The following is a 57671-nucleotide window of genomic DNA, read 5'->3' as shown; positions in this document are numbered from 1 at the left end:
GATGTCGACGCGCTTAGCATGATGAAGGTCGACGTGCTGGCGCTGGGCATGCTGACCTGCATCCGCAAATGCTTTGACCTGATCGCCGACCATAAGGGAAAGCGATACGAATTGGCTGACATCAAGGCGATCGACAACGATGATGTTTTTAAAATGCTGCAGAGGGGAGAGTCCCTCGGTGTGTTCCAGGTCGAAAGCCGCGCACAGATGAACATGTTGCCGCGTTTGAAGCCGAAGACATTTTACGATCTCGTCATTGAAGTCGCGATCGTGCGGCCCGGCCCGATCCAGGGCGACATGGTGCATCCCTATTTGCGGCGGCGGAACGGCCAGGAAAAAGTGAGCTATCCCTCGCCATCGCCCGATCACGGACCGGCGGACGAATTGTACCGCGTGCTCCACAAGACGCTCGGCGTGCCGCTATTCCAGGAGCAGGCGATGCGGATCGCGATCGAGGCCGCCAAGTTTTCGCCCGAAGAGGCCAACGGCCTGCGCCGCTCGATGGCGACCTTCCGCAATCTCGGCACCATCGGCAAGTACGAAACCAAGCTGATCGGCAACATGATCGCGCGCGGCTATGATGCTGAATTCGCCAAGAGCTGCTTCGACCAGATCAAGGGTTTTGGCTCTTACGGCTTTCCGGAAAGCCATGCCGCGAGCTTCGCCCAGCTCGTCTATATCTCCTCATGGCTGAAGCATTATCACCCCGACGCCTTCTGCTGCGGCCTGCTCAACTCGCAGCCGATGGGTTTTTATGCGCCCGCCCAGATCGTCGGCGATGCCCGCAAGAACGGCGTAGAGGTTCGCGAGATCGATGTGTCCTACAGCTTTGCGCAGAACACGCTGGAGGAGGGGGACGGCAAATATTGCGCCGTCCGTCTCGGCTTCCGCCAGATCGACGGCTTCCACTGGCTCGATGAGGATGAGGAAAGGTTGAAAAGAAGCCAGGCATCATTCCGGGGCGTGTCAGTCAACCGCACGGGGACTGTGCTCCCTCTCCCGCTTGCGGGGGAGGGTCGGGGTGGGGGTGCCTCCACGAGTCATACTGCCCGTATGGAGGGAGCCCCCACCCGGATCGCATCATTCGATGCGATCCGACCTCCCCCGCAAGCGGGAGAGGTGAAGCGCGCCCGCGGAGCGGCAGTTGCAGAAACAACCGACTGGGCCGACCGCATCGTCGCCGCCCGCAAGCGCCGGCCTTTCACCTCGCTGGAGGAATTTGCCCGCGACACCGGCTTGCCGAAGCGCGCGCTGATCCTGCTTGCCGACGCCGATGCCTTCCGCTCGATCGGGCTCGATCGCCGCGCGGCGCTCTGGGCGGTACGGCGGCTGCCCGACGACGTGCCGCTGCCGCTGTTTCAGGCCGCAATCGCCCGCGAGCAGCCGGACGAGAACGCCAAGCCGTTGCCCGAGATGCCGCTGCCCGAGCAGGTGGTCGCCGACTACCAGACGGTCCGCCTGTCGCTGAAGGGCCACCCGATGGAGTTCTTGCGCGAGATGTTCACCAAAGAGCGCGTCGTCCCCTGCAAGGACGTCAACCACACAAGCGATAAGCGTCGCGTCCGCTGTGCCGGCGTGGTGCTGGTGCGGCAGCGCCCGGGCAGCGCCAAGGGCGTCGTGTTCATGACGCTGGAGGATGAGACCGGCATCGCCAATATCGTGGTGTGGCCCAAGGTGATGGAGCAGTACCGCAAGGAAGTGATGGGCGCGCGCCTGATCCTGGTCGAGGGCTATGTCCAGAGTAGCCCCGAGGAAGTGACGCATCTGGTGGCGCAGCGGATGTTCGACCGTTCCCACGACCTGATCGGCCTCGCCAACGACGCGCTGAGCCGCAAGCCTCCGGTGCCGGCAGGCTCCGTGCTGGTCGAACCGCTCAACGACGACCGCCGCGACCATGCCGATACGCCAGCGCAAAAAATCCGCCACCCCCGCGACGTCCGCATCCTGCCGCCGTCCCGGGATTTTCATTGAGCTACAGTAGCGCTGCGCGTCGCTATGCGCTCGCCCCCTAAGCTCTCGTTTCCGCAGCAGCCAAGATCGCTTCGACGTTCTCAGGCGCGAAAAATTCCGTCGGCGATATCGTCGCGGCGTTCATACGCGCAAAGCCGTCCATGGCGGCCTGGTTGCCATGAACCACGCCAAGGATCCGTTGTAGCTCGGGTGGCGGCGGTTCGAGCGTTGCGAGGTCGCAGGTGAAATCGTACATCGCGCCAACGTCGGCGTCGCGGATGCGCTGATACTCGCTCATGGCTTCCTCGAATGGCCGCGCGCCCGACAATGATTGGTCGATCGCCCCGGCGCAGAGTTCGGCGTCGCGGAAGGCGTCGAGGATTCCCTGCGCTGTTATGAAGTCCCTGTTATAGCCGGCGTCTCCTACGAGAGCCCAGCCGGGCCCGTAAGGCTTGCGAAAATAGTTCGGGACAGCTGTGCCGGCGAACGGTGCTTCGCGCGTTGCGCTACGCAGCCGCCTCGCAAAGTCCGGCGCCTGCTCGATTGCCTTCAGGTAATTGCCTTCGATGTCCTTCTTGTTTTCCGCAAACTCCGCGTAGGGCCATCCGGCAATGACGAGCGTCAAGTCGTCATGGGTCGGCATTGCTGCAAATGCGCGCCTGTCGCGGATGAAGGTTTCAAAGCGGCCGTCGGTCGGCAGTCCTCTCCAATAGCTGTAGTAACCCGCCAGCAAAGGCGGCTTGTCGCGGTAGTGCTCGGGATGCACCGCCTCGCTGAGCATGGAGTGCCGGCCATCGGCGCCCACGATCATTTCGGCATGTTCCGTAACAGCGCCGCCGTGCTTCGATCGACCCCTGATGCCGACGACGCGCGCTCCCTGGAAAATGATCTCCTCGACTACGAAACCCTGACGAATCTCCGCACCGGATTCGGCGGCGGCATCGACAAGCAGCTTGTCGAGGATTGTCCGCCGCGGGCAGTAGGCAACGGAGTCCTTGTCCATCCCCGGAGCGCCGGCAATCGTGAAGGCGCCGAAGTCAAAGGAGTAGGTGTGGATCGGCGGGCATCCGGTCGCCACCAGCCGGTCGAGCAGACCCCACCGTGCCAGCGCATTCACGGCGCGGGGATGCACGAGATGTGTTGAGACGGTGTCGCTCGGGAATGATGCGCGATCGACCGCCAGCACCCGGTATCCCCTACGCGCCAGCAGCATCGCTGTCGGCGAGCCGGCGCAGCGCGCGCCCATGACGATCACGTCGAACGCCTTGTCCATCAGAACCTCCTTGTTCGTACGCGCCAATTCATGGCAGCCGGACTGACCGGTTGCGGCGGTCGGGCCCATGCATTCGAGCCTAGCGAGAAGCCGAAGCCGCAACTTTGCCGAAACTCCGTGGTTCTTTGCAGCCGGTTCGGATCCACGCGGAAGCGGCGTTCAATCGGGCATTCAAGCGCGAGTTCGGAATTTCGCCGGGACAAATTTCGGGGTCAGTTCAGGGGCGGATCGCGCTCCCGAGCGAGATGGGTTGGGGATGACGGGCCGGAGCGTATCCCCTCGGACGCGGCGTGAGAGGAAAACAAACCGGTACCGCAGTGATGGCCTTGCCGACGATCCGCGAGATCTCCTGGCTCCGATCTACCAGTAGATTAATCCCGTTCGCGTGGCGCTGACGCCACTTTTCGCAAGCATGGCTGCGATCTTTTGCTTCTCGGCGCAATGTGCAGCGAGGCTCTGGTACAGCCGTGCCTCGATGAAGGGGGCATGTTCCCCGTTAGTGGATGCTGCATTGGCGGTCGCGGATATCAGCGCACTGATTTGACGTATCAGCAGATCGTCTGTCGATGGCTGCATGACCTTCTCCTTCGATCTCGGTCCGACAAGTTGATTCCTGATTTCGGTTCTCGCAAATCAGCAAATGCCGGCTGCGACAGATTGCTTGCGCTTCTTTAGCGAGCGAGGCTGATCCTGCGCATCTCCAACAACCGAGCTCGACAGTATTCCCGGTAGAGCATGTTGATGAGCGTCCCCATGATCGACTCCATGTCTGATCACCGGGCAGTTTACGACGCCTTCGTTTCCGGATTTCTTCCTCGGCCGAGAAAATGGCTTCGCGCAAGGCGCGGAATATTTCATGCCCCCGCGGGCGACGAAACAGCCTCACGGTGCGGTGATTGGTATGCATCGTAGGTGTCGGACTGCGCCTGCGGCTCGACCCCTCGCGATCAGGCCCAGTACATCAGAACCTTGGCTCACCCGCTACGCACTCAGTCCTTCTTCTCTTCGTCATTAACGTATTTGCCGTCCTGGCCGATCTGCAGGTCGCGCTCCTCCTTCACGAGCGTGAGCAGCCTCAGCGTCAGGAAGGTGAATGCCGCGATCGTTACCGCGACATCGTAGCTGCCGAGCCCGACCGAAACGCCGATCGCGCCGGTGGCCCACAGACTTGCCGCCGTCGCAGTGCCCTGCACCGTGGCGCCCTGCTTGAGGATCGCGCCGCCGCCGATGAAGCCGATGCCGGTGATCACGCCCTCGATTACCTTCGACATGCCATCGGGAGAATTCACCATCCACTGTTCGCTGGCCTGCACGAAGCCGCAGCTTGCCAGGGCGACCAGCGGAAAGGTGCGCAGGCCTGCGCTCCGCGCCCGCTTTTCACGATCCCAACCGATCGGTATGGCCAGCACGAAAGCCGCCGCCAGCGTCAGAATATGAATGCCTATCTGAAATCGGTCCAAAAAAACCGCCCTTCTGAAACAAGGCCAGCGACCGCGCTACGGGCGTGTAACGCGGCAGTGCGCCTTACCGCGGGTTGCCGGCGAGGGGCGCGCTCGACGCCCCGCTTACGATCACGGCTTCGATCCGGTACTGCGGCAGCCGATGCTCAAGCGAATAGAAGACGCACAGCGCAAGGCTCGACCAGACGGCGAGGCTGAAATAAAGCGCCATCCAGGCCATCTCTTCCTTCCACTCGGCGATATCATGCGTCACGACCCAGCGAGTCATCACATCGCGCAGCCCCTCCCGCGGCGTCAGGCGCTTATCGCCATCGGCGTCTCCGGTCCGCCAGCGTTTGATATACATCGGCACGTCGACCGTCATGAGAAATGCCAGGTAGCCCGCAATGCCGGCGATGCTGACGGCGAGAATCACGCGGACCGCGCCGTTGAACTCCGGCAGCAGGCGACACAGCGCGACGCCGATGGCGAAGAAGGCGACCGCCCACAGCGAATTCTCGATCGCATTGCCGAGATAGTTTCGGGTCAGAACCGCATACCAGGACAGGCATTCCGCGATCAGGATGAGCGGAACGATCAGCCACGCGATGTTAATGACCGTTTCTGCCCCGGTCATCGTGCCGAGGTGATGCAGGATGATCGCCCATTGCGCCACGAAACACACTTCGGCGACGGTCGCCACCGACCGGCCGACCATGACGCTCGACAGCCAGGTGTCGAACAAACAGATCCGCTGCACGTCAGCGCGTGGCAGAAACGACCTGAAGGCGCAACCGAACACATAGGCCGCGCAGAACAGCAGCATGATCCCGATGCCAGACGCGCTGCCGGCAAATCCCGTCGGCTGGATAGGAAGCTCGCGGTACAGCACGAACCAGGCGGCGATGTTGACGCCGCTTACCACCGTCAACAGTCCCCACCACCGGGCCACAGGATTTGACCAGGCCAGGGAACCTGACCGCGCCTGCCATTCCAAGCTCATTCGTCGCTCCGCTGTATTCGAACTGACATTTAACTGTAATAATACAGTCACATGTCAAAGCCAATCGCGACGAGAGTGGGGCGGGCAAATGTGACAACCGGGCCTGCATCCTTCGAGACGCCGCGAAGCCTGTCATCGGGCGCGCATTCGCGCGATAGGCGGCTCCTCAGGATGAGGTTCTAGGCTTGTATTGGGGGTAAGATTTCACACGGGACGCGGAATGCGCGTAAGCGCCGCCTCCGGACGATGCTTCGCATCGCCGTGAGAACCACGAGGCCGCCGTCTTGGCCACATCCCTGATGCCAACGGCGAAGACGCCGCTTCTTAGGACAGAAACTTCACGCCGTAGGTCTTGCCGCGCCGCCAGACCACTTCGCAGGACTGGCGCGTCGAATGCTCGGGCACCAGCGCCAACTCAAAACTATCCCTGACATCGAAGGCCGCGTCGGTCACGATCTTGGCGCCACCCGGCGAGACGTCGAGGACGACGCATTCGATCTTCGTGATCCCGTTGTCGATTGTCATCCATGTCGGCCGCTTGCGCAGCTGGCGTCGCGGTTCGCGCTGCACCTTTGTCCTTTGTTCGTCGACAATCATCCTGCCCATCCGTCGTTGGACCCAGCCGGCCGGGTCTTCGAAGCGGGAGCTACCGTGAATGTAACTTCGTAAAGTTCCCTTAGCTTATCGATTCAAATTGCCCCGGTTTGATTGGCGAGTTGTAGGCCGTGCGCGCACAACCCTGCCGTCGCCATCGGTATCGCCACACTGGATTCACCGCCGCTGACGGCATCGCCCGGCGGCTTCCCTCCCACATCTATGCCGATGGCCATATGCATGGTGGGTAGGCTGCGCTTTGCCTATCCTACTGCCGCCCCTCAGAAATTCACCCGGTTCGAAATCGCGCCGTCGACGACGAGATTCGAGCCCGTGGTGAACGAAGAGGCGGGGCTCGCAAGAAATACCGCCGCATTAGCAATCTCTTGCGGCGTTGCCATGCGGCCGGTCGGGTTGCGCGCCAGCGCATCCTGATAGCGCTTGGGCATGTCGCGCTCGACCATGTTCCAGATACCGCCCTTGAAATAGACCGTGCCCGGCGACACCACATTGACGCGGATCTTCTTGCCCGCGTGTTGCCGCGCCAGCCCCTTGGCCATGTGGATCAGCGCCGCCTTGATCGGGCCGTATGAGCTGGCGGTGTCGGCCTGCGCGGCGGAGACCGACGAGATGATGATGAAGGCGGCGTCGCCGCTCTTGGCGCCGCTGGCCTCAAGAAACGGCTGCGCCGCCTCAAATGCATTGACGGCGCCGAGCACGTCGAGCCGAAAGTTTTGCTCCCAGGCGGCGGGATCGCCGCCTTGCGCCATCGCGCCGGCGTTGGAGAACAGCATGTCGAGGCTGCCGAGCTCTTTGGCTGCGTCCGCTATCCATGCTTTCAGCGCGGCGGCGTCAGTGACGTCGAGCGGCGCACCGGTCGCGCGCACGCCCTTCGCCTTGAGTTCGGCAACGGTGCCCGCCACCTGATCGGCATTGCGCGCACAGACGGCGACGCCCGAGCCTTCCGCGGCAAGCGTTTCCGCAATCGCCCGCCCGATCCCGCGCGTGCCGCCGAGCACGACGGCATTTCTGCCCTTCAATCCCAAATCCATTTTTGTTTTTCCTTGCGTTGATGCCGCCGCATTGTAGCGGTGCAGGTAACGCGCAAGAAAGATCAAAGTACAATGAGCGATGTACGGCGGGAAATCCTGCAGCTTCAGCGCACGCCCTCTCGACGAGGATTCGGCGCGCGGCCTTTTCCGGATCGGCGTAGGGCGGGCGGTGGCGTATTTCTTCAGGTACCCATTCTTGCCGGCTTGAATTTTGGCCGGACTTCCGCGCCCCGCTGGCCGCACACTTGGCAGGTGAATCGCGGCTCGATATCCGAGACGCGCATATCATCAAGCCAGCGGCCGGCGTCGCGCGACCGCAGACGCAATGGACAAGGATCTTCGTGGCGCGGCTTTCGCATCTCCGAAGAAGTTAACCTCGGCTGATGGTGTTAGCGCCGCTCGGGCTCTTTTGAGGAGCCTTCTTTTGAGGAGCCTGTGGTGTCGCTCCTAACAGCACTGGAGGAACCAGCCCCGGCGGGTCCGCCAGTCGCACCACCGGCGGCGGCAGCCGAGGCGTCGCCCGAACCGGCGCCTTGCCCGCTTTCCCGCGTACCGCTGGGACCCGCCGCGTCGCCCTTGGTGGCGCTGGAGGATCCCGCTCCGGCCGGTCCACCCGTTGCGCCGCCGGCAGCAGCGGCGTCGCCCGAACCACCAGCTTGTGCAAGCGCGAGTGTGGAACCGAGCATCAGGACTGAGGACAAAGCAATTGTTGCGAGCTTCATGGGTTGTCCTTTCATAGAGGTAAGACAACCAGCGGCTTTATTCGAACGTTCCGAACAGACGCAAAATCTCCCGGCAATCCCGATTGTGGCCGTTCTTGATGTTCGGAAAAGTAAGCGGCTTCGTGGGCTGGGCGAGCACCGCGCTCGGTCGGAATGCCGTTCGCATCTCGGCCGGCCGGCGCGCTCCACGGCCCGCCTTCAAGACTTTGCGTTCTTTGTTTCCGACGTTTCCCGGCCCTTCTCGCGTCAAGGCGGCTCCCAAGTTGCAATTCCGATTTCCTTGATTGCTTGAGCGGAAATATCCGAGGGCTCGCGGATGCCAGTCTGTGCCACTTCGATAATTTTCTTTGCGAGCAACTCGGCCAGCGGATCGTCTCGATCAGCAATGCCGACGGTGCGCAATGCTTGCTCGTAAGCACTCGTCAAGCGGCTGATCTCTTCAGGTCCCATCGGCATATTTTGCAGCAGGCGATAAATGGGCATCGGTTATCCCCTTGGTTTGGCCCTAAGGGGAACTCGGGCCGCGAATCCGAGTGTTCTGTTCAGTATTGAACAGACATTACCAATTTATCCCGATCTTATCGAGGCGCCAGATGGATCCCACTACCCTGTCTGGCTGATTGGAATGGGAATACTACGACGGCCTCAGCGCGATTCCTGCGCTGGGGCCATTTTCTTCACATGGTCAGCTTATGCACGCGGTCAGGTTCATCGAACCGCAGATCCTAATTTAATATCTTCCGTGCATTGCGACTGAGCCTCTCTCCCATATCTCTGCGGCTTCGACAGAGCAACAAGCGTTACTTTCATGATCGCTGGGGCACGTCATGCTGAGTGAGTGGGAGAAAATGTCGGTTGAAGAACTGTTCGAACTGCACCAACTGATGCAGTCAGTTCTTCGTGAAAAATTGATCGCCAAGCAGAAGTTGCTGGAAGATCGATTGCGTCAGCTCAACCAGTCCCCCGATAGTGATGGTGGGAAGGACGGCCGGCCATAGTTGGTATTATAGTCGTTGGTCTTTCGTCAGACGCTCGCTTCGCGCGCAGGGCTCCCTCTTTGCATCGAACTAGCTCCCGCAGAGTTGCAAGCTCCGCAAATTTCTGGAGTAGCTCATGGTTATCTTTTTCCAATTGATACAAGTAGTAGCCTGCGGATTGGACTTTCACCGTCATCAGAGCCTCCCTCCCACGCGCACCTTGCACCCGTGGTCAAAGGATACCGTTTTCGTGCCGAGAAGTTCCTAAGTCATTGCCGATTTTTCCCGCTATGGACGGAAGTATGCCTCGCGGGAATCTGCGAGGGGCAGTCAGCTCTGAATGAAGGCAGCTTCCAGGCGTCACCATTGGCGCCACACTTCACAATCCGGAGGTAACCACAAACAGCGGGCCTGCGGCTCCCGCCGGTCGGACATCCGGAAGTACTGTCTTTGACAGATCCCCGGCCATATCTGCCAAGTATTCGACGGGCTCAATCTGGGCATCCGCAATGTCCAGCAGCTTCGATCCTTCTTTGTCGTCGAAGGAAAGCTTCACCATCGCGCCAAGGCAGGCGGCCCTCTGAGTATCAGGCGGTCTCCGTCCCCTTCTTCTCCCGGGTTTGCCATGCTGGGATTTCCCGAGACGTGAGCAAGATTAAATCCAATCGGTGGACGTGTATTTAATTAGATTAAATGCGATCTATCACAATATATGACAGGGTAGGTAACGTCCGTGTTTGACGCCAAAATCGTAGTGTCCTCAGCGGTGTGCAATTCGTGAACCGTTCGATCTCCACTGGGTTATCGATCCAGGTCATTTGGAGGAGGATTCGGCATGCGCTTTGGGCTCGCGTTGATTTTCATGTTACTCACCGGACCGGCCTTGGCCGATCCATGGAAAGACGAAAGCGGCAAGGGCCGATGGGGATATGGCTATGAGCGCGGCCAACGCGCCTACAACATGGATCGAGAGTACAAGCAGGAATTCTACCGGGGCGGCTGCAAGATCGAGCGCAAGTGGGAGCGCGACGGCAGCTACAAGGAAGAGACGAAATGCAAGGGCTACCGTTAGCCCCGCGGTAGTCGAACCCGCTACGTGTTTTCTGTGCGACGACACGAGTTGGGTTTGTGGCGATCATCCTGGCCGGCCATCTCGCGGTACACCGACCGTGCTTCAAAATGGGCAGTGCGTTTTGCCCATCTTACGGCTGCGGAGTGATTTGCCCTAGCGCAAGGACATTTTACGCAGTTGCCCGCGACAAACTGGCACGAGACCCAAATCACTTCTGATTTTCAGAAATCGCGTCAAGCCCCGGAAGCAAAAATATTCCGCTTCCGTTTTCACCCAAATCAGTCGCATAACTCCGCCCGTCTCACGGCAAGATGAGGGGCGGCGGCCACGTCACGAACGCGCGGTGAGATGCGATGGACGCAGATGGCGCGAGAGACGTTGCGCGCCGCAAGCGTACGGCGAAGTCGTGTGGTTCTGATGCCGCGGTGCTGGCGTTAAGTCGGCGAAGCAGGTTTTCGCTGGCGATGGTGGCAATAAAGCCGTTCACCAGGAAGAGCACGAAGTAAGCCGTAAAGCCATTGCGCAGGGAAGGCCGGAGTGTTTCCGCTGTACCTGTATGCTCGTGTGCGTTTCCTTTTGCGCAAGCAGCACACGAGACCGCGGGTGCAGCCAGCACCCGGTCTTCCCTGCGCCCTCCGACTTTGATGAGGGCAAAGAAGATGCAAAACCTCGGGCGTGATGCGTCGCGAGATCGCGAAGCTGTATCCACGTCATTGCGAGCGCAGCGAAGCAATCCATTTATCCCCGAGCCGACGTGGATTGCTTCGCTGCGCTCGCAATGACGATCTGGAGACAGCAGTGATCGAACCGAAAAGCTGCGGCGTACTGGATCGTTTGCTTTTGCGAAGGACGATGATCGACTGCTACTCCGGCGCAGCCCCAACGGGCGGGCCGCCCGGCGGACGATGCAGAAACGTAATGGTCACATACGCACCGACCCACGAACCTATGCCTGCAAAAGCAACATAGACCCAGTTGTCGGTGTAACTGATGACGGCGTATGACGAGAGCAGATACCAGATGCTGCTCCATGTTGCCGCCGGCACGCGTTTGCGCGCCACTACCGCCGAGGTGAACATGACGTACACTGCATCCGTTCCGGCGGTTGCAAGAAAAACGGCACCTGCCGTCAGGGGATCGATGGCAGCCATTGCAACTCCTTCGCTGGTTAGGGACGTAGCCTGGATGGAGCGCGAGAGAAATCCAGGACGATCTTACCAAGCGGATCGCCCTGACCTGGATTGCGCGGAGCCTGTCATCAGGCGCGCATTCGCGCGACCCGTTGATACCCTCCGGGCTACGCTTGCTCGAACACAATCTGAAGCACGCAAAGGCATCAGGCGCCAGTGAAAGGACGTTAATGCAAAGCCCCCGCGAAATCCTTTCCGATATCTGGACCTCCGTCGGCGGCGAAGCTTCCGCGCTCGACGCACTTACGCTGACCGGCGAGGGGCCACAACTGCCGTCCTCGTTTCGCGTCGCTGCCGCCGCACAAATCAGCGTCGCGACAAGCGCGCTCGCCGCGGCCGCGATCTGGAAAATGCGCAGCGGCGAGGCGCAGGAAGTCACCGTCGATATGCGCCACGCCGTGGTCGAATGCCGGAGCGAGCGTTATCTCCGCGTCGACGGCAAGCCGCCACCGCCGGCCTGGGATGCGATCGCCGGCACCTACAAAACCCGCGACGGTTTCGTGCGGCTGCACACCAATTTTCCGCATCATCGCGACGCCGTTTGTCGCGTGCTGAACTGCCAGGCGGAGCGTGACGCCGTTCAGGCCGCTCTGCTGCAATGGGACGGCGAAGCGTTCGAGACCGCAGCCTATGCGGGCGGCGCCGTCGTCGCCTTCATGCGCTCTCACGACGAATGGTCGGCGACGCCCCACGCCAGGGCGCTGGCCGGATTGCCGCTGATCTCGATCACGAAAATCGGCGAAGCTGCACCAAAGCGGTGGCCGAGGGGCAAACGGCCGCTTGCCGGCATTCGCGTGCTCGACCTGTCGCGCGTGATCGCGGGGCCGGTCGCGGGGCGAACGCTCGCCGCGCATGGCGCCGACGTGCTGCTGATCTCAGGGCCCGAACTGCCGGCGATTCCGTGGCTCACCATCGACACCGGCCGCGGCAAGTTGACGAGCTTTGTCGAACTCAAGAACGAGCAGGGGCGCACGGCTTTGCGTGAACTGCTGCGAGAGGCGGATATTTTTTCGCAGGGCTATCGGCCGCGCGCGCTCGCAAGCCTTGGCTTCCCGCCGGAAGACGCCGCGCGCATCAATCCCGGCATCATTTATGTCACGTTGTCGGCCTATGGTCATGCCGGGCCATGGGCGGAGCGGCGCGGCTTCGACTCGCTGGTGCAGACCGCGACCGGCTTCAACCATGCGGAGGGGCAGGCCGCCGGCATCGTTGGGCCGAAGGAATTGCCGGCGCAAATGCTCGATCACGCCACCGGCTACTTCATGGCGTTCGGCGCCATGATGGCGAAAGCGCGTCGGGCGCGTGAAGGCGGCAGTTGGCACGTCCAGGTGTCGCTGGCGCAGACCGGACGCTGGCTGTGGAATCTCGGACGAGTCCCGGGCGGGCTGGATACCCGTGATCTTACGGGGGAGGCGGTGCTGCCCTTCATCGAGGAGGTGGATTCAGGTTTTGGCGTGCTGCGGTCGGTCAGGCATTCAGCGATTCTGTCGAAAACGCCTGCGTTTTGGGCCCGTCCGGCGATGCCGCTCGGCAGCCATCCACCGCAATGGCCGGCTCGGGAATGACAGTGCTGCCAACCGTTCGGAACTTTAACTGCGTCCGGAGGGGCTGCTTTCCTGTTTTTTCGGTTGTGCAGAACGCTGTTTAGGCACTATAGGCCATGGCTGAGACAAATTGTCGCTGATCGGTTCCCGCCCCGCATGCCTAACGAATTTGCCAAGCGAATGCAGATCATGAGCCCGAAACGCTGGGCCGTGGCCATCGCCCTGGTGGCGTTGGCCGGGGCGGCCGCCTATGGCACGACCCAGATCGGCGGCTCAAAGCGCGGGCATTCGGAGATATCGAGCCAGTCCCGCAAGGGGCTGCAGCGCTACACGCCGAGCCCGGCCGAATGGGCCAGCCTGACTATTCAGCCCGTCACCGAACGCGGCTTCCGCGCCGAGCACGTCACCGAAGGCAAGATCGCGATCGACGAAGATCGCTCGACGCCGGTGTTCTCGCCCTATGCCGGCCGCGTCACCAGGCTGCTGGCCAAGCCGGGCGACACCGTCGTCAAGGGCCAGCCGCTGTTCGTGATCGAGACCGCCGACAACATTCAGGCGCAAAACGATTTCATCGCGGCCATGACCGCGATGAACAAGGCGAAGTCCGCGCTCGATCTGGCGGAGCTGCAGGGACAGCGGGCCAAGGATCTGTTCGAGGGCAAGGCCGTTCCGCTGAAGGACTATCAGCAGAGCCAAGCGACCTTGATCCAGGCGCAGAACGACATGCGGTCCTCGCAGACCGCGCTGGAAGCCGCGCGCAACAAATTGCGTCTGCTTGGCCTCACCGACGAGGACATCGCGACTTTCCAGGAAAAGGGCCGCATCAATCCCGAAATCACTATCTTCGCGCCAATCGGCGGCACCGTGGTCCAGCGCAAAATCGGTCCGGGCCAGTACGTCAATGCGGGCGCCAGCGATCCCGTCTATGTGATCGGCGACCTCTCGACCGTCTGGCTCACGGCCTTCGTCCGCGAAAGCGACTGCGCCGATGTCGCGATCGGGCAGGACGTGACCTTCAACGTGCTGGCGCTGCCGGGCCGTTCGCTGTCCGCGCGGATCAACTACGTCGCCACCGCGATTGATCCGGCAACGCGGCGGCTCTTGGTGCGCGCCACCATCGACAACAAGAACGGTACGCTGAGGCCCGAGATGTTCGCCAACGTCACCATCTATTCGGCGGGCGACCGTCCGGCGGTCGGCGTGCCGAAGCAGGCGCTGATCTATGAGGGCGATCAGGTCCGGATCTGGGTCGCGCATGCCGACAAGACGATTGAACTGCGTCAGATCAAGCCCGGCCTCACCAATGGCGATCTCGTCGAGGCGGTCGGCAATTTGAGGCCCGGCGAGCAGATCGTCACCAAGGGCGCACTCTTCATTGATCGTGCCGCGTCCGGCAGCTGATCCCTCATTGAAAGCTTCGATCTGTGGATCGCCTGGTCGCCCTAGCAGTCAGCCGCCGATATTTGATGGTCGGCATGTTTATCGCGGTGCTGGTCGGCGGCCTGATCGCATTCAAGCAGCTCAATATCGAAGCCTATCCCGATCCGACCCCGCCCATGGTCGATATCGTGACGCAGAGCCCGGGCCTGTCGTCGGAAGAGATCGAGCGTTACATCACGATCCCGATCGAGACCCAGGTCGCCGGCATCAAGAATCTGCGTACTATCAGAACTATCTCGCTGTACGGATTGTCCGACGTCAAACTGCAATTCTCGTTCGATTACACCTATGAAGAGGCGTTGCAGCAGGTATTGAACCGCCTGGCGCAATTGCCGCCGCTGCCAGGCAATGTGCAGCCGACCATCTCGCCGCTCAGCCCGATCGGCGAGATTTTTCGTTACCGCTTAAAAGGCCCGCCGAATTACAGCGTGCTCGACCTCAAGACGCTGCAGGACTGGGTGCTGCAGCGCCGCTTCCGCGCCGTACCCGGAGTGATCGACGTCACCGGTTGGGGCGGCAAGACCAAGACCTATGAGCTGCAGGTCGATTTCAACAAGCTGGTCGCCAACGGGCTGACATTGCCGCAGGTGCTGCAGGCCGTTTCCAACGCCAACATCAATGTCGGTGGCAACACCGTCAACATCGGCGCGCAATCGGCCGTGGTGCGCGGCGTTGGCCTGATCCGCTCGATCGACGATCTCAACAACACCATGGTGTCGCAATCGGGCGGCAATCCGGTGCTGGTACGCGATATCGCCCATGTCACGATCGGGGAGAAGCCGCGGCTCGGCATTGCCGGCCTCGACCAGGACGACGACATCGTGCAGGGCATCGTCTTGATGCGGCGCGGCGAGCAGAGCTCGCCGACGATTGCCCGGGTCGAAAAGCTCGTTCGCGAGATCAACAATTCCAGCGTGCTGCCGCCCGGCGTCAAGATCGAGCGCATCTACGACCGCAAGGATCTGATCGACCTCACCACGCATACGGTGCTGCACAACATGGTGGTCGGGATCATCCTGATCGTGCTGCTGCAGTGGGTATTCCTCGGTGACCTCCGCAGCGCGCTGATCGTCGGCGCGACGATCCCGTTTGCGCTGTTTTTCGCGGTCATCATCCTGGTGCTGCGCGGCGAATCCGCCAACCTGCTGTCGGTCGGCGCGATCGATTTCGGCCTGATCGTCGATGCCACCGTGATCATGGTGGAGGCGATCTTCCGGCGGCTGACCCTGACGACTGCGCTGTCGGAAGTCGAGCAGAGCCATATCTCCTTCGAGACCACGATGGGCATCAAGAGTCACGCGATTCTCTCCGCGGCTGCCGACGTGTCGCGCTCGATCTTCTTCGCCGCCGCCATCATCATTGCCGCCTTCCTGCCGCTGTTCACGCTGAGCGGCGTTGAAGGCAACATCTTCGGGCCGATGGCGCGGACCTATGCCTATGCGCTGGCGGGCGGACTGATCGCGACCTTTACGGTGACGCCGGCTTTGAGCGCGATCATCCTTCCCTCACATCTGCATGAAGGCGAGACTTGGGTCGTGAAGCAACTCGACCGGCTCTATGTGCCGGTGCTGAAATGGGCGATTATCAACCGCAGGATCGTGCTCGCCGGCGCCGCCGGTCTGGTCCTGATGACCATCGTGTTCGCGCGGATGCTCGGACTGGAATTCCTGCCCAAGCTGGAAGAAGGCAATCTGTGGATCCGCGCCACGCTGCCGCCAACCATTTCGCTGCAGGAGGGCAACGCCTACGTCAACGAGATGCGCAAGATGATCCGCGCGCGGCCCGAAGTGGAATCGGTGGTTTCGCAGCACGGCCGCCCCGACGACGGCACCGACGCCGCCGGCGTGTTCAATGCCGAATTCTTCGCGCCCCTAAAGCCCATCAGCGAATGGCCTGATACCCGCGACAAGGACGAATTGACCGTGCAACTATTGGGGCAATTGCAGGACAAATTCCCCGGGGTCGAATTCAACTTCTCGCAATATCTGCAGGACAACGTGTCGGAAGCGGTGTCGGGCGTCAAGGGCGAGAATTCGATCAAGCTCTACGGCAACGATCTGCAGGCGCTCACCGATACCGCCAACAAGATCAAATCCGTGCTCGGCACCGTGCAGGGCGTCACCGATCTTGCGGTGTTCACTTCACTTGGCCAGCCGACGATCCAGATCGATATCGATCGCGCGCGGGCGGCGCGTTATGGCCTGTCGCCCGGCGATATCAATGCCACTATCAAGGTCGCGGTCGGCGGCGACAGCGCCGGCGATCTCTATGAACCCGGCAGCGACCGGCATTTCCCGATCATCGTTCGTCTGGCGCCGGAATATCGCAAGAGCGCTGAGGCGATCCACAATCTGCGGATTGGGGTAGCCGGGCAGGGCGGAGCGATCACGCAGATCCCGCTCAGCGAGGTCGCCTCGATCAATTTGATCTCGGGCGCCGCCTACATCTATCGCGAAGGGCAGGAGCGCTATCTGCCGATCAAGTTCTCGGTGCGTAACCGCGACCTCGGCAGCGCGATCCATGAAGCGCAGGACAAGGTCGCCGAGCAGGTCCAGCTTCCGCCGGGGTCGCGGATCGAATGGGTCGGCGAATTCGGCAACCTCAAGGACGCTATCCGGCGGCTATCGATCGTGGTGCCGATCAGCCTCGCGCTGATCGGCGTGCTCCTGTTTTTTAATTTCGGATCGATGGTCGACACGCTGCTCGCGATGAGCGTGATCCCGATGGCGATCTTCGGCGGCGTGCTCGGATTATTCATCTCAGGCATTCCCTTCAGTGTCTCAGCCGCGATCGGCTTCATTGCATTGTTCGGCATCGCCGTGATGGACGGCATCATCATCCTGTCGCAGTACAATCAGCTGATCGACGAAGGCTATGAGCGGATTCGGGCGGTGATCCGCACCGGCGAATTGCAACTGCGGCCGGTGCTGATGACCTGCGTGGTCGCCGGCGTCGGGCTATTGCCGGCGGCGGTCTCGGAGGGGATCGGTTCGCAGGTGCAAAAGCCGCTGGCGATCGTGGTCGTCACCGGCATGATGCTGGCGCCGCTCGTCATCCTGGTGACGCTGCCGGTGCTGATCTCGGTGTTCTCGCGCCGCGCGCGCTAAAGGCAATGAAGACTGCGACCCGAGAAGTGAGGCGCGGGAACGGTTCAGTAATGCAGCCGGGCTATCGAACCGGTATCGTCCCAATTTGACTAATCAATAGCCCGCCCGGAATATCTCGCCATCCTGGAATCACTTCATGCGAAAATTTTCACAGAAATTCAAAACCGGCGCGTCGGTCGTTGCCGTAGTCGTCGTGCTGCTCGGCGTTTACAGCTACCGCAAGCTTCAGGCGCTGGCTGCTGATCCCACGGGGGACAAGGATTGCGGGCCCGCGGTCGGCGGCGAAGAGGCGAAAATTGATCTGGAGCGGATCAAGGCGATTGCGCCGCTGAAGGACGTGAAATGGTCGCAGCTTGGCGGCAGCATCAATGATGCGAGCTGCCTCAGCAAGACCGAAATCTACGGCGTGGTTGCGGTGCGCAGTGTCGAGGATATCGCCAAGACGTTGGCCTTTGCGCGCGACAACAAGCTCTCGGTGACCACCGCCGGCGTGCGCCACAGTATGGGCGGACAGGCGTTCCGCAAGGGCGGCATCGTGCTCGACATGCGCGACTTCAACAAGATCGTTCTGAATGAGAGCTCGCGATCGGTCACGGTGCAGCCGGGCGCGACCTGGCACGATATTCAGAACGTGCTGCATCCGCGCTTTGCGGTTCGCGCCATGCAGTCGACCGATATCTTCACCGTCGGTGGCTCGATTTCAGTCAATGCCCACGGCATGGACCATCAGGCCGGTGCGCTCGCCAAATCGATCAAGTCGATGAAGGTGATGCTGGCGGATGGTTCGCAGCAAACGGTATCGGCAACCGAGAATGCGGATCTGTTCAATCTCGTGGTCGGCGGCTACGGCCTGTTCGGCGTCATCGTCGAGGCCGAGCTCGACATCGCGGACAACCTTGTCTATCAGACCGGCCGCCGCTTGATGGACTACAAGGAATTTCCCGCGCTGTTCGCTGGCGAGATCGAGAAGAACGCCGATATCGGCCTGATGTACGGCCATCTCTCGACCGCGCCGAGCAGTTTTCTGAAGGAGCTGCTGCTCTATACCTACACAAAAGTCGACGGCAGCGACTTCAAGCGACAGCCGCTCGGCGAAGTGTCCGGCGTCAAGCTGCGCCGGCTCACGGTCAATCTCGCCAAGCAGGGGCCGCTGTTTCAGGAAGTGAAATGGCTTTCGGAGAAGCACATCGAGCATCGCATGGAAAACTGCACAGTGACGCGGGCGCAGGCGATCGGGTCGGCGGAGGCCTGCCTCGTCAACCGCAACGACCCGATGCACGATTCCGTGCCTTACTTGCGCAACTCATTGCCTGACGATACCGATATCCTGCACGAATATTTCATCCCGCGCAGCCAGTTCATCTCGTTCGTCGACGGCATGCGCAAGGTGCTGACCGACAACAAGACCAACCTCTTGAATGCGTCGGTGCGCGTGGTGTATCAGGAAGACAATTTCCTGACCTATTCGCCGGAGCCGGCGTTCTCGCTGGTGCTCTACATCAACCAGACCACGGATGAAGACGGCAACCGGCGCATGAAGAAGACAACCGAGGAACTGATCGATCTTACCATCGCGCACAAGGGCAGATTCTTCCTGCCCTACCAGCTCTATTATTCGAAGGATCAGCTGCAGCGCTCGTATCCGCAGATCAACGACTTCTTCGCGGCGAAGCGGAAGTATGATCCGGGTGAGCTGTTCACGAACACGTTCTATCAGAAGTACGCGTCGTAGCTTCGCAAGTTTCTCCAAACTCTTCGCGTCATTGCGAGGAGCAAGGCGACGACGCAATCCATGGTTCACCTAGCCGAGATATGGATTGCTTCGCGGAGCCTGTCATCCGGCGGCGCTACGCGCCGACCGGGTGGCTCGCAATGACAGCGGCAGGCCGCTGCAGCCGCCGGCTTGTTCCGCGTCGAGTACCAGCAGGGCGCCTGCCGCGTAGAGACGGGCGACGAAGCCGGCATCATCGGAGCGGGCGATGGTGAAGTAATCGTTTGAGGCGAGGATCCGTCCATTGGCCTTTGCGATGGCTGCCAGCGTTTGCGACGGTGGACCAACAATCGCCATCGACTTGCCCGGAGCGGAGCCAAAAGTCAGCGCAACGACCACAGCTAGCCAGCCGAAGATAACGAGCGCAATGGCGCCCGCAATCCGGCACGATCGGCCGGCTCTGCGCTGACATCCGTCAGTAATCGTAGAAGTGCTCAATGCTTGCACCCCTGGCCTTGAGCTCGCGGTTGATGTCGACAAGCTTGTCGATCCTAGCCTTCAGGCCGGTCCGGCTAAAGCCAGGCCGCGCATCCAGCTCCAGTGAGAACAGCTCCGTCGTCCCCTTGATATCGAGTTTCGCGGCACCGGGGGCAATCACCGTGATGAGGATGTCGTGATTGCCCGCGACCTCCGCAATGCCATATCCCTTATCTAACAGGCTCTGGACAATCTCGCTAAAATCCTTGTAGCGCGGCGTCTGCACCAATTGCCATTGCGCGGTCAGCGTGCGGACCGGCTTGATCCGCGGCTCCCTTGCCAGCACTTCGGGCGGCAATGTCGCGACCACGAACATGATGTCGCGCGGCTCGTTGTCGTTGCTGGCGTCGAGCGCCTTCTGGATCAGCGAGGCATAGCCGATCTTGACGAAATATTCGGCGCCGAGCGCGAAGTCGCGTTCCCAGCTGCGCAAGCTGCTTGGCGTCGGCGCCGAGATCGCGAACAGGTCCTGGAGCTTCTCGCGGAACGGATATTTGTACCAAGGGATGGTGTGGAGGAAGGCGGCATAGTCCTGCAGCACGGCGCGGCCGAATTCGTCCTGCGGCGTACGCTTCTCGCCCCTGATCCATTCGAACACGCGGCCGATGGTGTTCTCGTAAAATCCCTTGATGGCGTATTCGACGGAATAGCTGACGCCGATGACGTAAATCATCGTCTTCACCTCGGCGAGCGATTCTCCCGTCGCAGGGACAGCTCGGTTGATGGTGCAGAAGCTCCGCCAGAACCCGAAGATGTGGCTAAGATAACCAAATTGGCTTTCACTGGAGCGGTCGAGGAAGCGGCCGAAATCCTCGAAGGAATAGACGATGTACCACTCGGGAAAAGTAAAGTACGTGTTGTTCAGCTTGCGCCGGTAACCCGGCTCATCGATGGCGGGTAGCGCCACCGCCGGCGCTGTCGAGGCCGACGTGCTGGCCTCGGGCCGGCAGACGCCTTCGATATAGGTCAGCGGCACAAGCACCGTCAGTGCAATCAGGATTGCGACGACAGCGAGAATGCGCCGCAGCCAGTTAAGCATGAACGACGGTCCGCGTCCGCGGCGCGAGCAGATAGCCGATCACGATCGCCACGCCGCCAAGACCGAGATGCGGGGCGTTGGCGAAAAACCGCGTCGAGAGCGGCAGGTTGAGCACGCCGTTGATCAGGATGCCGAAATCGAGATAGCCGCTGCCGGTCAAGAGGCCGAGCACGCCGTCGGCGAAATAGAACACGCCGAATAGTTGAAAGAACAATTCGGAGGCGCGGCGTGAAGTCATCGCCGCCGCGGCCGCCCATAGCGCCGAGACGAGGTGTAGCCCGTCGGCATACCAGGTGCGGCGAAACAGGCCGAAAATCATATCGTTGGCGTCGATGAAAGCCGGGATGTAGCCGGTAAGAATCACGAAGCCGAGCAGGGCGGCATAGCCCCAGGCGCACAGTCTGATGACGTCCATGATGTCTCCGGCCAGGTCGAATCTCTGCCCAGTCTAGAGTTTTGCAAGCGTCTTGAGCAGGGCATCGTTGAACATGCCGGGATCCTCGATCTGCGGAATATGGCGGAGCGCCGACAGCAATGTCAGATCCGTATCAGGCGGCAACAGCGTTTTGAGATCGCGCGCCTGCTCGACCGGAGTAATGCTGTCCTTGTCACCCCGCAAGATCGCGACCGGGACCTCCAGCTTCGCATAGCGTTGCGGTCAGCGCTTGCCGTGGGAGAGAATACAACCTACTGCCCGGACGGCGTCCGCAACCCGTGCCAGGCGTCGCGCACCTGATGGTAGTGCACTTCGGGCAGATAATCGGGCGTATTGAGGCCGAGATTCCTGACATCCAGCCGGCCGATGGCACTAAGCAGGGTGTAGGAGGCGATCACGCGGTCGCGCTGAGCGCCGATGAGCCGGGCCTTGGCCAGAATCAGGTCTTGCTGCGCGTTCAGCACGTCGACGGTGGTGCGCTGGCCGCCGGCCGCTTCCCTTTGCACGCCCTCCAGCGCGACGGTCGCGGCGCGGACTTCGGCTTCGGACGCAGTGACCGCAATCTTGGCGCCTTCGTTGGCGACCCAGGCGCCGACCGCGGCGGTGCGGGCCTGGTTACGGACCTGGTCCAGCACCTGCCGGCTTTGAGTTGCGATTTCCTTGGCCTGCCGGGTCTGGGAGGCGGCCATGCCGCCATCATAGATCGGCTGGGTGAGCTGAGTCGTTACGGAAGCCTGGTCTGTCCCAAAGGTGCCGAGCGTGGGATCGGACTGCTTGCTGCGGCTGGCGCTGCCCTGCAACGTGATGGTCGGCATCAGGCTGCTCTCGGCTACGCGGATCGAGGTTGAGGCGACATCAAAATCAAAGCTTGCCGCCATCACCGCCGGATGCTCGCGGAAGGCAAGCCCCGTGGCATCGTCGCGGCTGCGCGGCAGCAAACGGTCCACGGTGTCAGCGGGGCGGAGCGTGTTGGGCGCGTTGCCAATGACCTGACGATAGGTCGCCTGGCTGACCGCCAGATTGACCTCGGCGGCGTTCAAATCAGCGCGGCCACGGCTTAAACGCGCCTCGGCCTGCGCGGCATCAGTGGGCGTGACATCACCGGCATTCAGCCGCTTCTGGGTAATGCTGAGCGTTTCCTGCAGGAACGCCACGTTGGCGCGTTGCGCTTCGACGAGCGATTGGTTGGCGAGAACATTGGTGTAGACCGTGACTGCATCGAGCAGCACGCCCTGACCGACATTGCGCAACGCCTCGCGACCGGACTTCACCTGCAGTTCCGCCACGCGGACGCTGTTGGCGGTCTTGAAACCGTTGAACAATGTCTGGGACACGGTCACCCCGATGGTCCAGGGCTTCAGGTTCGCCGACTGGACGGTGTTGTCGGGCAGCAAGTTGCGCACCGCCTGAAAGCCGGCGGAGAGAGTAGCGATGATCTGCGGCCGATAACCCGAGAGCGCCTGCGGCACGTTTTCATCCGTCGCGCGCTGGCGGGCGCGTTCGGCATTGAGGGCGGGGTTGGTCTGGTAGGCCTTGGCAAGCGCCTCGGGCAGGCTTTCGCCATGCGCGGCCGGTGCCGCGAAGACGAGACAAGCAACGTAAATGCTCGATCGAAGCAACCGTCTTTCAACGTGGCCAACTATAGCGGCGCGCCTAGCCATTTGATCCCGTAGTCAACACGAGAACGTGATAACCCTGTTTCGAGCCATCCCGCTCTATCTGTTTATTTGGGCATGATCTTCGGGGAACGCCGGTTGCCCGTTATTCCCGATCATGCACTGCCCGTCAGCACCGGCAGCCGCGGTTCGTCTACCTGTTTAGGGGGCGTCGCCGCTACAGGCAAACTGCCGCGCGACATCAGTACATTAATTCGGTGAAATACGCGCTTGGCTGTTGCCGGTTCGTCACAGACAAAACTTCGCGACAAATGCGCTATGCTCAACTGGCTGGCGTCCGATTCAGGGCGATTGGCTCTCCAGCTCTGCCCCGGATTCGCAACTGATGCCAAAGCTGTTTTCCGACCCCGAAGCGATCGCGGAGGATATCATCCGCGATGTCGGAACCGATCTCGTAGTCGGCCTGCCGCTTGGGCTTGGCAAAGCGAATCATATCGTCAACGCGCTGTATGCGCGCGCCGCCGCCGATCGCTCGATCAAGCTCACTTTGTTTTCTGCGCTGACGCTGGAAAAACCGCGGGCCTCGAGCCTGCTCGAACGGCGCTTCATCGATCCGGTGATCGATCGCCTATTCGGCGGTTATCCAGATCTCGCTTATGCCAGCGCGTTGCATGCGGGTGAATTGCCGCCCAATATCCAGGTCATCGAATTCTTCTTCCTCGCCGGCAAATGGCTGCACGTGCCTTCCGCCCAGCAGCATTACATCTCCGCGAACTATACCCATGCTTCGTCCTATCTGCTCACGCGCGGTCTGAACGTTGTCACGCAGCTCGTTGCGAAACGTGTTGTCGATGGCAAGACACGCTACAGCCTGAGCTGTAACACCGACACCACGCTCGATGTTTTGCGTGCTCGCAGCGAGGGGCAGGCGTCATTCAAGCTGATCGGCCAGGTCAATTCCGAGCTGCCGTTCATGCCGGGGGCTGGCGATCTGCCGGCGGATGAATTTTCCGCAGTCCTCGACAGCACCGCGACGGAGTTTCCGCTGTTCGCCCCACCGGCCGAGCCGGTCAGCGACACCAAATACGCGATCGGACTTCACGCCGCGAGCCTCGTCCCCGACGGCGGCACGCTGCAGATCGGCATCGGGCAGGTCGGCGATGGCCTCGCACAGGGGCTGATCGTCCGTCATCGCGATAATGCGCAGTTCCGCGCCGTCATGAAGCGGCTTGCGCCTGATATCGAGCCTGCGCATGCCGGACCGTTCGAGAAGGGACTTTACGGCGTCAGCGAAATGCTGATCGAGGCGTTTCTCGGCCTGATCAATGCCGGCATTCTCAAGCGCGAGGTCGACGGCGTGACGCTGCACGGCGCTTTCTTCCTCGGGCCGAAATCGCTCTATCGCGCACTGTGCGAAATGCCGGACGAGCAGCTCGCGCGCATCCAGATGATGCCAGTGTCCTTCACCAATGAACTCTACGGGGACGAAGAAGCCAAGCGGCGGGCGCGTGTCGGCGCGCGCTTCGTCAACAACGCGATGATGGCGACGTTGATGGGTGCGGCGGTCTCCGACGGCCTCGACAACGGTCAGGTCGTCAGCGGCGTCGGCGGCCAGTACAATTTCGTCGCGCAGGCCTTCGCGCTGCAAGGCGCGCGCTCGGTCCTCACGCTGGAAGCGACGCGGCAGGCGGGCAGAGAGACGCACTCGAACATCCGCTGGAACTACGGTCACGAGACCATCCCGCGACATCTGCGCGACGTCTTCGTCACCGAATACGGTGTTGCCGATATCAGGGGCAAATCGGACGCCGAGACGATTGCGGCCATGCTGGCGATTACCGATTCGCGTTTCCAGGACGAGCTGGCCAGGGTCGCGAAGGATGCCGGCAAGCTGCCCAAGCAGCATGAAATTCCGCGCGCCCATCGCGAGAATTTTCCGGAGCGGATCGCGCAAGCCTTAAAGCCCGCGCGTGAGGCCGGGTTGTTGCCGCCGTTCCCGTTCGGCAGCGATTTTACCGAAGTCGAGCAGCGGCTGATCCCGGCGCTGCAGCTATTGCGGGAAGCGCAGCGAAGGCCGCTGCTTCTGCCTGGATTGCTGTGGCAGGGAATGACGCAGCCGCCGGATGCGTTGAAGCGCGAGTGTCTGGCGCGATTGGGTCTCGATCGACCAATAACGTTTGCCGAGCGCGCCTATCGAGCGCTCGTCAATGCGGCGCTGACGAGGAGTGGGGCGCGGTAGCGCCAATCGCCGTCATTGCGAGGAGCTCGCGACAAAATTGCAAAGCAATTTTGCGCTGAAGCGACGAAGCAATCCATGCTTCCGCTTGTGGCACTATGGATTGCTTCGCTACGCTCGCAATGACGAATGTCACCTGTTCTTGTTCACCGGTTTGCGCTTCTCGATGAACGCGGCCATGCCCTCGGCGCGGTCTTCCAGCGCAAAGGTCGAGTGGAACAGGTTGCGCTCGACATTCATGCCTTCCGAGAGCGGCGTCTCGAATGCGCGGTTGATGGCTTCCTTGGCCATGGCCGCGGCGGGACGCGACATCGAGGCGATCTTTTCCGCCGCGGCGATCGCTTCTTCCATCAGCTTGTCCGCCGGAACGACGCGGCTAACGAGACCGGAACGCTCGGCTTCCGCCGCATCCATCATGCGTCCGGTGAGACACAGATCCATCGCCTTGGACTTGCCGATCGCGCGCGTCAGCCGCTGCGTGCCGCCGATGCCGGGGATGGTGCCGAGCGTGATCTCGGGCTGGCCGAACTTTGCAGTGTCGGCGGCGATGATGATGTCGCACATCATCGCGAGCTCGCAGCCGCCGCCGAGCGCATAGCCGCTGACAGCCGCGATCGTCGGCTTGCGGCAGGTCGCGACACGGTCGCCGCCGATGGCGGTGAAATCGCTGGAGAACATGTCGATGAAGCTTTTCGGCTTCATTTCCTTGATGTCGGCGCCGGCGGCGAACGCCTTTTCGCTACCGGTGAGCAGGATGCAGCCGATCTTGTCGTCGGCCTCGAGATCGTCGACGGCGGCCGCAATCTCGCGGAACACGCCGAACGACAGCGCATTGAGCATTTTCGGCCGGTTCAGCGTGATAATCCCGACCGGGCCTTTGCTCTCGACTATGATGTATTCGAACGTCGCCATGATCCACCCCGGCACAATCGATCTGGCGGGCAATGTGCCCGCTGCCGGGGTTGGCTTCAAGTGGGCGGGGAGGTCCGGAAGCAGCCGCCGCGGCGTCCGGACCTCCGATCATTACGCCATGAACATGCGCGCGGCGGATGCCACCGTCAGCAGCGCGCCGAAGGCGATGAAGATCTTCCCGATCAGCGAGGTCTTGTCGAGCGTGGAACTGTCGTTGCTGGCCTGTGCGACGGTCTCCGATCCTGCCCTGGAGGTCGAGGCCAACACAAGCGTCTGTGTGGCAGCCGTCTCCGAGGCGACGGGAGTCTCCTGCAGCGCCCGATCGACATCGTTGAGCTGGTCGGAGGGAACCACGCCAGCCTCGGCAGACTCCTGTGCGTCGGCCGGCTTGTCCGCCGCCGCTTGCAGGACGGTGTTGGCCTTTTCGGACATGGCGGCCGACATGCCATTGGCGCTATCGGGCGGCGCATCGGCCGTCGTCATTTGCGCATTGGCGTTGGCGAGCCATTCGGGGATCGCGCGCGGCGCGGCGCTACTCGCATCCGCAACCTGCTTTTCCTCGGCCTTCTTGCTTTCGTCCGATTTCGCCGCCGCGCGGGTGGATTTGCGATCGGTATGGCGCTTCTTCAGGTGACGCGAACCCTGCCTGTCGGACTGGCCGGAGGCCGCACTCTCCGATTTGGAGACCGTGGCGTCATCTGCGCCCGCGGCTATCGCCGGCGCAGATCCTGCCAAGCTCACCAGAAGCCCTGCCGCAAAAAGCATGGCCGATCTCGCGCTGGCTTTGATCGTCATGTGGAATCTCCCCATTAGCCGCCGCCCAGCGGCGAAATGAGACCCCGCCGGTGTCTACAGCACGGCGGAAAGAGGGAATCTTCGGGCAACACCGGGCAAAAGCTGGGCAATGCTAATGCAGCGGGCATCAGTCGCAGGGCATTTCGGCCGCCACTGAATTCCTGACAGGTGAGTTGCGGCGGGTGCGGGCCTGCTCGATCGATGTTATGAGCCTGCCGTGAGCGCAAGCGGCCGTCTCGATTCCTCTCGGGGAGCTGGTCAGCCGGCGCGCCGGTGACCTCGATCACGATTTCGTGATTGATGTGTCGTGTCGTAACAAATTGAAAGGTCGACCGAATTGCAGGGTAGGAGCGCCGGTGCGCGAGCGGGATGACGAGTGGACCGGCCTGATGCGGTCGGCCATTGAAGGCGATAGTGCGGCGTATCATCGCCTGCTCAAGGCCGTCACGCCGGTGCTCCGGGCCGCGGCGCGCCGTGGTCTGGCGCGGGCAGGGCAACCGGTCGATCAATCCGAGGATATCGTGCAGGACATTTTGCTGGCAGTCCATCTGAAGCGGCATACCTGGGATGTCAGCGCGCCGTTTGCCCCATGGCTGTTCGCGATCGCCCGCAACAAGCTGATTGATGCACTGCGACGCCGCGGCCGGCGCATTTTCGTCGATATCGACGATTTCGCCGAGACGCTGCCGAGCGAGATCCCGGCCGAGACCGCCTCGGCGAGTGAGGTGGCAGCCCAGCTCAAGACGTTGCCGGCGCGGCAGCGCGAGGTGCTGCATTCGATCGCGGTCGAAGCCGCCTCGATCAAGGACACGGCCGCGAAATTTTCCATGAGCGAGGGCGCGGTGCGCGTGGCGCTGCACCGGGGGCTGGCCAGCCTGACAGCGAAGCTACGGGAACACTGAAAATGGATACCGATCAGCTCATTCGAACGCTGGCAGCAGATAACGCGCATCGCGCGCGCCCCGTCGGCTTCGCGCTGATGCTGGCGCTGCTCGCAGCCGCCCCGGTTTCGCTGTTGATGTTCTTCACCGAACTCGGCGTCAGGCCAGACATCATGGTTGCGATACGCAATCCGTTCTTCGACTTGAAATTTGCGGTGACGCTGGCGCTCGCGATTGCGGCGATTGCCGTCAGCCTGCATCTCTCGCGCCCCGAGGCCTCTCTACGGGGATTTGGCTGGCTGCTGTTGGCGCCGGTCGGGATTCTGGCCGCGGCTATCGGCGGCGAGATGATGACGCCGCAACGAATGCCGATGATGACGCGGATGGTCGGCAAGAATTCCTCAGTCTGCCTGGTAGCAATCCCGCTGTTGTCGCTGCCGCTGCTGGCAGGTAGCCTGATCGGGCTGCGCCACGGGGCGCCGTCGCGGCCAGCTGTGAGCGGCGCCATCGCCGGACTGTTGTCGGCGGGGCTGGCGGCGACGCTCTACGCCTCGCACTGCACGGACGATTCACCGCTGTTCGTGGCAGCCTGGTACACAATCGCAACCGCGCTGGTGACCGCGGTCGGCGCGCTCGCCGGAGCGAAGCTGCTCAGATATTAGGGCGCCACGGGCGCGTTCTGCTGCATCCGGTGAAAGCGCAGCACCTGCTGCGCCGTTGACAGCCGCAGCCGCTCGTAGGTGTCCTTGCAGGCCGTCAGATCGGTCGGTTTCGCGCCGGAAAGTTCGTCGCGCATCTTGATGAGGCTCCTGACCGTCGACCATGATAGGCCCGCGACCTTCGCCAAAATCATCACGCCCTCAGCCCGGCTTTCGATCATCATGTTCTCGGCGATTGCCACCGGCACGTTGGCGAGCGCCGCGATCGAGGCATTGGCCTCGTCGAACTTCCCGGCGTTGGCAAACGTGGCCACCTGGGGTTCATCGAGCCGGCCGTCCTCGTACAGTGACCTGACCAGCGCATGGGCGATTGCGGTGTGCTTGGTGATCTCGGAGGTCGCCGAGCGCGCGCGCCGCGTGGCTTCCTTGACCACGGTCGGTACCTCGGCCGCCAGCTGCGGGTTGGCGGCCTCCAGCCGCTGCCGCACCGTATCGGAGGCTTTGGCGAGCAGTTTCAGATAGAGATGTCGCGGCACAGACGGCCGCATGCCGACAGCTGCCGTGAGAACGTCGTTCCCCTCGGCGCGGTCGACGAGGCGGGTGAAGCCGCGCTCGGTGAATTCCGCGCCGGGATTGTTCACAGTCGACTGCACCACTTCATCGTTGCCGCGCTGGACCAGCACGTCGGTAACCGCGCCGCTCAGGGTCTTGCGGGTCGAAATTGCCATCAAATGCGCCTGGCTCTTGCTGCGCGCATTCTCGATCAACGCCTTGTCGTCGAGTCGCGATGATTGCGACAGCACGGGACCGGCCACCTCGATGACATCGTCGAAGGCGAGCGCGCGGATGGTGAGCGGCGGGGCGGTATCGATCGGCGCGAGACGATTGGCAAGGAGCATCTTCGCCGAGGTTTCGATATGGTCGATCAGGCACTGAAAGACATCGTCGAACAGCCCGATCTGTTCGTCCGAATAATCAACGGCGCCGTTGATGAAGAGGTCTGTCACTCGGCGGAGCGTCTCCACCCGGCGCGCGACGGTGCCGTGCGTGAGGGTAGACTGCAATTCGTCGAGAAGGTTTCCCGGGGAGGGAGAAGTGGCGGCTTTCAAAATCATGACTCTATCCTGGAGCAAAACCGGCGGCGGGTTCTTCGCCACCGGAGCTGAAATATGTCGGATCAGGCGCTGGTAATGCGGTTGCGTCCCTGTGCTTTGGCTGCATAGAGCGCGCTGTCGGCGCGCGCGAGAAATGTGTCTGACGTCTCGTTCGGCTTGAGCGTTGCAACCCCGGCAGACATCGTCACCTTCATGCCCGGCGAAAACGCGCTCCAGTCCAAATCGGCAACAATGGTGCGCAGGCGGTCGAGCGCCCGCACCGCGCGCTCGGTTTCCATGCCGGGAAGCACCAGCAGAAATTCCTCGCCGCCATAGCGGCCGAACCGGTCGACGCTGCGGATATTGGCGAAAGTAGTGATGGAAAACGTGCGCAGCACCTCGTCGCCGGTCGGGTGGCCGTAGGCGTCGTTGATGCGCTTGAACCAGTCGAGATCGATCAGCGCGATCGAGCAGGGCGAACCGTTGCGCCCGGACCGTGCGATCTCTTCCTCCAGCATGCGCATGATGCTGCGGCGGTTCGATGCCCCGGTCAGTTCGTCGAGTTCGGCGAGCTCCTCGATCCGCTTGTATGCCGCCTTCAGTTCGAAGCTGCGGTCGTAGAGCATTTTGCGCATGGTAGAGCCGTACAGTCCGACGAAGGCGCATTGGCCGATCGTCAGCACAAAGGAAAGCATCGCCGCGACGCGTTCGGTCTGCGTGGTGATCGGCAGGCCGATCGGAGTGCTGCTAAGGAGGAAGATCGGCGCCAGGCCGATCATGGTGAGTGTCCAGGTAATGATCGCCTGCCGGGATGTCATCCGCAGTGCGCCGAAGCCGAAGATCAGGAATACGACGCTCAGGAAGACAAATCCGATCTGCGGGGCCGCCAGCAGGAAACAGAGCTGGAGCGCGACATGGCCGGCGACCTGAAAGATCGTGAGGTAGTGGTCCTCGAAGCGGTCGTTGAAGTGCGCTTCAGACAGCACGACGAAAATCGAGACCAATCCGATTCCGGAGAGGAAATAGGCCGACGGAATGATGATCGGGATGGTGCCGGCGTAGCAGTAAACCAGCAGCACCGACGTGATGAGCGTGTAGCTCACGCCTTGTACGGCCAGCATCTGGCGGCGTTGGCCGGCCCGGCGTTTCAATACTTCCGGCGGCTTGCGGGCGACGTGCGCGGTCGCGATGTGGGAGCTTTGCCCCTGAAGCAATGAAGCCGCGCTGTTCATGTCCCGTCGCTGTTGGAGTACGCCCGACGAAACTTTAGGGAATAAAGCCTTTAGGTTTGGTATCTTTTGGGCTCGAATCGGGTCCGTTAAATCCCTGCCACCGTGCTGTTTTCGCAGTGGAATCTGCCGAATTCCGATAGTAAGGAACCCGACATTTCGGGAAACCTTGCCATCACGCGGATGCTGCCCTGCCGGCGAACCCTTGCTAAGATTCAGGATGCGACTTTAGGAGAGTGTTTCCTTATTATGATACCAATCTCGGGGTTCAGCGCGTTGTTGCCGGGAAAATGGCGCGGCAACGGCCATCTGTGGGGTGGGTCACACATGCGATTCCGGCATTGCCGTAATGTGAAGAATCTCACTGTTCACATCGAACCGCCGGCCACTCCCGTCCGACCAACTTTGCGAGACGGCCATTGAGCGCGACACAGGCGGCTTCAGACGAAGTTCTGATCGCTCGGATCGCTCAAGGCGACCGGCTCGCCATGCAGGTGCTCTATGGAAGGCACCATGTCAGGGTATTCCGTTTCGGGCTTCGGCTCGTAAGGGATGAACAAGTCGCGGAAGATCTCATCAGCGAGGTTTTTCTCGATGTGTGGCGTCAGGCTGGCAAGTTCGAAGGCCGATCCGCCGTTACCACCTGGCTCTTGGCGATTACACGGTTTAAGGCCCTTTCGGCACTTCGGCGCCGCAAGGACGTTGGATTGGACGAAGAGACCGCGAACGCGATCGAGGATACGTCCGACGATCCGGAAGTCGTGGTGCAGAAGAAGGATACGGGTGAAGCGTTGCGCAAGTGCCTGACGGCACTTTCGCCTGAGCACCGGGAGATCGTCGATCTCGTCTACTACCACGAGAAGTCCGTGGAGGAAGTGGCCGAAATCGTCGGAATTCCGGAGAACACCGTCAAGACGCGCCTGTTTTATGCGCGCAAGAAATTGGCCGAGTTGCTCAAGGCAGCAGGCATAGAGCGAGGTTGGCCATGATGGCTGCGAGCAGGAAAATGCTGGAAGAACCCAGCGAGATCGAGATGCTGTTGCCGTTCCATGCGGCCGGCACTCTGAACGCGCGTGACGCACGCCGCGTCGAGGAAGCGCTCGCTAGCGATCCCGAGCTTGCGCGGCAGTATGCCGTCATCCGCGAAGAATACGCCGAGACGATCAGCCTCAACGAGAGCCTGGGCGCGCCGTCCGCGCGCGCCATGCAGAAGCTGTTTGCCGCGATCGATGGCGAGCCCGAGCGCAAGCCGTCGGTGTCGACGAATTTCTCCGCCCGGGTGTCCGAGTTCTTTGCGCGATTGTCGCCGCGCACGCTGGCCTGGTCGGCGAGTCTGGGCGCCGTCGCGCTGCTGTTGCAGGCCGGCGTCATCGGTGCCGTGCTGATGAAGAACCAGACCGCTTCGTACCAGACGGCGTCGCTGAGCATGAACGAGCCGTCCTCCGCGCCGATTACGCGCGATCTCGGAAGCAGCATCGCGCCGCCGCGCGCGCTGGTGCGGTTTACGCCCGAGGCACGGATCGCCGACATCACGGCGCTGCTCGACACCTATCAGGCCTCGATCATTGATGGCGCCAAGGGCGGCATGTTCCGGCTGCAGTTCGGCAAGCCGATGAGCAAGGACGAAGCCGCTGGCGTGATCAGCAGGTTGCAGCGCGAGAAGATCGTCAGCCTGGCGGTGGCTACGCCGTAAGGCGCCTGCGCGGGACGGGTAGATCGAGGTCCCATGGTGCATGATCGCGAGAGTTGGCGGCTGAAGATCCTGCGCGCAGCAGGGATGCTGTCGGCCGCATTATTGCCGCTGATCGCTTTCGGACCCTCAGAGGTGCATGCGCAAAGCATCATGCGCACTCCCAGTCTGAACGTTGGCGCGCGGGTCCCCACCATCAGTCCAACGGTGACGCCGCGGATCAATCCGGCCCTCGCAGCCCGGCCGAGCGTAAGCGCGGACAGGGTGGCGCGCACGCCACCGACCCGGATCGGTACCACGAGCTTGCGAGTGCGCCCCGAGGCCGGCGTGCGGTCGACGCTGCCCCATGCGCGGTTTTCGCCCAACCTCTATCCGGCTTGTCAGCAAGCGTTTCGCGGTCCCGACGGCGAGTGCTTCGACCGTCCGGTGATGTCGGCCGCCGGCGGCAATGCCAAGCCGATCTCAGCCAAGAAGGGCGGTGGCGGATCGGGCAAGAACAACGCGCAGACCGCGGTCAATCTGCGCGCGATCAAGAACGAGCTTGTTGCCGAGATCGACGGCGCATTGTCGACTGCCGAGACGGACGAACTGGCCCGGCGTCACGGACTGGAGCGCATCGCCTCGCAGAGTTTTCGGCTGCTCGGTAGCACCATCGGCCTGTTCCGCATCGTCGATAACCGGCCGGTGGATACGGTGCGCCGCGAGCTTACGGCTGACGGCAGCGTGCGTTCGGTGCAGCTCAATTTCCGTTATTTCCTGCAGGACCAAAAGAAGCCTGCGGCCGAAGGCGACGCCGCGCAATACGCTGTTGCCCAGCTTCGGCTGCCGCAGGCGCACGCGCTCGTACGCGGCATGAATGTCACCATCGCGGTGATCGATTCCGGCGTCGACGCTAAACATCCCGAACTCGCCAATTCTGTCGCCGACAGCTTCGATGCGCTCGGCAGCAAGGAAGGTCCGCATGTCCATGGCACCGGCATTGCGGGTGCGATCGTCGCCCATGCCAGGCTGATGGGCAGCGCGCCGGAGGCGAGGCTGCTCGCGATCCGCGCCTTCGGCTCGGGCGCGAAGGGCGCGGAGAGCACCTCCTATGTGATCCTCAGAGGTTTGGACTACGCCGCCGAGCACGGTGCGCAGATCATCAATATGAGCTTTGCCGGCCCGAAGGATCCGCTGATCGAGCGGGGGATCGCGGCGACGGCGGCCCGTGGCATCCTGATGGTGGCTGCCGCCGGCAATGCCGGCCCGAAATCACCGCCGCTCTATCCGGCCGCCAATCCGAATGTCATCGCGGTGAGCGGCACTGACGCACAGGAAAAGCTGTTTGCGGCGTCGAACCGCGGCAACCACATCGCGATAGCAGCGCCGGGTGCGGACATCTTCCTGCCCGCGCCCGATGAAAAGTATCAGATCACGTCAGGCACGTCGTTCTCCGCTGCCTATGTCAGCGGCGTTGCGGCCTTGATCATGGAGCGCAATCCAGCGCTGAAGCCGGGCGACATTCGAGCCATCCTGACGAAGACCGCGCGCGATCTCGGCGCCCCCGGCCGCGACGATCAGTTCGGGGCAGGCAAGGCCGATGCCTTTGCCGCCGTGACCGCGGCCGCCGCCGCACCGGCGGTTCCGCTTGCTTCGGCTTCCGGCAAGCCTGCGACCGAAAAAACGCCGCCGCTCGACCCGTCCGCCGATAACGCTTCCGTGAGCCGTGCGCTGAATGACGCGTCCCCGTCGGTGGCATCGGAGAAATCGGCAGCAAACGCCGCCAAATAGTGCCGTTACGCCGCAATTTCCGGCAATCGCCCCCAAACATAAGGGTCAAAAAAATCGTCGGGCGTTTTGAACGTCCGGTGAGGGGGTTGCGACTTATGTACGTGGGAGCGGTAATCCCTCCCCAGTAGCTGTATTCGGCGCGAGCGCCCATCCACCCCAAGCGCCCATATAGCTTCGACCCGTCCGGTTGTCCCCCCGGACGGGTCTTTCATTTTTAGCAGATGTTTTCCGAAGAGGCTGCGCTGCAATGCGGTGTCGGCGCAAACCGCCGGGCGATCCTCGGGCGCTTCAGTCGCTTCCGGCACTAGACAACGAAAAAGTTTTCCACAGAATATCCATATTCTATCCTGCTGATTCGTCCCGGTTGCGTCTGCGTCTGTCTCTCTCATTGGGGCTGATTGATGACACGCCGAGACGTGGCACGTGGCCGCGATATTGTCGCGCGCTGGTGCACCCTGGCCGAGCAACGGCTGGAATATCTTACTGAGCTATTCGAGACCGGGCGCTGGCGCCGCTTTCACACCGAACGCGAATTTCTCGAAAACATCCGGGAAGCCAAGGCCGCCGTCGCAACGTGGCGAGATCTCTTGAATCGCGAGGCCGCGCTCGACAACACGACGATCGACCTGGCCTGGCTCGGCCGGCGCAGGACGGGGCCGCTGCTCCTGACACCGCTGCCGCGCGATGAGGGCTATCGCCAGCCGATCGTGCAGCTTCAGCCGCAACCGGCGGCGGTCGCCGCGCCGCCGCGGCGCGAGGTTTCTGCTGACATTCTGGTCGCGCCGGAGAACAACATCGCCGTTGCGGACGAAGCGCCGTCCGCGCCCGACGTCCTGGTGCTGGACGACGTCTCGTTCCCGGCACTCGACCTCGATGCGATGAAGGAGCGCTATCCGCTGCTGCGCAACGCGCTGTAGCCAGTACGAGGAAGGCGCAAACTACCGCCGCACCGCGTTGCCGCCGACCACGACCTGCGCGTAGCGCTGCGCGCCTTCGGCGGACAGATCGGTCGTGATGGTGCGGGCGTGATCGAGCCCGACCACCGCGCCGCGCGGAGTTTCGGAAATCATGTTGTTGTTGACCAGCGCCGTGCCGGCGCCAGGCACTACCGAAACGCCGACGCCGACGAAGGCGTTGCGGATCACATTGCCCGTGATGGCGACGTCGCGGAGATATTTGCCCCAGCCGGCGATGATGCCGAATGAGGGCGCATTTTCAACGACGTTACCTGTCACCGTCGAATCCGCCTCGACATAGATGCCAATGCCGGCGTCGTCATCGGGCGCAGTGCCGATCGGCCGCTTCGGCAAGAGATTACGGATGATGTTGCCCTGGACGACTGCGATGCGGCCGCCTTCGTTGAAATTGCAGACGGAGACGCCGACGGCTGCGCCATCCACCGTGTTGTTGGCGATCACCGCGCCCTCGAAAGCGAACTCGGAGTAGAGCGCGACCTCGCGGACGTTACTGACGCTGTTGCCCGTAATCTGGATATTGGACGCCGAATTGCCGCGCACTGCCGAATAATCGCAATTCTTGATGCGGTTGCCGCGCACGATCACATTGCCGGCGCGGTAGGCGTTGATAGCGTTGCCATATTGCCCGGAGCCGCCGGGCCCAGCCTTGATGTCCTCGATGCGGTTGTCGAGAACCAGCGTGCCATCATCGCCGATCGCGGTGCGCAGGATTTCAATGCCGTTGTCGTTGGTATCGATGATGGTGTTGCGCGAGACGATCAGGCCCTTCGCGTCGAACGACACGACCGCAGTCGTCGCGATCTTCCGGAAAATGTTGCCGGAAATATCGCCGGAGACCTGCTCGAACCAGATGCCGTTGCCGCCGCTGTCTGTGATTTCGCAATCAGTGATGCGAACGTCGCGGCCGCCGAGGCAATGGATGAGCCCGTGGCGTGGCGGCAAGGGAATGCTGCCGCCGTCAAGCGTCAGGCCGGTCAAGCCGACGCTGCCGGCACTTTCGCCCAGAAACATCGAGGTGCCGCCGGTGAACACGAGCTTGGTCGCGCCGCGCACGCCGACCAGTTGCGTGCCGTTCGCAAGGCGCAGCATGCCGGTGCGATAAACGCCTGGCGGCAGCGCCAGCGGCACTTGCGCGCGCGCCGCCTCGTCGATCGCGCGTTGCAGTTTTGCGGTTTGATCGTCGGGGCTGCCGGGACGCACGCCATATTGGGTGACATCGCGGCCGAGCGTGGACGTGAGGGGCGCCGCACGCGCAGGCTCGGGCGCCATGGCGAGCGCGCCGGCGACGCCGGCGGCGGATCCTCCAATGAGATGACGGCGGTTCATGTCCATGGTGAATGGCCCTCGCGCTCTGCGGTCGCGGCATTCGCGTTTTCCCTAGGTATCGCGGAAATGCGGCTCCGCATGGTGAAGATGACGACAGGAAGCGCGGATTGTTGAGGGTAGGGTTAATGTTGGGTACGGCCGCCTCTAGATCCTCATGGTGAGGAGGCGCGTAGCGCCGTCTCGAACCATGTGGCCCGGCCGGTGCCATTCATCCTTCGAGACGCGCGTTCCGCGCTCCTCAGGATAAGATCTGACAGGCGCCGGTGGGCACGCAGCGCTCTACCCACCTCACGAATTACGCAGCCCTTCTTGCCAGCCGCACCATCTCCAGCAGCATCGCTTCGCCAGCGTCGACCAGTTCCTCCAGCGTGATGCGCGGAAAACCCTTTCGCCTGACCGCGCCGCTGCGCGCGAGTGGCGGGATATGGACGAAGGCGGCGAGGCGAGGGCCATTGTCGCCATTCACTGTCTCGATCGCGCGCCAGCACAGATAGTTGCAGAGATAGCTGCCGGCATCACGCGAAGCGCGGGCGTTGATCCCCGTGCTCCTGGCGACACGCAGCAATTTCGCGGTATGCGGGCCGAACCTCTGCGAATCGGCGCCCTCCGCTATCGAGCCCTTTCGGGCGCGTGTCTGTGCGGCATCGGGCCACAGCATGGTGACAGCGTTGCGGGCGCGGGTTTCGATCCGCAGATACGGCGTCCGCGAGGCAAGGCCGAACATCAACAGCGCATGCGGCCTGTGCTGCTGCAGGGCGAGCGGCAGTTCACGATCGACCGCGGTGTAGGTTACGGGAAAGATGTGGCTGGACAGTTCGACATCGCTGAAGGCAGGACGGCGCAGCCGCGTCAGGCGCGCGATCAGCGGCTGCGTCGGATTGTAGGGCGCGCCGGGAAACGGGCCGAAGCCGGTAATGAGGACGCGCAGCTTGTCGCTCACCGCAGCCACTCCGCGATCTGCTCGGCGGCGAGTGCCGGCGTGATGCGGCCGTCGGCGACGTCGGCCTCGGTCTTCTTGACCTTGGCGCGGATCGCGGCATCGGAACGCAGTCGCGCCATCATCCGCTGCTCCAGCATCGACCACATCCACTTCACCTGCTGCTCACGCCGCCGACCCGCGAACTCGCCCGAGGCGTTCATGGCGGTGCGGTGATCGACGATCTTCTGCCACAGCGTGTCCATGCCCGTGCCCGTCAGCGCAGAATAGGTCACGACCGGCGGATGCCAATGCTCCGAGCGTGGGCTCAGAATATGCAGCGCGGAGCGATATTCCGCCGCCGCCGTGTTGGCGCGCTTGATGTTGTCGCCGTCGGCCTTGTTGATCGCGATCATGTCGGCGAGTTCGACCAGACCTTTCTTGATGCCCTGCAATTCGTCGCCGGCGCCGGGCAGCATCAGGGCGAGGAAGAAGTCCGTCATGTCGCAGACGGCGGTTTCGGACTGGCCGATGCCGACCGTCTCCACCAGCACCACGTCGAAGCCGGCCGCCTCGCACAGCAGCATGGCCTCGCGGGTCTTGGCGGCGACGCCGCCGAGCGTGCCGGACGAGGGCGATGGGCGGATGAAGGCGGCTTCCGAGTTTGCGAGCCGCGCCATCCGCGTCTTGTCGCCGAGGATCGAGCCGCCGGTGCGCGCCGAGGAGGGATCCACCGCCAGCACCGCGACCTTGTGGCCGCGCTGGATCAGGAACATTCCGAGCGCGTCGATGGTAGTGGATTTGCCGACCCCGGGCGAGCCGGTGATGCCGACGCGGAACGCCTTGCCGCTGTCAGGCAACAGCGCCTGCACAAGATCCCGGGCGGCGGCCTGGTGATCGCTGCGCCGGCTTTCGATCAGGGTGATCGCGCGCGCCAGCGCCGCGCGCTGGCCGGCACGGAGGTCCTTGGCTAGAGCCTTTATGTCAACGGTGCTTTTGCTCATCGTATCGGAAGCTGCTTTCTTACGGGCAAATTCACCGATTGTAGTAGATCTTGATGGGATAGCTGTACTTTCTCCCTTGCTTCTCACACCACTCAAGAAAGGAGCCCGTCGGATCCTTCGTATAGGTTATCCAATCGGCGATCAGGGTGTCGAAGTAATGCACCTCGGACGTAAGGTGAGCAAGCGCTTCGGCTTCAGGGGCATTTGTTATAAGCTCTTTGGCGTGGGCTAAGGCCGCGATCACTGCGTCGACATTGCCGAGGAAGACAGTTTCATCGAGATGATGTGTCGCATGTTCGGCGCAGGAAAGATCACTCTGGATCAACATCTTCCGTACTGGAATGTCTTCCGGGCACATCGAAAGAGCTTTACCGAGTAGTTCATTGTCACGAGATAGAATGCCGAGCCATCGCACCGGTGCGCATCCATGACCGGAGTGTCGGCAGCAAGAACCGCGTAATTAGCGGTTGCGTCAGAAACTGATGGGCTCCGCTTGCGCGGGCGCTTAATTCCAATATGGTAATCGCGGCTGAACGGGCGGCAGCGCTGTCAAATGAGCGCGCCACTGAAAGAAAGTCTTCAAGCGCAGAGAACGCTTCGCGGCGCAGTCCCCTCTCGCGATAGCGGCAGTAGCTGGCGAGCGCGATGAGATTGGGGTGAGAATCTAACTCTTCAGAAAGCTTCGCGAGATCCTCGAAATTTCTCCTATTCCAGTAGAACATGTTAGCAAGTGACAAACGAATTTGATTGCGGATTGATGCGTGCTCGCCAGCAACTCACGGCATCTGCGATACTGGTCATGATAGAATCCTAGCACGTTAGCGCCTTCCCGCCCAGTGCGGACGGGAAGTTCGATCATCCCCACGGTCTACAACGGCGTACAGGCGAGGGACCTGCGCGGGTCGTTCAGCGGGCCGACGTGGCAACGATGGGCTCGCGCCTGAATTTCCGCCACACCCAGACCAGCACCGGCCAGATCAGCGCGCCGATCGCCATGGCGGCGAGGATTGCAGCGATCGGCCGCTCGAAGAACGGCAGCACGCTGCCGTCCGACTTGATCAGCGAGGTGACGAAACTCTGCTCGATCATGGTGCCCATCACGATGCCGAGCACCATCGCGGCGACCGGATAGCCGTTTTCTTCCATGACATAGCCGATGACCCCGAAGGTCGCGACGATAACGACGCCGAATATGTTGTTGCCGATCGCGAACGACCCGACCGCGCAGCACAGCATGATGACCGGCATCACGGTGGAACGCGGCGCGCGCAGCACATGACTCGCCAGCCGGATCATGACGATACCAAGCGGGATCATGATGATGTTGGCGATGATGAACATCAGGTAGATCGCGTACATGCTCGACGCCTTTTCGGTGAACAGCGTCGGGCCCGGATTGAGGCCTTTCATGTAGAGCACGCCGATCGCAATCGCCGCGATGGTATCGCCGGGAATGCCGAACAGGAGCGAGGGCACCCAGCCAGAGGCGATGCTAGCGTTGTTGCTGGCGCCGGCTTCGACTAGGCCCTCGACATGGCCGGTACCGAACTTCTCGGGTTCCTTCGAGAAGCGCTTGGACATGGCGTAGCTGACCCAGGCGGCCATGTCGGCACCGGCGCCCGGCAGCACGCCGATGATGATGCCGATGATGTTCCCGCGCGTCATCTGCCAGTTGTACTTCTTGGTGAGCTTCCACTGGCCCGCCAAGATGCTCCCGAACTTGCGCCGCGGGATCGGCGGCGGCTCCGGCGTCAGCATCGCACGCATCACCTGCGCCACGGCAAACACGCCGACCAGTGCCGGGATCGGCTCGATGCCACCAAAGAGGTTGGTCATGCCGAACGTGAAGCGCGGCACGCCGCCGGGATTTTCGATACCGATGCACGCGACCAGGAGGCCGATGAACATGCTGGCGATCGCCTTCACCGGCGAAGAGCGCGCGACCAGCGTGGCGCACATCAGGCCCAAGAATGCGAGCCAGAAATATTCGAAAGTCGAGAACGACAGCGCGATCTCGGCCAGTGGCGGCGCCAGGATCATCAGCGAGAGCGTGCCCGCGATGCCGCCGACGGCGGAGAACCAGACGCCGGCACCGAGCGCGAGTTCGGCCTCGCCCTTGCGGGTCATCGCATAGGCTTCGTCGGCGTAAGCCGCCGAGGCGGGGGTGCCGGGAATGCGCAGCAGCGCGCCGGGAATGTCACCGGCGAAGATCGCCATCGTGGATGCCGCCACGATGGTGGCGATCGCGGCGATCGGCGACAGATAGAACGTGACGGGGACCAGCAGCGCGGTCGCCATGGTCGCGGACAGGCCGGGTAGCGAACCGATGACGAGGCCGTAGACCGATGCCGCCAGCATCGCGATGATGACTTCCCAGGTGGTGATGAGCGAGAAGGCTTGCGTGAGAGTATTGAGCATTGATCACCAGGGCATCGGCAAAACGCCGGGCGGCAGCGGCACGCGCAGCAACTTTGAGAAAATCAGGTGGATGCCGATCGGCGCAAGCAGCGCGAGCGGCAACGCAATCTTCCAGCGGGCGCCGAGCGCGGTCGAGGTCACGTAGACGATCATCGCCGCCGTGAGAATGAAGCCGAGCCGCTCGGCGATCGCGACGTAAAGCAGCAGCAACGCCGGCGGGAGCAGGGCGCGCAGACCATAGAGCTTGTTGGTCGGTGGCGGCGGCTGGCCGCCCTCGACCGGAATGAGGTGCTCTTCCTCTTCGAAGCTGCGACCGATCCCGAAGGTGATCGCGAGCCCGCATAGCGCAAGACCCGTTCCGATCACCAGTGGAAAGACGTTCGGCCCGACCGGCTGGCCGGGCACCGGCGGCAGTTGCCAGCCGCCATAGGCGGCGGCCGCGCCGAGGCCAACGAGAAACAGACCCGTGACGCGATCGGGTAGACGCATGAACTGGCTCCGCAGAGGACGATGTCAGCCGATGGAGGTCAGGCCTTCGAGAGACCGGCGGCCTTCATCGCCACGCCCATCTGGGCGTCGCCCTTCTCCATGAAGGCGGCGAATTCGGCGGCGTCGCCCCAGACCGTTCCGAAGCCGCGGTTGCTCATGAATTCTTTGAACTCCTTGGAGTCGTAAACCTTCTTCAGCGACGCGGTGAGCTTGGTCGCAACATCGGCGGGCAGGCCTTTCGGACCGGCAATGCCGCGCCACGCGCCGGTCGAATAGTCGATGCCCATGGCCTCCTTCAGCGTCGGCACATCGGGGAATGCAGGGTTGCGCGCCTTAGCCATGACAGCGAGGCTGCGCGCCTTGCCGGCTTCGATGATCGCACGGGCTTCCGGCACCGAGCAGGTGGTGAGGTCGAGCCCGCCTGCCGCGAGATCCTGCATCGCCGGCGCGGCGCCGTTCGATGGCACCCACGCAACGTGATTGGGGGCAAGTCCCATCGCCTGCATCCAGCCGACCAGCGCCAGATGCCAGATGCCGCCTTGGCCGGTGCCGGAGGCCTTGAACTTGCCCGCAGGCGCCGCCTTGATGGCGTCGGCAAGTTCCTTCACGGTCTTGTAGGGCGAGTTGGAATTGACCTGGATGCCCGGCGGATCCTCGTTCATCAGCGCCAGCGGCGTGTAGCTCTTGGGTGCGAGGTCGGTGAGCCCCTGCCAGTGCATCATCGAGATTTCCACCGTCAGCATGCCAATGGTGTAACCATCAGGGGGCGCGGTCGCGATGGCGGAATGGCCGACGACGCCAGAGCCGCCGGTCCGGTTGACTACGTTGAACGGCTGGCCGAGATCCTTCTCAAGCAGCGCCGCGACGATGCGGGCGGTCGCGTCCGTACCGCCGCCGGCACCCCATGGCACGATCACGGTCACCGGCCGGGAAGGATAGGCCTGCGCCAAGGCCGGCTTGAAGCCAAATCCTGCGACGGCCGCGGCAGCAGCGGATGAAGCCGCAAAGGCGCGGCGCGTGATCTTTTTGGACATTGTTGATCCTCCCTGCGGCATCCGTGAAGCCGGACGCTCTTGTGATGAGACATTCTAGGCGGCTTTGCGTTGGGGTCGCAAGGCGCTGGCGAATGATGGCGGATCGACCCCCGGGCGGGCATCTCGCCACATCCGGAAATCGGGTGGCTGTGATCAGGCTACCCGAAATAGGTATTCATGTGCGGCTCACCAATCGGGCCGCGATCGATGGCAGAGAGAACCATGACGACAGCCTATTACAGCACCGTGCTGAACCATCCCCTGGAAACCGTGTGGGCGCTGATCCGCGATTTCAACAACTACCCCGCCTATATCGACGGCGTCAGCGAAAGCATGATCGAGGACGACAAAGGCGGCGACGCAGTCGGCGCCATCAGGCGCTTCTGCTATCTCGGCAACTGGATCCGGCAACGTCTTGCCGGCCATTCAGACCAGGCGCACTCGCTAACCATGCGGGCATTGAGCCGCTGCCGTTTCCGTCCGAATCGCAGCCGGACGTTCCAGCGCCGACGCGCTACGAAGGAACGATGCATCTGCTTCCGATCGTCGAGGGCAACCGAACCTTCATCGAATGGTCGGTGAAGCTCGACACCGCGCCGCAGGACGAGGCTCGCTGGCAAGCATTGTTCCAGTCCTGGATTCCGGACTGGACACATTCGCTCGAGAGAACGCTGGACCGTAAGGCTGCTTGAAGACGCATCCGTCATTGCGGCCGGTCTTCGTCATCCTTCGGCCGTGCGCCGCCGAAAATCCTGGCGCCTTCCGGCGTCAGATATGGCTTCAATCTTTCCCAGGGCACGAAGGCAATGTACTCGCCTTCGGCATAAGAGCCGACCGCGTAAGGCGAATAATGAAAGGTGAGGCCGGAGCTCTTGCCTTCCTCGGTCGATGGCGCCAGCGAGACCGGCCCGATCTTGAGCAGCTTCGGCTCGATGGATTCGATGGCGCTAGCATCCGTGCCTTCCACGCCGCGCTTCTTCTTCTCGACTTCGAGCGATGCAATGACGCCGTGCCGCATCGCCTTCATCGTCGGGCCGTTGTCGGCGGTTTCGGTGAAGAACGGACGGATGCTGATGCGCTTGCCGGCCGACTTATCCCACAGGATCGTGTCGGACGAGCTGTTGGGGTGAGCGCCGCCCGTATACTCGTAGTCAGCTCTGACGATGCTGACATAGCGGCCGTCGACCACCGAGCGCGTCTCATATGTCCGCTCCATCGTCCACGGGCCGTTGCGGAACAATGCCGGATCGCTCTTGCGCTCCTTCTCGGCATCAGCGCGATTCTTCTCTGCCCATTTCTCGCCCTCGGCCAGGCAGTTCGCCGCGAGCGCCGCATCGGATTTGATTTTCTCGTCGAGGAAGACGCCGGCTTCGAGCGCTTTGGTCTTGATGGAAAAGTCGGGTTTGGGATCCGCGGCAAGGGCGGATAAGGTCGATAAGAAGCCCAATAGCAAGACCGCGCTGTACCTTGCAAGCAGCGTTCCAGAAAGCATCAACGCTTCAATTCTCCGGCAATACGTTGAACGAAGGCATTAAGAGGCTCAAGATCATGTTCGATCATAGCCCACAACAGACCTGCGTCCGTGCGATGATATGCATGGCGTAACCAGTTTCCGAGATCGGCCAAACGCCTCCAACCAATGGTCGGTTCCTGAGCCTTCACGTCAGGTGGAATAGATCTCGATGCTTCACTGATAATTTCAAGCAACCGCTCGACGGCCATACGCATTACCAGATTTTCGGAGAAGCTTTCGCGTGTTTGTCCCGCTACCACTTCACGAATGTTGCCAATCGCAGTTGCGATATGGCTCATTCGGTCGGCAATGGTTGGCTGCACGTCAGAACACTTCTACGACATCGTCCGCGATTCGCTCGGCGAAGCGCGGCGGAATCGATCGGCGCATGGTGGCCTGCGCCGGCAACCCTGTCGCGTCTTCAATGATATGCTCGACACCAATGAGGTTGAGTAGTGAGAAAGATGCGTCGGGTTCGACTTCGACAAGCACGTCGATGTCGCTGTCCGGACCATTATCGCCGCGCACGCGTGAGCCGAATATGGCAAGCTTGGTTACGCCCTCGGCTTTGATTGCTTCGGCGTTTTTCTTAATTGTTGCAATAATCTCTTCGCGCGTCATGGCGTGACCTGGTTCGTGATCCGGCCAGTCTATCAGCTACTCCGCCGCCTCGCTATGGCCGAGCCGGGCGTTGAGCTTGTGGATCAGCTCTTCGGCGGCGTCCGCGACCACGGTGCCCGGCGGGAAGATCGCTTCGGCGCCGGCCTTGTAGAGCGCTTCATAATCCTGCGGCGGCACCACGCCGCCGACGATGATCATGATGTCGTCACGGCCGTGCTTCTTCAGCGCAGCCTTCAATTCCGGCACCGCAGTGAGATGGGCGGCCGCGAGTGACGAGACGCCGAGGATATGCACGTCGTTCTCCACCGCCTGCCGCGCCGCCTCGTCGGCAGTGGCGAACAGCGGCCCGATATCGACGTCGAAGCCGACATCGGCGAAGGCGGACGCGATCACCTTCTGGCCGCGGTCGTGGCCGTCCTGACCGATCTTGGCGACGAGGATGCGGGGGCGGCGGCCCTCAGCATTCTCGAACGCATCGATCAGTTCCTGCACCTTCTCAACCCGGTTGGACATGGCGGACGCCTCCCGCTTGTAGACGCCGGTGATGGATTTGATTTCGGCGCGGTGACGCCCGAACACTTTTTCCATCGCGTCCGAAATTTCGCCGACAGTTGCCTTGGCGCGCGCCGCGTCGATGGCGAGCGCCAGGAGATTGCCGTTGCCTTCGCCGGCACTGCGCGTCAGCGCGGCAAGCGCAGAATCGACTTCCTTCTGGTCGCGTTCGGAGCGCAGCCGCTTGAGCTTGTCGATCTGCAGACGCCGCACCGTGGAGTTCTCCACCTTGAGCACGTCGATCGGCGCTTCGCTGGCCGGCTTGTATTTGTTGACGCCGATCACTGCTTGCCGTCCAGCATCGATCCGGGCCTGTGTCTTGGCGGAGGCTTCCTCGATACGCAGCTTCGGCACACCGGCTTCGATTGCCTTCGCCATGCCGCCGAGCGCCTCGACCTCCTGGATATGTCCCCATGCCTTCACCGCGAGATCGCGCGTCAGCCGTTCGACGTAATAGGAGCCGCCCCAGGGATCGATGATGCGGTTGGTGCCGCTTTCCTGCTGCAGGAACAATTGCGTGTTGCGCGCGATGCGGGCCGAGAAATCCGTCGGCAGCGCCAGCGCTTCGTCGAGCGCATTGGTGTGCAGCGATTGCGTGTGGCCTTGGGTCGCCGCCATTGCCTCGATGGTGGTGCGCATCACATTGTTGAAGACGTCCTGCGCGGTCAGCGACCAGCCGGAAGTCTGGCAATGCGTGCGCAGCGACAGCGAGCGCGGGTCCTTCGGGTTGAACTGCTTTAGCAGCTTGGCCCACAGCAGCCGCGCCGCGCGCATCTTGGCGACTTCCATGAAGAAGTTCATGCCGATCGCCCAGAAGAACGACAGCCGCGGCGCGAAGCGGTCGACGTCGAGACCGGCGGCGAGGCCGGCGCGCAGATATTCGACGCCGTCGGCGAGTGTATAGGCCAGCTCGAGGTCCTGCGTCGCGCCGGCCTCCTGCATGTGATAGCCGGAGATCGAGATCGAATTGAACTTCGGCATCCGCTGCGAGGTGAAGGCGAAGATGTCGGAGATAATCCGCATCGAGGGTGCCGGCGGATAGATGTAGGTGTTGCGCACCATGAACTCTTTCAGAATGTCGTTCTGAATGGTGCCCGAGAGCTTTTCCGGCTGCACGCCCTGTTCCTCGGCGGCCACCACAAACAGCGCGAGGATCGGCAGCACCGCGCCGTTCATGGTCATCGACACGCTCATCTGGTCGAGCGGAATGCCCGCAAACAGCGTGCGCATGTCGTAAATGGAATCGATGGCAACACCGGCCATGCCGACGTCGCCGGACACGCGCGGATGGTCGGAATCGTAGCCGCGGTGGGTGGCGAGATCGAACGCGACCGACAAGCCCTTTTGCCCGGAGGCGAGATTGCGGCGATAGAAGGCGTTGGAATCTTCCGCCGTGGAGAAGCCAGCATATTGCCTGATGGTCCAGGGCTGGTTGACATACATGGTCGGGTAGGGACCGCGCAGATAGGGCGCGATGCCCGGCCAGGTCTCGAGGAAGTCGATGCCTTCGAGATCAGCCTCGCTGTAGGCGGGCTTGACCGGAATGCCCTCGGGCGTCAGCCACGGCTCGGCGCTGCCGGCGGGAGCAGCGGGTACGACGGTTTCAAATGCGATGTTCGCAAAGTTCGGTATGCGGCTCATGGTACCCATCATAACACATATGACTGTCGCGGGACTTCGCCCCTAATCATGATCCGGATGCTGGTGGCTGACGATGGTCGCCATCTTCTCCGGTCCGTAATTCTGCATCGTGGTCTGGCTCGGCAGGTTGGCGATGCCGACCACCCAACCGAGCCGGGATTCGGTTCCATATTGCCGCGTTGGCACCACGAGATCGGGGCGGTCGAATGTACCAGTCATGATCTCGATCCGGGGGCCGCCGATCAGCCGGTAGGTCAGGGGCGTGCCGCAGGCCGGGCAGAAATCGCGCTCCGCGATGGAGGAAGATTGGAACGTCGCCGGCTTGCCGCGGGTCCAGGTGAAATGCTCGTGCTCGATATCGGCGAGAGAGGCGAAGGGCGCCCCCGACGCCTTCTGGCACATCCGGCAATGGCAGATGCTGACCTTGGGAGGCACCTTCGACACCGCAAAGCGGATAGCGCCGCACTGGCAGCCGCCGGTCAGGACCGTCTTGTGGTTGTTTTCCGTCATGCTTGCTCCATCCGCCGCCAGGCTTCCTGCAGCATCGCCAGCGCGTCACCGCCGGCAAAGATGAAATCACTGATGCCGGCCGAGCGCAGCGCGGCCTCCTGCTCGCCAGGTCGCCCTGCCAGATAGATATGCTTGGCACCGGCAGCTTGAAGGGCCTTTGCGGCCGCTGCCGCGTGTTCCGCATAGACCTTGTCGGACGAGCACAGGCAGGCGATCGCGGCGCCTGACGTCTTAAATGCGGCTGCAACTGCCTCGGGATCAGCAAAACCTGGCGTGTCGAGTGCTTCGATGCCGCCGGTCTCGAAGAAGCTCTTTGCGAACGTGGCGCGGGCGGTGAAGTTGGCGGGCGTGCCGAGATTGGCGAGGAATATCTTTGGCCGCGCACCTGATGTCTTGAGTTTCTCATCCGACTTGTCGCGCAGTGCCTCGAATGGCGCGGCGAGCCGGATCGGCGGCAGCGCATCGAACTTGAATTTCGCCTCGCCATAGGGCGGCAGCACGATCGGCGTGGCATCGAGCACCGCGATATCGTCCTCATGCAGGTTCGGAAATTCACTCGCGCCAGTCAGCACGTCCCGGCGTTTGGCGATATTGGCCTCGCGCGCAGCTCGCGTCGCCGCAACCTTTTTCTGGATCAGATTCTGTTCGAGTGCCGCAAAGATGCCGCCGGCCTGCTCGATCTCCTGGAACAGCGACCATGCGGCTTCGCAAAGCTGCCCGGTCAATGTTTCGATGCCGCCGCAGCCAGCCGCAGGGTCAGAGACCTTGGCGAGGTTGGATTCTTCCAGCAGCACCAGTTGCGTGTTGCGCGCGATGCGACGCGCGAACGGATCGGGCAGGCCGAGCGCCAGGGTGTGCGGCAACACGGTAATGGCGTTGGCGCCGCCGAGACCGGCGGAGAAGGTCGCCATCGTCGCGCGCAGCATGTTCACGTAGGCGTCGCGCTGCGTCAGCATGCGCCAGGCGGTATCGGCCGCGACAAACAGCGGCTTTGGCGTCAACCCACAGGCCTGTTCGATCCGGGCCCACAACAGCCGCAGCGCCCGGAATTTCGTCAGCGTCAGGAACTGGTCCGCATCCGCGCGGAGCCGCGCATAGACCATGCCCTGTGCGTCTTCGAGCGCAATCCCGGCCTGCTCGATCGCGCGCAGATAGGCGACGCCGCACGCCAGCACGAACGCCAGCTCCTGGACCTCCGATCCGCCGGCATCATGGATCACCTGCCCATCGGCCGCGGCGAGCTTGCCCTTGAAGCCCATCGCGGCGAGATCCTTGATCGCACCAGTGATGGCAGCGACGATTTCGTCCCAGCTATAGGGACTATACCCCCACACCGCACTGGACCCGAGCGGGTCGAGGCCGAAACGAACATCGCAGGCTGCGGGATCGATGCCTTTGCGCGTGATGTACTCGGCGAGGTGAATGGCGGCCATTCGCGACTGCGGGCCGATCTGCAACTCGATGCCGATGCCGGCATCGAGATAGATGCCGTCGAGAACCTGCGCGACGGCCTCCGGCGACGGATCGAGCCCGAAACCGTGCGCCCCATTGGCTCCCGCGAACACCAGCGTCAGGCCGGTCGCGCCATTCTCCAGATCGTGCAGCGCCTGCGCGTTCGCCGCCTTCGCATCGGGATGATCGATCCGCTGCATGATTTGCCAGGGCGCAGCGGCGGCCCGGCCCGCAACCGGCGCGGCGCCCTTGGCGCGGCGGTAGATCGGATCAATTTTCAGCCCGTCGGACGTCTTGCTGACCAGCTTCTCGAACGGCGCGCCCTTCAGCACCCCGTCAACCAGCTTGCGCCAGTCTTCAAAGGTCGCCTGCGGAAACTCCGCTGCCAATGTCAGATCGTCAGTCTTGGTCATCCGGCCCATTATTCCCTGGTCGTCTTTTGATTTGGCCGGAAATTGCCACGGGGCGGGCGCCAAGCCAAACGGTTGTTTTGGGTTCTTTCGAGGTCAATCGAGGTCGGGCAGCCGCTGGATACCCTCGGTTGAAAGCTGCGCCAGCCCGTCCCTGACGCGCCGTCCCGCAATGATACGATCGGGCGCGATCTCGGCTAGCGGCACCAGCACGAAGGCGCGCTCGAAAAGCCGAGGGTGCGGCAGCGTCAGTTCCGGCTTGTCGAGCCGGACGTCGTCATAGGCGATCAGATCGAGGTCGAGGGTGCGTGGCCCCCAGCGCGTCTCGTGCGCGCGGTCGCGGCCGAACTTCTTCTCGATTTTGTGCAGCGTGAACAACAGCGCATGCGGATCGAGGCTGGTCTCGATCTCGATACAGGCGTTGGTGAACGGCGCCTGGTTTTCCTCGCCCCAGGGGGGAGTAGTGTAGTCTGAGGAACGCGCGAGCAGGGCAGCCTGGGTCATGCCGCAGATATTGCCGATGGCTTTGCGGAATGTCGCGCGGACGTCGCCGACATTGCCGCCAAGCGCGATCAGCACGTCAGCCATCTCAGGGCGATGGCCGCTTGCGCGTCAGCACTACGCCGACGTCTTCGAAGATCGCGGCAATCGGCGCATGCGGCTTGTGGACGGTGACCTTGACTGCATCGATGCGCGGAAACGCTGCGAAGATCGCATCCGAAACGGCGCCCGCCGCCCGTTCCAGAAGCTTGTAATTCGTGTTCTTGAACGCCGCGGTCGCCGTCGCGACCACGCTGGCGTAGGACACGGTGTCGGACAGCCGGTCCGTGTGCGCAGATTCCGACAGGTCGATGGAAAGTTCGAGATCGATAATGAAACGCTGGCCGACCTCGTTCTCGTGGTCCATCACGCCGTGCCGGGCGTGAATGACGATGCCGGTGATGAAGATCGTATCGCTCATCCCTGTTCCCTGATTGCGGCCGCCACGCGCAGCGCCTGTACGGTTTCGGCGACGTCGTGCGCCCGGATGATCTGCGCGCCGTTCTGGGCCGCCAGCAGATGGGCTGCAATCGAGCCGCCGAGGCGCTGATGCGGCTCCGACGGCGTCACCGTACTGATGAAACGCTTGCGCGAGGCGCCGACCAATAATGGCAGTCCGAACGACTGCAATTCGCCGAGCCGTGCCAGCGTGGTCATGCTCTGTTCGGGCGTCTTGCCGAAGCCGATGCCGGGATCGAGCACGATCCTATCAGATGAAATTCCGGCCTTCGCGGCAATCTCGAGCGATCGGGCAAAGAAAGCCGCGATATCTTGCATGATATCTACCGTGGCATCGGCCCGCTCGCGGTTATGCATGATAATAACGGGCACGCCGCGTTCGGCGACCAGTCCGGCCATGCCGGAATCGCGCTGCAGTCCCCAAACATCATTGGCGATAGCCGCGCCCTGACTGAGCGCCCAGGCAACGACGGCGGATTTCATGCTGTCGATCGACACGGGAATGCCGAGCGCCACGACGTCAGCCAACACCGGCTGCAGGCGCCTCAATTCCTCCTCCGCGGAGACTGGTTCCGATCCATAGGGCCGGGTGGATTCCGCTCCGATGTCGATGATGTCGGCACCCTCGGCGATCATTCGCCGGGCCTGGGCCAGCGCCTGCTCGGGAACGGCGAACTGCCCACCATCCGAGAATGAATCGGGCGTCACGTTCAATACGCCCATCACCGCCGCATAGGGCCTGGACAATAGCGCAGGCAGCGGCGAACGACCGGCCGGACCGGCCACGGCGGTAGGTGTGGGCTTGGCTGCGATCATGCGGTCGCTTTGCGCGGTCCGCGGCAGGGAGTCAAGGCGGGAGCGGCGAGCCTGACCGGCTTTGGCGGTCGATCTTCAATAGCTCATCTTAATAGCTGATCTTGGGCGGCAGCTTGCGGGCCTGCTCGATCAGTTGCTCCACGGATCTTTCGGAGGGCAGGACCCGGACGAGTTTACGTTTTAAGTTTACGTCCTTCATATTCTGCGCGAGCCGCGCCGGGTTGCGGTGGGCGAGCTCGCGCACCGTGGTGACACCGGCCGCACGCACCAGGCCGATCTTGGCCTTGCCCATCCCGGGAATGCGCATGTAGTCGGAAAAATTCGCCCATTCCAGCAGCTGCTGCTCACTAATGCCGGTCTTCGCCGAAAGCGCCTTGCGCCCTTTCACCGTGCGGGCGGCTTCTAATAGCGCATCTGTGGTGCGAATGCCCAACGATTTCAGTTTCGCGGCAGAGTAGGCGCTTAGGCCGTCGATCTCGGAAAGGGGATAAGTCATGATACCAGATGAAAAAATGTGCCCCGGGGCCGAATGTGCTCACCAGTGAGCGCGCTATGCGAACTGGCTGAGGCCCGGTGTCCCTGAAATGATCTCGCCCATTTGATCCGCTCCGATTTTGTCGCGACCAAACCTGAAAAGTTCACGCGCCACGCTCTGAATCTCGCTCATGCCCAGGCCAAGCGCCATCAACCTGGTACCGACTGCCATCAAGCCTCCGCCCATCAATCTCGCGAGGCCGCCGCTGCTGCTACTGGAGGCGATTGCAGCTTCGGCACCCGGAATCTGATCGATCAGGGCCTGAACTTTCTCGGAGGGCCCCTCGTTACGCAGAAAGGCCAGAACGATTCCGATGGTTTTTTCAGCGACAGCAGTATCGATGCCAGCCTTGGAGGCCAGCCGCCCAATCAGTTCGTCCATATTTGCCCCGTCCCCAACCGGCATTTGCCGGGTCGCTTGCTTGGAGATTGATCTTGAGCGTCTGCGATCTGAAATACAAGCGACCAACACCGTCTTGGTTCTACATCGCGTTGCGAGTGTTGCAGCAATGCAAGAGTGAAGGCCGGATTCACGCTGACTTATTGCGCTGCGCTCTCGATTTTTCTCCCGAAGGCTGGAAAAAAGTATGAGAAGCACAAATGCCGGGGCGCACGAAGGCTCACGTAATCGTCGCTGACGGTTTCAATCGGCGGGCAGGATGCGATATGATCGCCAACTACATCCCCCGATGCACGCGAAGAGACGATGCGATGGCGACCTCCGATAACAAGACAGCCGATACCGACGAGAAGATTTTCATCGGAAAGGGCAATGAGACAGCCTGGCTGGCGCTTGCGCTCGCCAACCGGCATGGCCTTGTCACCGGCGCGACCGGCACCGGCAAGACCGTGTCGCTGCAAGTGATGGCGGAGGGCTTTGCCCGCGCCGGAGTTCCCGTATTTGCGGCCGATATCAAGGGCGACCTGTCCGGAATTGCCGAAGTCGGCGAAGCCAAGGACTTCATCCTCAAGCGCGCCGGAGAAATGGGCCTCAATTTCCAGCCTGACCAGTTCTCGACGGTGTTCTGGGATGTGTTCGGCGAGCAGGGCCATCCGGTTCGCGCGACGGTCACGGAAATGGGGCCGCTGTTGCTGTCACGGATGCTCGATCTGAACGATGTGCAGGAAGGCGTACTCAATGTCGCATTCCGTGTGGCGGATGAAAACGGGCTGACGCTGATCGACATGAAGGATCTGCGATCGCTGTTGGATGCGATTGCGCCGGCCGGCGGCAAAAAGGGGCTGGATGCCGAGCTTGATCCGTATGTCGAGATCCGAAAGGCGGCGCAGAGCTATGGCAACGTCAGCAAGGCGACCATTGGGACTATTCAGCGCCAGCTTCTGGTGCTGGAAAACCAGGGCGGAACGAAATTCTTCGGCGAGCCGGCGCTGCTACTGAAAGATTTTATGAAGACCGACAGCGACGGTCGAGGCTTTGTGAATATTTTGGTCGCTGACAAGCTGATGCAGAATCCGAGGCTCTACGCGACGTTCCTGCTGTGGATGCTGTCGGAACTGTTCGAGGAGCTGCCGGAAGCCGGCGACCTACCGAAGCCGAAACTCGTCTTCTTCTTCGACGAGGCGCATCTGTTGTTCAACGACGCGCCCAAAGCACTGCTGGACAAGATCGAGCAGGTGGTTCGGCTGATCCGCTCCAAGGGCGTCGGCGTCTATTTCGTCACGCAAAACCCGATCGACGTGCCGGACAAGGTGCTGGCGCAGTTGGGCAACCGCGTGCAGCACGCGCTGCGCGCCTTCACGCCGCGCGACCAGAAGGCCGTCAATGCGGCGGCACAGACCTTTCGGCCCAACCCCAAGCTCGATACTGCGCGCGTCATCATGGAGCTCGGCAAGGGCGAAGCGCTGGTGTCGTTCCTCGAAGGCGGCGGCACGCCGACCATGGTCGAGCGTGTCATGATCCGGCCGCCGACGGCGCGGATCGGGCCGATCACGCCGGAAGAGCGCAAGACGATCATGAGCAAGAGCCCGGTCAAGGGCAAATATGACACCGCGGTTGACGCCGAATCCGCTTATGAGATGCTGCTGGGGCGCGTCGCCCAAACGGCGGCGCCTGCAGAAGGATCAGGTGCCGGCGGGGGAATCCTTGGCCAGATCGGTTCGATCGTCGGCACGATCTTCGGCACCAACACCAGGCGTGGCAGGCTGACGACCGGGCAGGTCATTGCGCGAGACGTTACCCGTTCCGTCACCAACAAGGTGGTCGGCGGTATCGTTGCCGATCTCGGCAAATCGGTCGGCGGATCGCTCGGCAGTTCGGTCGGGCGCGCGCTGGTGCGTGGCGCGCTCGGTGGATTGCTGCGGCGATAGAACCACGATCTCACTTTAGCAATCCGGAACGAGCGCGTGCTGAGATATCCATCGCTGCGAAGGCCGCTCGATATCCTGTTTCTGGTCTGCTGCATCGCCTTGACGGCGGATGTCCTCGTCCCGGAAATCTGGGGCAACGGCAAGACCAAGGACTATCCGCTGTGGCACTGGGCGGGGCAGCAGGTGCTGCAGGGCAAGAATCTCTACCCCGACAATCCCGCCGCCACTTTTGAATTCATCTATCCGCCGCTGTCGGCGGTGCTGCTGGCGATCCCGAGCTGGTTCGGCAAGATCCCGCTCTATCTCTGCCTGTCGTTCCTCAACATCATCGCGTGGTGGATGACGGCGCAGTTCTCGCATGCGATGGCGGGATCGGGCCACAAGCCCGGGCCTTGGCTGGAAGCGCTGCCGGGTATTGTCACCGTCACCTTCGTGTTCGACATGTTCGATCTCGGCCAGCCGAATCTCGTGCTGCTGGCCTTGATGCTCTACGGTTTCTGGCTGTTGCGTGACCAGCGCGGCTGGATGGCCGGCAGCATGTTTGCGCTCGCCACCGCGATCAAGGTGTTTCCAGTCGCGGTGTTGCCCTATCTCGTGTGGCGCAGGCAGTGGGCGGCCGCCGTCAGCATGCTGGTATTCGTCGGCGTGTTCCTGTTCGTGCTGCCCGGGCCGTTTCGCGGCTTCCAGCACAATGCCACGGAGCTGAAGACCTGGTACCAGGGCATGGTGGAGTCGAGCTCGGAGAAAGGGTTCGGACAGCGCGACGAGCAGAACTGGTCGTGGGTCAATCAGTCGATCATCGCGGTGACGCATCGCCTGACGCGGCCGGTGAACTACAATCAGGACAATCCGTCAAAACCCGTGCGGACGATGAATATCGTCAATGTGGACTTCAAGACCGCGAACCTGATTGTATTGGCGATATCACTGGCGATTGGGCTCGGATACGTCGCCGTCATGCCGCCGGCATCGCGCCGGACCGAGCGGTCGGATGCCGAGGAACTCGGCATTCTGTTCTGCCTGATGACGATCGCTTCGCCGCTGGCCCGCCAATACTATTTCCTGTGGCTGTTCTTTCCGATCACGGTGCTGATCCATCGCGCCGCCTATGATCCGCGTCCGGCGGTCAGGACCGGCACGTGGGTGTTGCTTGCGGTATCGGGCGGGTTGCTTTGCCTGTCACTTCCGCTGTTTCCGCTCGACCTGCAGGCTTATGGCAACAATCTTGCAGCCACCGTCCTGCTCACGGCGGGGCTGGTCTGGCACATGCGCCGTCCGCCCGCGGATGCTGCCTTGCCTCAGGCTGCGGGCAAGCTACAACTTGATGCCAATAACAAGGCTCACAGCCAGGGATAACCAGCCATGTCCAACGCGAAGGTTCAGCCGGTCCTCGATCATATCGACGCCGATTTCGACAACAGCCTCGAGCGGCTGTTTGCGCTGCTCAGGATCAAGTCGATCTCGGCCGATCCGGCCTTCGCCGGCGATTGCAAGGCGGCCGCCGACCATCTGGCGAAGGATGTTGCGACGCTCGGCTTCAAGGCCGAGGTGAGGCCGACGGCGGGACATCCCGCGATCGTCGCAAAGGCGAATGGCAGCACCGACGGCCGTCCGCACGTACTGTTCTATGGGCACTATGATGTGCAGCCGGTCGATCCGCTCAATCTCTGGCACCGGCCGCCGTTCGAGCCCGTCGTCACCGATCATGCCGATGGTCGAAAGATCATCGTTGCGCGCGGGGCCGAGGACGACAAGGGTCAGTTGATGACCTTCGTGGAGGCCTGCCGCGCCTGGAAGAAGGTCACGGGATCGCTGCCGGTCGATGTCACGATCCTGATCGAGGGCGAAGAAGAAGTCGGCTCGAGGAATTTCGTGCCGTTTATCGAGGCGATCAAGGATGAGTTGAAGGCCGATTTCGCGCTGGTCTGCGACACCGGCATGTGGGACCCGGATACGCCCGCCATCACCACCTCGCTCCGCGGCTTGATGTATGACGAGGTCACCATCAAGGCCGCCAACCGCGATCTTCATTCCGGTGTGTTCGGCGGCGCCGCGCGCAACCCGATCCGCGTGCTGACCAACATCCTTGGCGGCCTGTTCGATGACGACGGCCGCATCACCATTCCCGGCTTTTACGACGGCGTGAAGGATCTGCCGCCGGATATTCTGGCGCAGTGGAAGAATCTGAACCTCACGCCGGAATCCTTCCTAAGGCCAATCGGCCTCTCGATCCCCGCCGGCGAAAAGGATCGTCTGCTGATCGAGCAGGTATCCTCGCGTCCGACCTGCGACATCAACGGCATCATCGGCGGCTATACCGGCGAGGGCTCGAAAACCGTGATCCCGGCGGAAGCCTCCGCAAAGGTCTCCTTCCGTCTGGTCGAAGGCCAGGAACCGCAGAGGATCAAGCAGGCGTTCCGCGACTACGTCACCGCGCGGCTTCCAGGCGATTGCAAGGCCGTTTTCACCGAGCACTCCAGTGGGGCGGCGGTCGCGCTCGACTGGAACATGAAGCCGCTGGCAGCAGCCAAGCGCGCGCTGACCGAGGAATGGGGCAAGGAGGCGCTGCTGATCGGCTCTGGCGCCTCGATCCCGATCGTCGCAGATTTCAAGCGCACGCTAGGTCTCGATAGCCTGCTCATCGGTTTCGGTCTCGACGACGACAACATCCATTCGCCGAACGAGAAGTACGATCTCAAGAGCTTCCACAAAGGCATCCGCTCATGGGCACGGATTTTGGGAGCGCTGGCGGAAGGGAAGTAGGTTCGTAGTGCCGTAGATGGGGTAACGGGCCCCGAGGCCTCCCAAGCCAGCCGCGCTAGCTACGGCGCAATGTGGTAGCGCGCGTCGCGCGGCTGGCTTGGGAGGCGGTCGTCCCTCACACTGATGGTGTAAACGGAGTCGAGGACGGACCTCGCTCCAAGCCGGCAAGATTTTGCGCGAGGCCAAGGTGGCGAGCGAGCCGGAGGCGCTGATCGCCTGGTTCCGCGGTCTGGGTTTTGGCCTCGAGCGGATCGGGCTGGAGGCTGGGCCGCTGTCGCAATGGCTGTTTGCGGCAATGAAGGCTGCCGGTCTTGCCGTTGAGCTACTGGAGACGCGACACGTCCACAAAGCCTTTGAGGCGATGCCGGTGAAGTCGGACCGCAACGATGCGCGCGGCATCGCCCAGTTGATGCGGCTCGGTTGGTTCCGCCCGGTGCATTGCAAGTCGACGGGAGCGCAGGAGACGCGTACGGTGTTGACCGCCCGCAAGCTGGTGCAGTCGAAGCTGCGCGATGTGGAGAACAGCCTGCGCGGGATCTTGCGCGGGTTTGGTCTCAAGGTCGGGTCAACGACAGAACGAACTTTTTGCGGACGGATCCGTGAGCTGGTGGCAGGCCACCCGAACCTGGAGATGGTCGCTGAGGCATTGCTGGCGGTGCACGCCGTGCTGCTGCGCGAGTTCAACGGTTTTGAGAAGCAGGTTCGTCGGATGGCGCGCTCCGATGCCAAAGCCAAGTTGCTGATGTCGACCCCGTGCGTCGGCCCGGTTGTGTCACTCACCTATGCTTCGGCAATTGACGATCCAGCCCGGTTCAAATCGTCCAAACAAGTCGGGGCGCATTTCGGCATAACCCCGAAGAAGTATCAGTCCGGCGAGACCGACTATACGGGTCGGATCAGCAAGATCGGCGACGCCTCGGTGCGCACGGCGCTCTACGAGGCCGCACACATCATGCTGACCAAGCCGGTCAAAGGCTACTCCGAGCTAAAGAGCTGGGCGATGCGGATCGCCAGGCGAGCCGGCATGAGCAAGGCGAAGGTCGCGCTGGCGCGCAGACTGGCTGTGATCATGCATCGGATGCTGGTCGATGGAACGCCGTTCAATCCAGCCCACAAGCAAATCGCTGCTGCAGCTTAACAAGGAGACGACAAGTCTTCGAGCGGGTCACGACACCAGCCCTCGAAGCGGAGTCCCTTCGCCGGGACGATGGATCAGGTCAGACCGTTACCCATCCAGTGGCGCTTGCGACCACGCGAAACGTAGATTGGTCGGCCTATCCTCTTCAGACCCCATCAGGTGGCGGCCCTGCGCCGACCCCGTACAGAAGCAAGACCCCGGCGAACGGTACGACGCCAAAAAGGGATTGACCTTCGAAGGCCCGTTACAGAAGGATGGGTAG

At 62.2% G+C, this 57671-nt stretch carries 54 protein-coding genes and 1 pseudogene (1 of these 55 running past the window's edge); 20 read left to right on the top strand and 35 right to left on the bottom strand.

The features are described 5' to 3' along the window. Positions 1 to 1971, top strand: the 3' portion of a protein-coding gene (locus tag J6524_RS23055) for an error-prone DNA polymerase (protein WP_312002450.1). Its footprint begins 1182 nt before the window's first position; 1971 of the gene's 3153 nt are visible here — the last part of the coding sequence; the start codon falls outside the window, past its left edge; it ends in the stop codon at positions 1969 to 1971. Between the two features lie 37 nt (positions 1972 to 2008). Here J6524_RS23055 and J6524_RS23050 read toward each other — a convergent pair whose 3' ends face one another. The 7 genes from J6524_RS23050 to J6524_RS23020 form a co-directional block, all read right to left on the bottom strand. After that, positions 2009 to 3223, bottom strand: coding sequence for an NAD(P)/FAD-dependent oxidoreductase (locus J6524_RS23050; RefSeq protein WP_225674738.1), 1215 nt, complete (start codon positions 3221 to 3223; stop codon positions 2009 to 2011). A gap of 360 nt (positions 3224 to 3583) precedes the next feature. Beyond that, complete coding sequence (locus tag J6524_RS23045; protein ID WP_225674736.1) at positions 3584 to 3799, bottom strand: hypothetical protein; 216 nt, start codon at positions 3797 to 3799, stop codon at positions 3584 to 3586. Between the two features lie 413 nt (positions 3800 to 4212). After that, positions 4213 to 4683, bottom strand: coding sequence for an MgtC/SapB family protein (locus J6524_RS23040; RefSeq protein ID WP_225674734.1), 471 nt, complete (start codon positions 4681 to 4683; stop codon positions 4213 to 4215). A 64-nt stretch (positions 4684 to 4747) separates the two neighbouring features. After that, positions 4748 to 5665: a hypothetical protein gene (locus J6524_RS23035; RefSeq protein ID WP_225674732.1), complete on the bottom strand. Its 918-nt coding sequence runs from the start codon at positions 5663 to 5665 to the stop codon at positions 4748 to 4750. A 324-nt stretch (positions 5666 to 5989) separates the two neighbouring features. Then, positions 5990 to 6262, bottom strand: a complete 273-nt coding sequence (locus J6524_RS23030) for a PilZ domain-containing protein (protein ID WP_225674730.1) — start codon at positions 6260 to 6262, stop codon at positions 5990 to 5992. 278 nt (positions 6263 to 6540) lie between these two features. Further along, positions 6541 to 7311 carry an SDR family NAD(P)-dependent oxidoreductase gene (locus tag J6524_RS23025; protein ID WP_225674728.1) on the bottom strand — a complete coding sequence of 257 codons (771 nt, stop codon included), beginning with the start codon at positions 7309 to 7311 and terminating at the stop codon, positions 6541 to 6543. A gap of 968 nt (positions 7312 to 8279) precedes the next feature. Then, positions 8280 to 8516, bottom strand: a complete 237-nt coding sequence (locus J6524_RS23020; protein ID WP_225674726.1) for a hypothetical protein — start codon at positions 8514 to 8516, stop codon at positions 8280 to 8282. 344 nt (positions 8517 to 8860) lie between these two features. Between J6524_RS23020 and J6524_RS23015 the strand changes: the two genes are divergently transcribed. Together J6524_RS23015 and J6524_RS23010 are read left to right on the top strand one after the other, a co-directional pair. Further along, positions 8861 to 9031 (top strand): hypothetical protein, encoded by a 171-nt coding sequence (locus J6524_RS23015; protein ID WP_225674724.1) that lies wholly within the window; start codon positions 8861 to 8863, stop codon positions 9029 to 9031. Between the two features lie 814 nt (positions 9032 to 9845). Next, complete coding sequence (locus tag J6524_RS23010) at positions 9846 to 10082, top strand: hypothetical protein (RefSeq protein WP_225674722.1); 237 nt, start codon at positions 9846 to 9848, stop codon at positions 10080 to 10082. A gap of 863 nt (positions 10083 to 10945) precedes the next feature. On the opposite strand, the gene J6524_RS23005 is transcribed toward J6524_RS23010, so the two are convergent. Further along, on the bottom strand, positions 10946 to 11233 hold the full coding sequence (locus J6524_RS23005; RefSeq protein WP_225674720.1) for a hypothetical protein: 288 nt from the start codon (positions 11231 to 11233) through the stop codon (positions 10946 to 10948). A gap of 209 nt (positions 11234 to 11442) precedes the next feature. On the opposite strand from J6524_RS23005, the gene J6524_RS23000 reads away from it, so the two are divergent. From J6524_RS23000 to J6524_RS22985, 4 genes are all read left to right on the top strand, one after another. Further along, a complete protein-coding gene (locus tag J6524_RS23000) occupies positions 11443 to 12837 on the top strand; it encodes a CoA transferase (RefSeq protein ID WP_225674718.1) in 1395 nt (464 codons plus the stop codon). A gap of 159 nt (positions 12838 to 12996) precedes the next feature. Next, positions 12997 to 14217, top strand: a complete 1221-nt coding sequence (locus tag J6524_RS22995; protein ID WP_376712068.1) for an efflux RND transporter periplasmic adaptor subunit — start codon at positions 12997 to 12999, stop codon at positions 14215 to 14217. 23 nt (positions 14218 to 14240) lie between these two features. Then, positions 14241 to 17363 carry an efflux RND transporter permease subunit gene (locus tag J6524_RS22990; protein ID WP_225674714.1) on the top strand — a complete coding sequence of 1041 codons (3123 nt, stop codon included), beginning with the start codon at positions 14241 to 14243 and terminating at the stop codon, positions 17361 to 17363. Positions 17364 to 17499: 136 nt separating this feature from the next. Beyond that, the gene (locus tag J6524_RS22985) at positions 17500 to 19095 is read left to right on the top strand and encodes an FAD-binding oxidoreductase (RefSeq protein WP_225674712.1); all 1596 of its coding nucleotides are present in this window, start codon (positions 17500 to 17502) and stop codon (positions 19093 to 19095) included. Between the two features lie 102 nt (positions 19096 to 19197). Here the strand turns inward: J6524_RS22985 and J6524_RS22980 are convergent, their stop codons facing one another. The 5 genes from J6524_RS22980 to J6524_RS22960 form a co-directional block, all read right to left on the bottom strand. Next, positions 19198 to 19473: a hypothetical protein gene (locus tag J6524_RS22980; protein ID WP_225674710.1), complete on the bottom strand. Its 276-nt coding sequence runs from the start codon at positions 19471 to 19473 to the stop codon at positions 19198 to 19200. Between the two features lie 76 nt (positions 19474 to 19549). Then, positions 19550 to 20650 carry a hypothetical protein gene (locus J6524_RS22975; RefSeq protein ID WP_225674709.1) on the bottom strand — a complete coding sequence of 367 codons (1101 nt, stop codon included), beginning with the start codon at positions 20648 to 20650 and terminating at the stop codon, positions 19550 to 19552. Then, entirely contained in the window at positions 20643 to 21065 is a 423-nt protein-coding gene (locus J6524_RS22970; RefSeq protein WP_225674707.1) for a hypothetical protein, read from the bottom strand. Before J6524_RS22970 ends, J6524_RS22975 begins: the two co-directional genes overlap by 8 nt. Before the next feature lie 33 nt (positions 21066 to 21098). After that, positions 21099 to 21269 (bottom strand): alpha/beta fold hydrolase, encoded by a 171-nt coding sequence (locus J6524_RS22965; protein ID WP_225674705.1) that lies wholly within the window; start codon positions 21267 to 21269, stop codon positions 21099 to 21101. Positions 21270 to 21337: 68 nt separating this feature from the next. Further along, on the bottom strand, positions 21338 to 22747 hold the full coding sequence (locus J6524_RS22960; RefSeq protein WP_376712063.1) for a TolC family outer membrane protein: 1410 nt from the start codon (positions 22745 to 22747) through the stop codon (positions 21338 to 21340). Between the two features lie 340 nt (positions 22748 to 23087). On the opposite strand from J6524_RS22960, the gene J6524_RS22955 reads away from it, so the two are divergent. After that, complete coding sequence (locus tag J6524_RS22955) at positions 23088 to 24941, top strand: acetyl-CoA hydrolase/transferase C-terminal domain-containing protein (protein ID WP_225674701.1); 1854 nt, start codon at positions 23088 to 23090, stop codon at positions 24939 to 24941. Positions 24942 to 25070: 129 nt separating this feature from the next. Here the strand turns inward: J6524_RS22955 and J6524_RS22950 are convergent, their stop codons facing one another. Continuing rightward, positions 25071 to 25850, bottom strand: a complete 780-nt coding sequence (locus tag J6524_RS22950; protein WP_225674699.1) for an enoyl-CoA hydratase — start codon at positions 25848 to 25850, stop codon at positions 25071 to 25073. 111 nt (positions 25851 to 25961) lie between these two features. Further along, complete coding sequence (locus J6524_RS22945; RefSeq protein ID WP_225674697.1) at positions 25962 to 26645, bottom strand: hypothetical protein; 684 nt, start codon at positions 26643 to 26645, stop codon at positions 25962 to 25964. Positions 26646 to 27001: 356 nt separating this feature from the next. On the opposite strand from J6524_RS22945, the gene J6524_RS22940 reads away from it, so the two are divergent. Next, positions 27002 to 27547 (top strand): sigma-70 family RNA polymerase sigma factor, encoded by a 546-nt coding sequence (locus J6524_RS22940; protein WP_225674695.1) that lies wholly within the window; start codon positions 27002 to 27004, stop codon positions 27545 to 27547. A gap of 2 nt (positions 27548 to 27549) precedes the next feature. Then, positions 27550 to 28188, top strand: a complete 639-nt coding sequence (locus tag J6524_RS22935; protein ID WP_225674693.1) for an NrsF family protein — start codon at positions 27550 to 27552, stop codon at positions 28186 to 28188. Here J6524_RS22935 and J6524_RS22930 read toward each other — a convergent pair. Beyond that, a complete protein-coding gene (locus tag J6524_RS22930) occupies positions 28185 to 29300 on the bottom strand; it encodes a DUF2336 domain-containing protein (protein WP_225674691.1) in 1116 nt (371 codons plus the stop codon). The genes J6524_RS22935 and J6524_RS22930 overlap by 4 nt on opposite strands. Before the next feature lie 62 nt (positions 29301 to 29362). Beyond that, a complete protein-coding gene (locus J6524_RS22925; protein WP_225674689.1) occupies positions 29363 to 30511 on the bottom strand; it encodes a GGDEF domain-containing protein in 1149 nt (382 codons plus the stop codon). A 416-nt stretch (positions 30512 to 30927) separates the two neighbouring features. On the opposite strand from J6524_RS22925, the gene J6524_RS22920 reads away from it, so the two are divergent. The 4 genes from J6524_RS22920 (at position 30928) to J6524_RS22905 (ending at position 34885) form a co-directional block, all read left to right on the top strand. Further along, the gene (locus J6524_RS22920; protein ID WP_225674687.1) at positions 30928 to 31497 is read left to right on the top strand and encodes a sigma-70 family RNA polymerase sigma factor; all 570 of its coding nucleotides are present in this window, start codon (positions 30928 to 30930) and stop codon (positions 31495 to 31497) included. Then, complete coding sequence (locus J6524_RS22915) at positions 31494 to 32201, top strand: hypothetical protein (RefSeq protein ID WP_225674686.1); 708 nt, start codon at positions 31494 to 31496, stop codon at positions 32199 to 32201. The genes J6524_RS22920 and J6524_RS22915 overlap by 4 nt, the downstream gene beginning before the upstream one ends. Positions 32202 to 32234: 33 nt before the next feature. Further along, complete coding sequence (locus tag J6524_RS22910) at positions 32235 to 33968, top strand: S8 family serine peptidase (RefSeq protein WP_376712062.1); 1734 nt, start codon at positions 32235 to 32237, stop codon at positions 33966 to 33968. Between the two features lie 401 nt (positions 33969 to 34369). Then, complete coding sequence (locus J6524_RS22905) at positions 34370 to 34885, top strand: TIGR03809 family protein (protein ID WP_225674684.1); 516 nt, start codon at positions 34370 to 34372, stop codon at positions 34883 to 34885. Between the two features lie 21 nt (positions 34886 to 34906). Here J6524_RS22905 and J6524_RS22900 read toward each other — a convergent pair whose 3' ends face one another. The 7 genes from J6524_RS22900 to J6524_RS22870 all read right to left on the bottom strand — a co-directional run bounded on the left by J6524_RS22900 (position 34907) and on the right by J6524_RS22870 (position 42132). Next, a complete protein-coding gene (locus J6524_RS22900; RefSeq protein ID WP_225674682.1) occupies positions 34907 to 36277 on the bottom strand; it encodes a TIGR03808 family TAT-translocated repetitive protein in 1371 nt (456 codons plus the stop codon). 289 nt (positions 36278 to 36566) lie between these two features. Beyond that, positions 36567 to 37211 (bottom strand): pyroglutamyl-peptidase I, encoded by a 645-nt coding sequence (locus J6524_RS22895; protein WP_225674680.1) that lies wholly within the window; start codon positions 37209 to 37211, stop codon positions 36567 to 36569. Next, positions 37208 to 38191: a methylmalonyl Co-A mutase-associated GTPase MeaB gene (gene meaB / locus J6524_RS22890; protein ID WP_225674679.1), complete on the bottom strand. Its 984-nt coding sequence runs from the start codon at positions 38189 to 38191 to the stop codon at positions 37208 to 37210. Before meaB ends, J6524_RS22895 begins: the two co-directional genes overlap by 4 nt. Positions 38192 to 38222: 31 nt before the next feature. Next, positions 38223 to 38606 carry a hypothetical protein gene (locus J6524_RS22885; protein WP_225674677.1) on the bottom strand — a complete coding sequence of 128 codons (384 nt, stop codon included), beginning with the start codon at positions 38604 to 38606 and terminating at the stop codon, positions 38223 to 38225. A 491-nt stretch (positions 38607 to 39097) separates the two neighbouring features. Further along, the gene (locus J6524_RS22880; protein ID WP_225674675.1) at positions 39098 to 40609 is read right to left on the bottom strand and encodes a tripartite tricarboxylate transporter permease; all 1512 of its coding nucleotides are present in this window, start codon (positions 40607 to 40609) and stop codon (positions 39098 to 39100) included. A 3-nt stretch (positions 40610 to 40612) separates the two neighbouring features. After that, the gene (locus tag J6524_RS22875; protein ID WP_225674674.1) at positions 40613 to 41098 is read right to left on the bottom strand and encodes a tripartite tricarboxylate transporter TctB family protein; all 486 of its coding nucleotides are present in this window, start codon (positions 41096 to 41098) and stop codon (positions 40613 to 40615) included. 38 nt (positions 41099 to 41136) lie between these two features. Beyond that, entirely contained in the window at positions 41137 to 42132 is a 996-nt protein-coding gene (locus J6524_RS22870; protein WP_225674672.1) for a tripartite tricarboxylate transporter substrate binding protein, read from the bottom strand. A 222-nt stretch (positions 42133 to 42354) separates the two neighbouring features. Here J6524_RS22870 and J6524_RS22865 point away from each other — a divergent pair, with 222 nt between their 5' ends. Next, positions 42355 to 42714 (top strand): SRPBCC family protein, encoded by a 360-nt coding sequence (locus tag J6524_RS22865; protein WP_225674671.1) that lies wholly within the window; start codon positions 42355 to 42357, stop codon positions 42712 to 42714. Positions 42715 to 42835: 121 nt separating this feature from the next. Here J6524_RS22865 and J6524_RS22860 read toward each other — a convergent pair whose 3' ends face one another. From J6524_RS22860 to J6524_RS22810, 11 genes are all read right to left on the bottom strand, one after another. Continuing rightward, complete coding sequence (locus tag J6524_RS22860; RefSeq protein ID WP_225674669.1) at positions 42836 to 43624, bottom strand: PdaC/RsiV family protein; 789 nt, start codon at positions 43622 to 43624, stop codon at positions 42836 to 42838. Then, a complete protein-coding gene (locus J6524_RS22855; RefSeq protein ID WP_225674667.1) occupies positions 43624 to 43968 on the bottom strand; it encodes a HepT-like ribonuclease domain-containing protein in 345 nt (114 codons plus the stop codon). Before J6524_RS22855 ends, J6524_RS22860 begins: the two co-directional genes overlap by 1 nt. Before the next feature lies 1 nt (position 43969). After that, positions 43970 to 44266, bottom strand: a complete 297-nt coding sequence (locus J6524_RS22850) for a nucleotidyltransferase family protein (protein ID WP_225674665.1) — start codon at positions 44264 to 44266, stop codon at positions 43970 to 43972. 36 nt (positions 44267 to 44302) lie between these two features. Then, on the bottom strand, positions 44303 to 46459 hold the full coding sequence (gene scpA, locus J6524_RS22845; RefSeq protein ID WP_225674664.1) for a methylmalonyl-CoA mutase: 2157 nt from the start codon (positions 46457 to 46459) through the stop codon (positions 44303 to 44305). A gap of 42 nt (positions 46460 to 46501) precedes the next feature. After that, on the bottom strand, positions 46502 to 46969 hold the full coding sequence (locus J6524_RS22840; RefSeq protein WP_225674662.1) for a GFA family protein: 468 nt from the start codon (positions 46967 to 46969) through the stop codon (positions 46502 to 46504). Next, a complete protein-coding gene (locus J6524_RS22835; protein WP_225674660.1) occupies positions 46966 to 48834 on the bottom strand; it encodes a methylmalonyl-CoA mutase family protein in 1869 nt (622 codons plus the stop codon). The genes J6524_RS22840 and J6524_RS22835 overlap by 4 nt, the downstream gene beginning before the upstream one ends. Positions 48835 to 48927: 93 nt before the next feature. Beyond that, positions 48928 to 49419 carry a 2-amino-4-hydroxy-6-hydroxymethyldihydropteridine diphosphokinase gene (gene folK, locus J6524_RS22830; protein WP_225674658.1) on the bottom strand — a complete coding sequence of 164 codons (492 nt, stop codon included), beginning with the start codon at positions 49417 to 49419 and terminating at the stop codon, positions 48928 to 48930. 1 nt (position 49420) lies between these two features. Further along, positions 49421 to 49792, bottom strand: a complete 372-nt coding sequence (gene folB / locus J6524_RS22825; protein WP_225674656.1) for a dihydroneopterin aldolase — start codon at positions 49790 to 49792, stop codon at positions 49421 to 49423. Beyond that, positions 49789 to 50646 carry a dihydropteroate synthase gene (folP, locus tag J6524_RS22820; protein WP_249789587.1) on the bottom strand — a complete coding sequence of 286 codons (858 nt, stop codon included), beginning with the start codon at positions 50644 to 50646 and terminating at the stop codon, positions 49789 to 49791. The genes folB and folP overlap by 4 nt, the downstream gene beginning before the upstream one ends. Before the next feature lie 88 nt (positions 50647 to 50734). Continuing rightward, complete coding sequence (locus J6524_RS22815; RefSeq protein ID WP_225674654.1) at positions 50735 to 51142, bottom strand: DUF4332 domain-containing protein; 408 nt, start codon at positions 51140 to 51142, stop codon at positions 50735 to 50737. A 54-nt stretch (positions 51143 to 51196) separates the two neighbouring features. Continuing rightward, positions 51197 to 51562: a DUF2267 domain-containing protein gene (locus J6524_RS22810; protein ID WP_225674652.1), complete on the bottom strand. Its 366-nt coding sequence runs from the start codon at positions 51560 to 51562 to the stop codon at positions 51197 to 51199. A gap of 53 nt (positions 51563 to 51615) precedes the next feature. Between J6524_RS22810 and J6524_RS22805 the strand changes: the two genes are divergently transcribed. The 5 genes and pseudogenes from J6524_RS22805 to J6524_RS22785 form a co-directional block, all read left to right on the top strand. Then, on the top strand, positions 51616 to 51771 hold the full coding sequence (locus J6524_RS22805; RefSeq protein ID WP_225674650.1) for a hypothetical protein: 156 nt from the start codon (positions 51616 to 51618) through the stop codon (positions 51769 to 51771). Positions 51772 to 51891: 120 nt separating this feature from the next. Beyond that, positions 51892 to 53508: a helicase HerA-like domain-containing protein gene (locus J6524_RS22800; RefSeq protein WP_225674648.1), complete on the top strand. Its 1617-nt coding sequence runs from the start codon at positions 51892 to 51894 to the stop codon at positions 53506 to 53508. 36 nt (positions 53509 to 53544) lie between these two features. Next, on the top strand, positions 53545 to 54864 hold the full coding sequence (locus J6524_RS22795) for a glycosyltransferase family 87 protein (RefSeq protein WP_225674646.1): 1320 nt from the start codon (positions 53545 to 53547) through the stop codon (positions 54862 to 54864). Positions 54865 to 54870: 6 nt separating this feature from the next. Next, complete coding sequence (locus tag J6524_RS22790) at positions 54871 to 56271, top strand: M20/M25/M40 family metallo-hydrolase (protein ID WP_225674644.1); 1401 nt, start codon at positions 54871 to 54873, stop codon at positions 56269 to 56271. Positions 56272 to 56428: 157 nt separating this feature from the next. Continuing rightward, positions 56429 to 57409, top strand: a pseudogene (locus J6524_RS22785) (IS110 family RNA-guided transposase); the annotation flags it as partial. Positions 57410 to 57671 lie beyond the last annotated feature (262 nt).

Source organism: Bradyrhizobium hereditatis (genome assembly GCF_020329435.1).
Classification (GTDB): domain Bacteria; phylum Pseudomonadota; class Alphaproteobacteria; order Rhizobiales; family Xanthobacteraceae; genus Bradyrhizobium; species Bradyrhizobium hereditatis.
This window is presented reverse-complemented; position numbering and strand designations above follow the sequence as displayed.

Coding starts and splice junctions, on each gene's coding strand:
- J6524_RS23050 (WP_225674738.1), bottom strand. CDS start 3,223: ATGGACAAGGCGTTCGACGTGATCGTCATGGGCGCGCGCTGCGCCGGC.
- J6524_RS23045 (WP_225674736.1), bottom strand. CDS start 3,799: ATGCAGCCATCGACAGACGATCTGCTGATACGTCAAATCAGTGCGCTG.
- J6524_RS23035 (WP_225674732.1), bottom strand. CDS start 5,665: ATGAGCTTGGAATGGCAGGCGCGGTCAGGTTCCCTGGCCTGGTCAAAT.
- J6524_RS23030 (WP_225674730.1), bottom strand. CDS start 6,262: ATGATTGTCGACGAACAAAGGACAAAGGTGCAGCGCGAACCGCGACGC.
- J6524_RS23025 (WP_225674728.1), bottom strand. CDS start 7,311: ATGGATTTGGGATTGAAGGGCAGAAATGCCGTCGTGCTCGGCGGCACG.
- J6524_RS23020 (WP_225674726.1), bottom strand. CDS start 8,516: ATGCCCATTTATCGCCTGCTGCAAAATATGCCGATGGGACCTGAAGAG.
- J6524_RS23015 (WP_225674724.1), top strand. CDS start 8,861: ATGCTGAGTGAGTGGGAGAAAATGTCGGTTGAAGAACTGTTCGAACTG.
- J6524_RS23010 (WP_225674722.1), top strand. CDS start 9,846: ATGCGCTTTGGGCTCGCGTTGATTTTCATGTTACTCACCGGACCGGCC.
- J6524_RS23005 (WP_225674720.1), bottom strand. CDS start 11,233: ATGGCTGCCATCGATCCCCTGACGGCAGGTGCCGTTTTTCTTGCAACC.
- J6524_RS23000 (WP_225674718.1), top strand. CDS start 11,443: ATGCAAAGCCCCCGCGAAATCCTTTCCGATATCTGGACCTCCGTCGGC.
- J6524_RS22995 (WP_376712068.1), top strand. CDS start 12,997: ATGCAGATCATGAGCCCGAAACGCTGGGCCGTGGCCATCGCCCTGGTG.
- J6524_RS22985 (WP_225674712.1), top strand. CDS start 17,500: ATGCGAAAATTTTCACAGAAATTCAAAACCGGCGCGTCGGTCGTTGCC.
- J6524_RS22975 (WP_225674709.1), bottom strand. CDS start 20,650: ATGCTTAACTGGCTGCGGCGCATTCTCGCTGTCGTCGCAATCCTGATT.
- J6524_RS22970 (WP_225674707.1), bottom strand. CDS start 21,065: ATGGACGTCATCAGACTGTGCGCCTGGGGCTATGCCGCCCTGCTCGGC.
- J6524_RS22960 (WP_376712063.1), bottom strand. CDS start 22,747: ATGGCTAGGCGCGCCGCTATAGTTGGCCACGTTGAAAGACGGTTGCTT.
- J6524_RS22955 (WP_225674701.1), top strand. CDS start 23,088: ATGCCAAAGCTGTTTTCCGACCCCGAAGCGATCGCGGAGGATATCATC.
- J6524_RS22950 (WP_225674699.1), bottom strand. CDS start 25,850: ATGGCGACGTTCGAATACATCATAGTCGAGAGCAAAGGCCCGGTCGGG.
- J6524_RS22945 (WP_225674697.1), bottom strand. CDS start 26,645: ATGACGATCAAAGCCAGCGCGAGATCGGCCATGCTTTTTGCGGCAGGG.
- J6524_RS22935 (WP_225674693.1), top strand. CDS start 27,550: ATGGATACCGATCAGCTCATTCGAACGCTGGCAGCAGATAACGCGCAT.
- J6524_RS22930 (WP_225674691.1), bottom strand. CDS start 29,300: ATGATTTTGAAAGCCGCCACTTCTCCCTCCCCGGGAAACCTTCTCGAC.
- J6524_RS22925 (WP_225674689.1), bottom strand. CDS start 30,511: ATGAACAGCGCGGCTTCATTGCTTCAGGGGCAAAGCTCCCACATCGCG.
- J6524_RS22915 (WP_225674686.1), top strand. CDS start 31,494: ATGATGGCTGCGAGCAGGAAAATGCTGGAAGAACCCAGCGAGATCGAG.
- J6524_RS22910 (WP_376712062.1), top strand. CDS start 32,235: ATGGTGCATGATCGCGAGAGTTGGCGGCTGAAGATCCTGCGCGCAGCA.
- J6524_RS22905 (WP_225674684.1), top strand. CDS start 34,370: ATGACACGCCGAGACGTGGCACGTGGCCGCGATATTGTCGCGCGCTGG.
- J6524_RS22900 (WP_225674682.1), bottom strand. CDS start 36,277: ATGGACATGAACCGCCGTCATCTCATTGGAGGATCCGCCGCCGGCGTC.
- meaB (WP_225674679.1), bottom strand. CDS start 38,191: ATGAGCAAAAGCACCGTTGACATAAAGGCTCTAGCCAAGGACCTCCGT.
- J6524_RS22880 (WP_225674675.1), bottom strand. CDS start 40,609: ATGCTCAATACTCTCACGCAAGCCTTCTCGCTCATCACCACCTGGGAA.
- J6524_RS22875 (WP_225674674.1), bottom strand. CDS start 41,098: ATGCGTCTACCCGATCGCGTCACGGGTCTGTTTCTCGTTGGCCTCGGC.
- J6524_RS22870 (WP_225674672.1), bottom strand. CDS start 42,132: ATGTCCAAAAAGATCACGCGCCGCGCCTTTGCGGCTTCATCCGCTGCT.
- J6524_RS22865 (WP_225674671.1), top strand. CDS start 42,355: ATGACGACAGCCTATTACAGCACCGTGCTGAACCATCCCCTGGAAACC.
- J6524_RS22860 (WP_225674669.1), bottom strand. CDS start 43,624: ATGCTTTCTGGAACGCTGCTTGCAAGGTACAGCGCGGTCTTGCTATTG.
- J6524_RS22850 (WP_225674665.1), bottom strand. CDS start 44,266: ATGACGCGCGAAGAGATTATTGCAACAATTAAGAAAAACGCCGAAGCA.
- scpA (WP_225674664.1), bottom strand. CDS start 46,459: ATGAGCCGCATACCGAACTTTGCGAACATCGCATTTGAAACCGTCGTA.
- J6524_RS22840 (WP_225674662.1), bottom strand. CDS start 46,969: ATGACGGAAAACAACCACAAGACGGTCCTGACCGGCGGCTGCCAGTGC.
- J6524_RS22835 (WP_225674660.1), bottom strand. CDS start 48,834: ATGACCAAGACTGACGATCTGACATTGGCAGCGGAGTTTCCGCAGGCG.
- folK (WP_225674658.1), bottom strand. CDS start 49,419: ATGGCTGACGTGCTGATCGCGCTTGGCGGCAATGTCGGCGACGTCCGC.
- folB (WP_225674656.1), bottom strand. CDS start 49,792: ATGAGCGATACGATCTTCATCACCGGCATCGTCATTCACGCCCGGCAC.
- folP (WP_249789587.1), bottom strand. CDS start 50,646: ATGATCGCAGCCAAGCCCACACCTACCGCCGTGGCCGGTCCGGCCGGT.
- J6524_RS22815 (WP_225674654.1), bottom strand. CDS start 51,142: ATGACTTATCCCCTTTCCGAGATCGACGGCCTAAGCGCCTACTCTGCC.
- J6524_RS22810 (WP_225674652.1), bottom strand. CDS start 51,562: ATGGACGAACTGATTGGGCGGCTGGCCTCCAAGGCTGGCATCGATACT.
- J6524_RS22800 (WP_225674648.1), top strand. CDS start 51,892: ATGGCGACCTCCGATAACAAGACAGCCGATACCGACGAGAAGATTTTC.
- J6524_RS22790 (WP_225674644.1), top strand. CDS start 54,871: ATGTCCAACGCGAAGGTTCAGCCGGTCCTCGATCATATCGACGCCGAT.